The 57671-nt window shown below is 58.6% G+C and carries 52 protein-coding genes (2 of these 52 only partly in view); 31 read left to right on the top strand and 21 right to left on the bottom strand.

Annotated features, from left to right (window positions below):
- Nucleotides 1-1256, bottom strand: partial view of a tetratricopeptide repeat protein gene (locus M017_RS0119155; RefSeq protein ID WP_162179981.1) — the start only. The gene continues 1729 nt to the left of window position 1, outside the view; 1256 of the gene's 2985 nt are visible here — the first part of the coding sequence; the start codon lies at nt 1254-1256; its stop codon lies beyond the left edge, outside the window.
- A gap of 48 nt (nt 1257-1304) precedes the next feature.
- Here M017_RS0119155 and M017_RS0119150 point away from each other — a divergent pair, with 48 nt between their 5' ends.
- Complete coding sequence (locus M017_RS0119150; RefSeq protein WP_031499768.1) at nt 1305-3152, top strand: DUF8034 domain-containing protein; 1848 nt, start codon at nt 1305-1307, stop codon at nt 3150-3152.
- 1 nt (nt 3153) lies between these two features.
- On the opposite strand, the gene M017_RS0119145 is transcribed toward M017_RS0119150, so the two are convergent.
- The 4 genes from M017_RS0119145 to M017_RS0119130 are packed head-to-tail and all read right to left on the bottom strand — an operon-like array spanning nt 3154 to nt 7598.
- Nucleotides 3154-4365 (bottom strand): Gfo/Idh/MocA family protein, encoded by a 1212-nt coding sequence (locus tag M017_RS0119145; RefSeq protein ID WP_035957881.1) that lies wholly within the window; start codon nt 4363-4365, stop codon nt 3154-3156.
- A gap of 6 nt (nt 4366-4371) precedes the next feature.
- Nucleotides 4372-5154 carry a 3-keto-disaccharide hydrolase gene (locus M017_RS0119140; RefSeq protein WP_051670500.1) on the bottom strand — a complete coding sequence of 261 codons (783 nt, stop codon included), beginning with the start codon at nt 5152-5154 and terminating at the stop codon, nt 4372-4374.
- Nucleotides 5155-5186: 32 nt separating this feature from the next.
- A complete protein-coding gene (locus tag M017_RS0119135; RefSeq protein WP_035957880.1) occupies nt 5187-6359 on the bottom strand; it encodes a hypothetical protein in 1173 nt (390 codons plus the stop codon).
- Nucleotides 6360-7598 carry a hypothetical protein gene (locus M017_RS0119130; protein WP_238325948.1) on the bottom strand — a complete coding sequence of 413 codons (1239 nt, stop codon included), beginning with the start codon at nt 7596-7598 and terminating at the stop codon, nt 6360-6362. It lies immediately after the preceding gene.
- Nucleotides 7599-7643: 45 nt separating this feature from the next.
- Between M017_RS0119130 and M017_RS0119125 the strand changes: the two genes are divergently transcribed.
- The 5 genes from M017_RS0119125 (at nt 7644) to M017_RS0119105 (ending at nt 13079) form a co-directional block, all read left to right on the top strand.
- Nucleotides 7644-8822, top strand: coding sequence for a dipeptidase (locus M017_RS0119125; protein WP_051670498.1), 1179 nt, complete (start codon nt 7644-7646; stop codon nt 8820-8822).
- Between the two features lie 416 nt (nt 8823-9238).
- Complete coding sequence (locus M017_RS29970; RefSeq protein WP_202901669.1) at nt 9239-9400, top strand: hypothetical protein; 162 nt, start codon at nt 9239-9241, stop codon at nt 9398-9400.
- Nucleotides 9401-9548: 148 nt separating this feature from the next.
- Nucleotides 9549-11051 (top strand): amino acid permease, encoded by a 1503-nt coding sequence (locus M017_RS0119115; protein ID WP_031499762.1) that lies wholly within the window; start codon nt 9549-9551, stop codon nt 11049-11051.
- Nucleotides 11051-12121, top strand: a complete 1071-nt coding sequence (locus tag M017_RS0119110) for a sugar phosphate isomerase/epimerase family protein (RefSeq protein WP_031499761.1) — start codon at nt 11051-11053, stop codon at nt 12119-12121. Before M017_RS0119115 ends, M017_RS0119110 begins: the two co-directional genes overlap by 1 nt.
- The gene (locus M017_RS0119105; RefSeq protein WP_031499760.1) at nt 12108-13079 is read left to right on the top strand and encodes a RidA family protein; all 972 of its coding nucleotides are present in this window, start codon (nt 12108-12110) and stop codon (nt 13077-13079) included. The genes M017_RS0119110 and M017_RS0119105 overlap by 14 nt, the downstream gene beginning before the upstream one ends.
- Here the strand turns inward: M017_RS0119105 and M017_RS27980 are convergent.
- Nucleotides 13076-13513 (bottom strand): response regulator, encoded by a 438-nt coding sequence (locus M017_RS27980; protein WP_162179980.1) that lies wholly within the window; start codon nt 13511-13513, stop codon nt 13076-13078. The genes M017_RS0119105 and M017_RS27980 overlap by 4 nt on opposite strands.
- 161 nt (nt 13514-13674) lie before the next feature.
- Here M017_RS27980 and M017_RS0119095 point away from each other — a divergent pair, with 161 nt between their 5' ends.
- Nucleotides 13675-16014, top strand: coding sequence for a DUF2339 domain-containing protein (locus tag M017_RS0119095; RefSeq protein WP_031499758.1), 2340 nt, complete (start codon nt 13675-13677; stop codon nt 16012-16014).
- Nucleotides 16015-16280: 266 nt separating this feature from the next.
- On the opposite strand, the gene purB is transcribed toward M017_RS0119095, so the two are convergent.
- The 4 genes from purB to M017_RS0119075 are packed head-to-tail and all read right to left on the bottom strand — an operon-like array spanning nt 16281 to nt 19902.
- Nucleotides 16281-17588, bottom strand: coding sequence for an adenylosuccinate lyase (gene purB / locus M017_RS0119090; protein WP_031499757.1), 1308 nt, complete (start codon nt 17586-17588; stop codon nt 16281-16283).
- Between the two features lie 9 nt (nt 17589-17597).
- A complete protein-coding gene (locus tag M017_RS0119085) occupies nt 17598-18380 on the bottom strand; it encodes an MBL fold metallo-hydrolase (RefSeq protein ID WP_035957877.1) in 783 nt (260 codons plus the stop codon).
- Between the two features lie 25 nt (nt 18381-18405).
- Nucleotides 18406-19206: an SDR family oxidoreductase gene (locus M017_RS0119080; protein WP_031499755.1), complete on the bottom strand. Its 801-nt coding sequence runs from the start codon at nt 19204-19206 to the stop codon at nt 18406-18408.
- A 3-nt stretch (nt 19207-19209) separates the two neighbouring features.
- Nucleotides 19210-19902: a tRNA(His) guanylyltransferase Thg1 family protein gene (locus tag M017_RS0119075; protein ID WP_031499754.1), complete on the bottom strand. Its 693-nt coding sequence runs from the start codon at nt 19900-19902 to the stop codon at nt 19210-19212.
- A gap of 18 nt (nt 19903-19920) precedes the next feature.
- Between M017_RS0119075 and M017_RS26895 the strand changes: the two genes are divergently transcribed.
- Both M017_RS26895 and M017_RS0119065 read left to right on the top strand, forming a co-directional pair.
- A complete protein-coding gene (locus M017_RS26895) occupies nt 19921-20334 on the top strand; it encodes a putative toxin-antitoxin system toxin component, PIN family (RefSeq protein WP_035957876.1) in 414 nt (137 codons plus the stop codon).
- Nucleotides 20335-20369: 35 nt separating this feature from the next.
- Complete coding sequence (locus tag M017_RS0119065; protein WP_031499752.1) at nt 20370-21464, top strand: Gfo/Idh/MocA family protein; 1095 nt, start codon at nt 20370-20372, stop codon at nt 21462-21464.
- A 4-nt stretch (nt 21465-21468) separates the two neighbouring features.
- Here M017_RS0119065 and M017_RS0119060 read toward each other — a convergent pair whose 3' ends face one another.
- Nucleotides 21469-24249 carry a M14 family metallopeptidase gene (locus M017_RS0119060; protein ID WP_031499751.1) on the bottom strand — a complete coding sequence of 927 codons (2781 nt, stop codon included), beginning with the start codon at nt 24247-24249 and terminating at the stop codon, nt 21469-21471.
- An 11-nt stretch (nt 24250-24260) separates the two neighbouring features.
- Between M017_RS0119060 and M017_RS0119055 the strand changes: the two genes are divergently transcribed.
- The 4 genes from M017_RS0119055 to M017_RS27975 all read left to right on the top strand — a co-directional run bounded on the left by M017_RS0119055 (nt 24261) and on the right by M017_RS27975 (nt 29390).
- On the top strand, nt 24261-24884 hold the full coding sequence (locus tag M017_RS0119055; RefSeq protein WP_238325947.1) for a sigma-70 family RNA polymerase sigma factor: 624 nt from the start codon (nt 24261-24263) through the stop codon (nt 24882-24884).
- Between the two features lie 72 nt (nt 24885-24956).
- Nucleotides 24957-25853 (top strand): right-handed parallel beta-helix repeat-containing protein, encoded by an 897-nt coding sequence (locus M017_RS0119050; RefSeq protein WP_031499749.1) that lies wholly within the window; start codon nt 24957-24959, stop codon nt 25851-25853.
- Nucleotides 25854-25863: 10 nt separating this feature from the next.
- A complete protein-coding gene (locus M017_RS0119045; RefSeq protein WP_031499748.1) occupies nt 25864-26493 on the top strand; it encodes a PEP-CTERM sorting domain-containing protein in 630 nt (209 codons plus the stop codon).
- Between the two features lie 11 nt (nt 26494-26504).
- Nucleotides 26505-29390, top strand: coding sequence for a serine/threonine protein kinase (locus tag M017_RS27975; RefSeq protein ID WP_051670495.1), 2886 nt, complete (start codon nt 26505-26507; stop codon nt 29388-29390).
- Here M017_RS27975 and M017_RS0119035 read toward each other — a convergent pair.
- The 6 genes from M017_RS0119035 to M017_RS0119010 form a co-directional block, all read right to left on the bottom strand.
- Entirely contained in the window at nt 29358-30443 is a 1086-nt protein-coding gene (locus M017_RS0119035; RefSeq protein ID WP_031499746.1) for a nucleotidyltransferase family protein, read from the bottom strand. The genes M017_RS27975 and M017_RS0119035 overlap by 33 nt on opposite strands.
- The gene (locus tag M017_RS27970; protein ID WP_051670494.1) at nt 30443-31804 is read right to left on the bottom strand and encodes a glycosyltransferase family 2 protein; all 1362 of its coding nucleotides are present in this window, start codon (nt 31802-31804) and stop codon (nt 30443-30445) included. The genes M017_RS0119035 and M017_RS27970 overlap by 1 nt, the downstream gene beginning before the upstream one ends.
- Entirely contained in the window at nt 31801-32682 is an 882-nt protein-coding gene (locus tag M017_RS0119025) for a phosphoenolpyruvate carboxykinase (ATP) (protein WP_155121496.1), read from the bottom strand. Before M017_RS0119025 ends, M017_RS27970 begins: the two co-directional genes overlap by 4 nt.
- 149 nt (nt 32683-32831) lie before the next feature.
- On the bottom strand, nt 32832-33254 hold the full coding sequence (locus M017_RS0119020; protein WP_031499743.1) for a PqqD family protein: 423 nt from the start codon (nt 33252-33254) through the stop codon (nt 32832-32834).
- A gap of 50 nt (nt 33255-33304) precedes the next feature.
- Complete coding sequence (locus tag M017_RS0119015; RefSeq protein WP_031499742.1) at nt 33305-34111, bottom strand: 3-keto-disaccharide hydrolase; 807 nt, start codon at nt 34109-34111, stop codon at nt 33305-33307.
- A 29-nt stretch (nt 34112-34140) separates the two neighbouring features.
- Nucleotides 34141-35046: a GGDEF domain-containing protein gene (locus M017_RS0119010; RefSeq protein WP_080507948.1), complete on the bottom strand. Its 906-nt coding sequence runs from the start codon at nt 35044-35046 to the stop codon at nt 34141-34143.
- Nucleotides 35047-35171: 125 nt separating this feature from the next.
- Between M017_RS0119010 and M017_RS29750 the strand changes: the two genes are divergently transcribed.
- From M017_RS29750 to M017_RS27965, 5 genes are all read left to right on the top strand, one after another.
- Complete coding sequence (locus M017_RS29750; RefSeq protein WP_031499740.1) at nt 35172-35660, top strand: hypothetical protein; 489 nt, start codon at nt 35172-35174, stop codon at nt 35658-35660.
- A gap of 28 nt (nt 35661-35688) precedes the next feature.
- A complete protein-coding gene (locus M017_RS0119000) occupies nt 35689-36063 on the top strand; it encodes a VOC family protein (protein WP_031499739.1) in 375 nt (124 codons plus the stop codon).
- A gap of 9 nt (nt 36064-36072) precedes the next feature.
- Nucleotides 36073-37278, top strand: a complete 1206-nt coding sequence (locus M017_RS0118995) for an MFS transporter (protein WP_031499738.1) — start codon at nt 36073-36075, stop codon at nt 37276-37278.
- 56 nt (nt 37279-37334) lie between these two features.
- A complete protein-coding gene (locus M017_RS0118990) occupies nt 37335-38459 on the top strand; it encodes a type III secretion system effector protein (protein ID WP_031499737.1) in 1125 nt (374 codons plus the stop codon).
- Between the two features lie 150 nt (nt 38460-38609).
- Complete coding sequence (locus M017_RS27965; RefSeq protein ID WP_051670493.1) at nt 38610-40382, top strand: NHL domain-containing protein; 1773 nt, start codon at nt 38610-38612, stop codon at nt 40380-40382.
- Here the strand turns inward: M017_RS27965 and M017_RS0118980 are convergent.
- Nucleotides 40379-41059: an aminoglycoside 3'-phosphotransferase gene (locus M017_RS0118980; protein ID WP_051670491.1), complete on the bottom strand. Its 681-nt coding sequence runs from the start codon at nt 41057-41059 to the stop codon at nt 40379-40381. The genes M017_RS27965 and M017_RS0118980 overlap by 4 nt on opposite strands.
- Before the next feature lie 209 nt (nt 41060-41268).
- Between M017_RS0118980 and M017_RS0118975 the strand changes: the two genes are divergently transcribed.
- Genes M017_RS0118975 through M017_RS0118955 form a run of 5 tightly spaced genes read left to right on the top strand, consistent with a single transcriptional unit; the run spans nt 41269 to nt 43969 of the window.
- Nucleotides 41269-41844, top strand: a complete 576-nt coding sequence (locus M017_RS0118975) for a hypothetical protein (protein ID WP_031499734.1) — start codon at nt 41269-41271, stop codon at nt 41842-41844.
- 49 nt (nt 41845-41893) lie between these two features.
- Nucleotides 41894-42355, top strand: a complete 462-nt coding sequence (locus tag M017_RS0118970; protein ID WP_031499733.1) for a hypothetical protein — start codon at nt 41894-41896, stop codon at nt 42353-42355.
- A 2-nt stretch (nt 42356-42357) separates the two neighbouring features.
- Nucleotides 42358-42582, top strand: coding sequence for a hypothetical protein (locus tag M017_RS0118965; RefSeq protein WP_031499732.1), 225 nt, complete (start codon nt 42358-42360; stop codon nt 42580-42582).
- The gene (locus M017_RS0118960; RefSeq protein WP_031499731.1) at nt 42582-43343 is read left to right on the top strand and encodes a terminase large subunit domain-containing protein; all 762 of its coding nucleotides are present in this window, start codon (nt 42582-42584) and stop codon (nt 43341-43343) included. The genes M017_RS0118965 and M017_RS0118960 overlap by 1 nt, the downstream gene beginning before the upstream one ends.
- Before the next feature lie 11 nt (nt 43344-43354).
- A complete protein-coding gene (locus M017_RS0118955) occupies nt 43355-43969 on the top strand; it encodes a terminase large subunit domain-containing protein (protein WP_031499730.1) in 615 nt (204 codons plus the stop codon).
- A 122-nt stretch (nt 43970-44091) separates the two neighbouring features.
- Here the strand turns inward: M017_RS0118955 and M017_RS0118950 are convergent, their stop codons facing one another.
- On the bottom strand, nt 44092-45126 hold the full coding sequence (locus M017_RS0118950; RefSeq protein ID WP_031499729.1) for an IS481 family transposase: 1035 nt from the start codon (nt 45124-45126) through the stop codon (nt 44092-44094).
- 277 nt (nt 45127-45403) lie between these two features.
- On the opposite strand from M017_RS0118950, the gene M017_RS29455 reads away from it, so the two are divergent.
- Both M017_RS29455 and M017_RS0118940 read left to right on the top strand, forming a co-directional pair.
- On the top strand, nt 45404-45928 hold the full coding sequence (locus tag M017_RS29455) for a hypothetical protein (RefSeq protein WP_155121495.1): 525 nt from the start codon (nt 45404-45406) through the stop codon (nt 45926-45928).
- 1122 nt (nt 45929-47050) lie between these two features.
- Nucleotides 47051-47977 (top strand): HEAT repeat domain-containing protein, encoded by a 927-nt coding sequence (locus M017_RS0118940; protein WP_155121494.1) that lies wholly within the window; start codon nt 47051-47053, stop codon nt 47975-47977.
- 7 nt (nt 47978-47984) lie between these two features.
- Here M017_RS0118940 and M017_RS0118935 read toward each other — a convergent pair whose 3' ends face one another.
- Nucleotides 47985-49601, bottom strand: coding sequence for an arylsulfatase (locus M017_RS0118935; protein WP_035957875.1), 1617 nt, complete (start codon nt 49599-49601; stop codon nt 47985-47987).
- Between the two features lie 21 nt (nt 49602-49622).
- Here M017_RS0118935 and M017_RS0118930 point away from each other — a divergent pair, with 21 nt between their 5' ends.
- Genes M017_RS0118930 through tpx form a run of 3 tightly spaced genes read left to right on the top strand, consistent with a single transcriptional unit; the run spans nt 49623 to nt 54332 of the window.
- The gene (locus tag M017_RS0118930; protein ID WP_031499725.1) at nt 49623-51881 is read left to right on the top strand and encodes a ribonuclease R family protein; all 2259 of its coding nucleotides are present in this window, start codon (nt 49623-49625) and stop codon (nt 51879-51881) included.
- Nucleotides 51878-53836, top strand: a complete 1959-nt coding sequence (locus M017_RS0118925) for a thioredoxin domain-containing protein (RefSeq protein WP_031499724.1) — start codon at nt 51878-51880, stop codon at nt 53834-53836. Before M017_RS0118930 ends, M017_RS0118925 begins: the two co-directional genes overlap by 4 nt.
- Nucleotides 53829-54332, top strand: a complete 504-nt coding sequence (gene tpx, locus M017_RS0118920; protein ID WP_031499723.1) for a thiol peroxidase — start codon at nt 53829-53831, stop codon at nt 54330-54332. Before M017_RS0118925 ends, tpx begins: the two co-directional genes overlap by 8 nt.
- On the opposite strand, the gene M017_RS0118915 is transcribed toward tpx, so the two are convergent.
- Complete coding sequence (locus M017_RS0118915; protein ID WP_155121493.1) at nt 54293-55324, bottom strand: PEP-CTERM sorting domain-containing protein; 1032 nt, start codon at nt 55322-55324, stop codon at nt 54293-54295. The two genes, tpx and M017_RS0118915, sit on opposite strands and share 40 nt — an antisense overlap.
- A gap of 236 nt (nt 55325-55560) precedes the next feature.
- On the opposite strand from M017_RS0118915, the gene M017_RS0118910 reads away from it, so the two are divergent.
- The 3 genes in view from M017_RS0118910 to accC are tightly spaced (at most 8 nt apart) and all read left to right on the top strand, a layout consistent with a single transcriptional unit that may run on beyond the window.
- Entirely contained in the window at nt 55561-56649 is a 1089-nt protein-coding gene (locus M017_RS0118910) for a M24 family metallopeptidase (RefSeq protein WP_272945396.1), read from the top strand.
- Nucleotides 56650-56657: 8 nt separating this feature from the next.
- Nucleotides 56658-57101 carry an acetyl-CoA carboxylase biotin carboxyl carrier protein gene (gene accB, locus M017_RS0118905; RefSeq protein ID WP_031499720.1) on the top strand — a complete coding sequence of 148 codons (444 nt, stop codon included), beginning with the start codon at nt 56658-56660 and terminating at the stop codon, nt 57099-57101.
- 6 nt (nt 57102-57107) lie between these two features.
- Nucleotides 57108-57671 carry the 5' end (the start) of an acetyl-CoA carboxylase biotin carboxylase subunit gene (gene accC, locus M017_RS0118900; protein ID WP_031499719.1) on the top strand. Its footprint extends 792 nt past the window's final position, so 564 of the gene's 1356 nt are visible here — the first part of the coding sequence; its start codon is at nt 57108-57110; its stop codon lies off the right edge, out of view.

Genomic DNA, 57671 nt, shown 5'->3' with positions numbered 1-57671 from the left:
GGAGCAAGAATCTCGTTCACCTGCCTTCCCATCCCGGAGACCAGGCTCACAAATTCAGGCTCCAGTCCATTCCTCCGCACCGACTGGATCACCCGGCCCGAACCAACATCCTGCACATGAAGGGCAAAGCGAAGCTGGCGCGGCTCCCCGGAAATCTCATACATCCCGCTGAGGACGAAGTCACTCTGGATACTCCCCGCCAGCCGGCGCAAGACCCCGGCGGAGTAGATCTCCTGTTCTTCCAGCCCTAGCTCCGTCTTCGCTCGAGCAACGGTCTCGCTAGGCAACAACCGGAACTGCTCTGCCTGTCTCAGTTCTGCGCCCAATATCTCGACGAAGCCCGTCGAGAGCCACTGATCAGACGCGGCTCCAGACGAGTTCCGCAATCCCAGAATGGCGATGCTCTTGCGCGGCTTCTCCGCGCCCCAGGTCGAATACACAGACCAAGCTCCGGACACGGCAACCGCCAGAAACAAGGCAGCCACCAAACCCGGCCAACCCGCATAACTCGGCGCTTCTTCAGCTTCAAGAACTTCCAGCACCTGTTCCACTTTGCCAAAGCGCTCTGCGGGATTCGGCGCCAAACACCCTAAAATCGCCTTCTTCCACCGGCGCTCCAATCCGGACAACTCCTGCCGCAAACTCGCAACAGACTCTCCCACCAGAGGCCGTCGCCCCCCTAAGATCTCAACCAGCAGGGCGCCAAGTGCCGTCTGATCATCCTCCCCAGGGAACGCCAATCCGAATCCGGTCAGCACAACACGCGGCGTGCTTTCCCCCTTGGTCTCCACAAGAATCACGTCTGCACTCTTCAGATCCCCATGTAGCAACCCGATATGATGCGCGGCAGCCAGGCCTGCAACAATCTGCTTCACCAACGGCAAGGCGGCATCGCTGCCGAGCGGCCCATTCCTCTTGAGAAACGCACTCAGCCGTTCTCCTCCAAGAAACTCCGACGACAAAAAGCTACTCTGTCCCAAACCTGGAATCTCACACAAGCCCAGATCAAACACCCGGCACACATTCGGATGATTCACGCTCCGGATCAGTGGAACGCACTTCTCAAGATGTGCCCGCGCCGGTCCGGAAAGCGCCGAATCAGGGCCAAAAACTCTCAGCGCGACGGTCTCACCAAGCTCCCGGTCTTCCGCCTCATACAGCTCCCCGCCAAGACACCGCACAATGCGAAAACGTCCTCCCACCCAATCATTCGCATTGATAAAACTGCGATGCGAGCTATGTTGCCAGTCATCCATCATGAGGTCTCCACATTCTACTTGTTCATAAGATAAACTCGGCAACCGATGACCCTTCGCTTGTTATCTCTCTTCGCATTCACCACCTTGTCGGTTGCTCAAGGTCCGATCGTCCGCATTGAGAAGCCCATGCCCCCTCCAGACTGGGCTCTGATGGAAAGAGCTTTACTGAAGGCCAACTCCGATGCCGCCCGGGCGTTCTACCGGCGCTATGTCGATGAGCAGGGCATGCTGCTCCATACGCCCCGCTGGGGCACGCTCGACGGCCCGGACGACGCCATCGAAACCTTCTATAACTGGACGCTGCTCCACGCCCTCGGCGGCGATGACGACATCCTCGACATGTACAACAAAGCCCAGGAAGGTCACTGGAAGCAATACAACCAACTCCGGACCAAACTCACAAAGCTAGCAGAGAATGGCGCTTACTACAAAGAGTTCATCACTATGTCCGACTGGTTCCACACCGGCGAAGGCATGCGCTCCTTCCTCCTGGCCGGTCTCTCGAAACCCAACGACGAACTCTACCAACACCGCACCAAACGCTTCGCTGGTATGTATATGAACGAAGATCCGGAAGCTCCGAACTACGACCCGAAGCTCCGCATCATCAAAAGCATCTGGAATGGTTCCAAAGGTCCCATGCTCAGCAAAGCTACGGTCTACGACTGGGTCGGCGATCCAGTCCCTGGCAGCTTCCATCTCCTGCACAACCCGGCCAAGCGCGCGGCCACTCTCGATATGGCAAAGTATTACCCGAAGATGCTCGCTCACTGCGCCGAGTATCTCGACTCGGCCGGGGATATCCATCTGAACCTCGCGGCAACCACTCTCGGGTTGAATGCCTTCATGTTGAGTAGCGACGCAAAGTATAAGAATTGGGCCTTAGACTACGCAAATGCCTGGAAGGAACGCGCGGCCGCAACAGGCGGCATGATTCCCTCCAACATCGGCCTCGACGGCAAACTGGGCGGCGAGCACAACGGCCAATGGTGGAAGGGCACCTACGGCTGGAACTTCACGATCTTCGACGGCGAACTCGAACAGATCGCGCACCGCAACTACTTCATGCATGGCGCCTGGCCCGGCTTCGCCAACGCCCTGCTCCTCAGCGGCGACCAGAGCTACATCGACGTTCTCCGCAAACAGATGCAATTGCTCTACGCCAACAAGAAGACCGAGAACGGGAAAACGCTCTACCCGCAAATGTATGGCGACCCACGCGGCTACAAGTTCGACGGCAAGCCCGAGTGGTATCACTTCACGGAGAACTCCTTCTCCGATCGCATGACCGAGATTTATCTCTGGTCGATGAACCGCGAAGATCTCAACCGCATCCCCACCAAACCCGCCTGGCTCGATTACCTCGAAGGCAAAGACGCCTCCTACCCCACCGCCGCCCTCACTAAGGGCTTCTCCTCAATCCGCAAAAATCTCAAGGAAATGGAGAACGACGCAACCACCGCGGACACCCGCTTGGCCGACTATCTGCTCGAAATGCAACCCGTCACCACAGACGCGCTACTCAACCTCACCACGGGCGGCTATTTCTCGAACGGACGCATCTGGATCCTGCACTCCCGCTTCCGCTACTTCGACCCCGAACGCCGCCGTGCCGGTCTCCCCCAGGACGTCGCGGCGTTGGTCGACAAACTGGAAGCAAGCGCCGCCAGCGTCACGCTGGTCAACACCAATCAACTCGAGCCACGCAGCCTGGTCATCCAGGCCGGTGGCTACGGAGAACACCAGTTTGAAAGCGTCACCATTGACGGAAAGGCAACTCCCATCAACGGCCGCCACATGACCCTGAAGCTCGCGCCCGGTGCCGGCGTCAAGCTGAACTTCGCGATGGCGCGCTACAAGAACGCGCCCACCTTCCACTTCCCCTGGGACTAGGCTATAGCGGTTGAATCTGCTCGCGAACCGTATCGAAGTTCAAGCGTCGCTTCTGCATATAGGCAATATTGCCCAGATGCGACGCTTGGGCAGAGCGGTGCCCGATCAACACATCGCCGTTCGGACGCTTACGGCTGCGCACACACTCAATGAAGTTGTTCACATGGTCGGCATCAAGATCGCTCATCCGCTGGACGGTCACCGGAGTCGCGCCCCGGCCCGCAGGCGTAAACGTATACTGGCGGCGATCGATCAACAGCCGGCCTTCGGTCCCACAGAACTCAATCCCTTCACCGGTCACACCCGGTGCCAGCGTCGCCTCAAAGGTCGCCGTCATCTCGCTCGGATACTCGAGCAATACGCTGATCGTATCGGGCGCCGTGCGGCCATCCTTATAGTGATAGACCCCACCGGCAGCAACCGCCGCACTCGGAATCTCTTGTCCCGTGAACATGTGCACCACGTCGATCCAGTGCGTGAATAAGTCCGTCACCTGCCCGCCACCAAAATCAAGATAAGCGCGCCAATTCCAGAACTGCTGCGGATCCCAATCTCTCCACTTCAGCGGGCCCAGAAAGCGAGCCCAATCGAGATTGCTCGGCTGCTGCTGCAACGAGGCGGGAGCCCGCCGCAAATGATACGTATTCCCATGCCACCAGGTCCGGGCGAGCGTGATCTTGCCCAGCCGCTTGGTGTCCATGTACTCCTGCTTCGCCTGCAAGTAATGCTTGCCCGAGCGCTGCTGCATGCCCACCTGGCAGATGCGATTGTTCACCCGCGCCGCCTTCACCACCAGCGGGCCTTCTTCAATCGTCAAAGTCAGCGGCTTCTCGACGTAGACATCCTTGCCCGCGTTCAACGCATCGATGGCGGTCTGCGCATGCCAGTGATCGGGGGTACCGATCAGCACCATGTCCACATCCTTCATCTCGAGCAGCTTGCGATGGTCGCTGAAGCTCTTCGCATTCGGAGCCTTCTGCTTCGCCTTATCGATCGATTCGGCATAGACATCGCAAACGGCCACCACGTCGACCGTCGGGTCCAATTGGAACTTGCCCATGTCCCCACGGCCACGCTCGCCCGCGCCGATCACACCGAGGCGCAACTTCTCATTAGCGCCGTAAACACGGCTATAGGACAATGCGGTCATCGCTGCAGCGCCGCGCAAAAGATTACGCCGGCTGGTGGGATTCAACAGAGAATTCTCGTTCATATTTACCTACCGTTCAATGATTGGACGAAGCGGGCGCCAATAAATATTCTTGTAAGCGACTGGCCCATGGTCGCCTTGCAGCATCAGCGGATTCTCGGCCGCCTCCGGAAGATTCATCGCCGCACGCGTCGGTCCATCCACCTCGACATCAGTCTGGATCGTGAACCCGTTGTGCACCACACGCAGGAACTTCGCATTCTCCGTCTTCTTCCCGCTCGCATCAAAACGAGGTCCGCGGAAAGCAATGTAGAAGGACTGCCACTGCCCCGGAGGACGCGAAGCATTCAGTCTCGGCGCAGATCCGCCCACGCCCTTCTCGTTGATCCAGCGATGATAGATCCCGCCGCAATCCGACGACGTCACCTTCTCATCGGAAGCCCAGCTATCAAACACCTGCACCTCATACAAGCCATGCAGATACACGCCCGAGTTCGACCCCTTCGCCACCATGAACTCGACATAGAGTTCCAAATCGCCAAACTTCTGATCGGTGACAAAGTTCGCCGTACGGCCCGTGGGGCCATTGATCATCGATCCGCCCGGAACCGCGCCAGGCACCGCACGCAAGCGCGTCGGCCCCAGCAAACGATCCCACAACACGCCGGTTGTCGTGATCCATTCGCTCTTCGCATTCCGGTCGCCATGCCACCCGCTCAGGTCCGTGCCATTCAGCAGCGGCTTCCAGCCGTCCTCTAGCAGATAGGGAGCATCGCCATGCATCTCGCCGTCGTTTAACTCTGGGCGCTTCTGCGCCATCAGGCCCGCGACAAGCAACAGGCCAACAATCATCGTACGCACCCTGCTAGTCTATTCCAAAGCTTCTAGCTGCGTGCATGCTGGCTCAGGTGCGGCGCCTGGTAGCGCACCCCAAGATGAGGGGTCTCGAGAAGCTTGCTTCCCGCCGCTCGCGACTTCAAACAACTCTCGAGCATGCCGCTCACGATCAAAGTCCGCGCTGCCGGATACGGCGCGCGCCCGGTCGCAAACATCTCTTCAATCTTGCTCACCAGGCAAGCCGAATAGGTCACCTGCGGCACCGGGGTCAGCAAAAACTGGCAAGCCTTCACCTCGCCGCCACGCAAACGGGCTGCAAAGTTATAGTCCGTCACCGCGCCATTCAGCATCAGCAAGGTCGTCTTCAATCCATCCCGATGCTCAATAAAATAAGCGGCCGGTTTCGTCACCAGTTTGTACAGCTCTCCATTGCCCACCAGATCCTGCGGCCGGCCATCAAGCACACTCAAACCTTGCGGCGTATCGCTGCGCGACAAGGCAGAGCGCAACAATTCCTTCGAGTAACGCCCCTCTTCTCCAGCCTTCCAAACCGCGTCGCCCTCGATCATCTGCACAGACTTCACACCGCTCTCGCCGCCGCGTCTGCGTTCAATCATGCACTGCATCGCCTCGAGCGCGTGATAATCCATCGGATCCGATCCGCCCACGCCCACCATCAGCGCGCTCTCGATCTCGCAGCCCAGAGGCAATTCGACATCCGGCAAGCGCCAGGTCACCGGCAACGACGACCCAGCCAGCAACGGAAACTTCAGACGCGCCGCCGCATCCACCATCCACTTTGCTTTCTCGAAGTTGTAGGACAGGTGCTTATCGTTATAGACCGGCACGACGCGCCCGTCCTTCTCGAAGACATCCACCACCTGCTTGAAAAACTCATAGCGCGGATACAGCACCTGGCCGAGTTCATTGCGCGGATAGTCACCATGCTCACAGATGATCAACACCGCATCGACAGCCAGCTTGTCCGTCCCGCAACGCAAGGCTTCTGCGATGGTCGGATACACCTGGAAACCAAACTCTTGAGCCCGTGCTCCACTCAAATCCCCTTCGGGCTTCTGGTCCACATACAGCGAGACAATCTTCATGTCCGGCTGATGCCACGCACCGGCAACTGGGTAGCCCACCAGAAAGCGATCCGCCATGTGCTGGACATGCGACAGATAGCGATAAATTGAACCAACGACGCAGATTCTTTTCACTTAAGTTCTCCAGTAGGTCGACTGCTTCGGTGCTTGGTACTTGATGCTCAGATGCGGCGTATCGAATCGAACTTGTTTGCGATACAAACTCTCGACACCCGCCGCCGTCAAGCCCGTCGTCAGCAGTGTGCGCTCCAGCGGATAAGTCGGCTTGCCGGTCAAGAACATCGGCTCCATGTTCGCCACCAGCGGACTAAAGAAACTCGCTGTCGTCGTCCGGCCATCGGGCATCGGCAAATACATCTGCGTCGAAAACAACCCGCTATCGAGGCGCGCTGCAAAGTTGAAGTCCCGCAGCAGGCCGCTCATCAGAATCATCGTGCTCATCAGCCCATCGGCATGTTCATAGCGATAAGCAACCGGATCTTTCACCAGCTTCTTCATCTCATCGAGGGTCGGCAGCACATCATTGAAACCGGGCCGCGGCTGCACCAGCGTATGGCTCCGTGACAACGCCGACTGCATCAGATCACGCGGCCAAACCTTGTCGGCATAAGCCTTCCAGAAGCTCTCGCCGCGATAAGCCTGCACCCACTTCACGCCGCTCTCGCCGCCATTGCGGCGCTCCACCATACACTGCAGCGTCTCGAGGCCATGGAAGTCATAGCTATCCACGCCGCCATAGCAAATACACATCGCCTCTTGGATCTTCGACCCCAGCGGCATCTCCAGCGAAGGCGTGCGATAAGTCACCGGCAAACTGGAGCCTGCCATCATCGCAAAGCCCATCGACTTCGAGGTGTCGTACATCTCCTTCGACCAGTCCCAGTTCCACGACAAATGCTTATCGTTGAAAATCGGCACAGACCGCCCACTGTCACGAAACACCTTCACAATCTCTTGGAAGAACTCATAACGCGGATACTTCGTCTGGCCCTTCTCGTTGCGATCGTACTGGCCATGCTCGCCCACCAGCACCACGCCATCGACAGCCAGCTTCGAGCCGCCAAGCGTCAGCGCCTCGGCAATCGTCGGAAACATCTTCATCGACGGATGTCGCTTGGCACGCTCCGCACTCAGATCCGTATCTCCAATCTGATTCACATACAGCGAAACCAGATCCATCTCCGGCCGATGGTGTGTCCCGTTCCAACCATAGCCATCGAGAAAACGATCCACGATGTGCTGCGTGTGGGAATGCTTAAAAAAGACCGTGGTGATAGCTGCCAGCTTCGGTCTCCGCCCCTGTGCCAACAGAGGAAGACCACCAGCACCCGCCAAAAGGCCGCGACGACTCAACCTGTCAGTGCTCATAAGGAAGCCCCATTATAAACTTCTAGTCAGATGTCAAGTCTGAAACTGCTGCTCATCCCATTCCTGCTTCTGGCAACCGTGAGTGAAAAAGCACAAAAGCTCCACAACGATGCCTTTGTCTTTGATGCCCACGTGCACGTCATCAACCGGCAGTTCTATCACGGCGGCGACATCGGCACCCGTGTCAGCGACGGCCAATTCGATTTGCCACGCGCCAAGCAAGGCGGCGTCGACGCGATGTTCTTCTCCATCTTTGTCACCGAGGATTACTACCCGCAGCGCCTTGAAACCAAGCAAACCTTCCGACTCATCGATCTCGCGCTCACACAGCTCGAACGGAACAAAGCCACCATCGAGTTAGCGCGCAACGCGAACGACATCGACCGCATCCACCGTTCGGGCAAGATCGCTGCCGTCCTCGACCTCGAAGGTGGCTTCGATCTCGATGGCGATCTCGGCATTCTGCGCGACCTCTACCGCCTCGGTCTGCGCTCCGCGCAACTCTCGGCGCACAACTGGGCCAACAACTTCGCCGATTCCTGCTGCTCGAAGCCCAAGTACAACGGCCTCAACGAGCGCGGCCGCGCCGTCATTGCGGAGATGAATCGTCTCGGCATGGTCATCAACGTCTCGCACGCCTCGGACGAAAGCATCTCGCAGGCCATTGACCTGAGCAAAGCTCCGGTCGTCGCCACGCACCACGGTCTGCGGATGATCAACAACATCCCCCGCAACATGCCCGAAGCCCTCATGCGCAAGCTCGCGGCAAAGGGCGGTGTGATCGGCTTCCAGATCGGCAACGAGTTCCACAATCGCAAAGCCTTCGACTGGCGCACTCAGCATGCGGGCAAGCCCTTCTGGGACACCACCGACATTGCCAAGCGGGAGAAGACGATGAGCATTGAGGAGATCGACAAGCACGTTGCACCGCAATTCCCGATGGTCGGTCTCAACATGCCAGACGAGGTGCTCTTTGGCCCTGAAGACTGGATCGCGGTCGTAGAAAAGGCAATCGCAATCATCGGCGAAGACCACGTCGCCTTAGGTTCCGATTTCGACGGAGGCCCCACACTCCCGCGCGGCATGCACGACATCTCCGATCTCCCGATGTTGACCGAAGCGATGCTCAAGCGAGGCTGGAGCGAAAGCCGCATCCGCAAATTCCTCGGAGGCAACATGCTCCGCGTCTTCCGTGAAATCACAAAGTAGCGCGTTTCTAGTCGTTCACCTCAGTACCGTATGGTTTCATGTCAGAGGTCAGAAATGTCTTTGGAAATTCGCCAGACCCGACGAGCGTGAAATCAGGAAATCGTTTATACCAATCACCGTCACGATAGAGATCCAGCCATCTCGAAATCCTTCGATCAGGTGGTTCAGAATTCCCTCAGGAAGCCTTCGTCCACCGGCCAAGAACCGCCTTGCGCGCACTCTCGCTCCGCTGCTCAGGCGTCATTGAGCAGCCCGCGCAGGACCGCCGTGCAATCCGAGCGCCACTGCTGCGGCATCTTTGCTCTTCATGCTTCCATGATGCGGACCAGTCCCGAAGCTTCAACAACCCCTCCCTCCCCGAAACTCGCATTTCCCCCCAAGATGCGCTACCCTACAAGTTTGGATATTTCGACAAGATGAACACGAAGCACGTAAAAGACAGAGACGAACGTAAGAAGCTGAAGCGCGCCGCCCGCAAGGCAGCCCCTGCCATCACCGGACGCGGCCCCGGCGTGGATCGCGGTTCCCAAAAGAAAAAAGTGAAGAAAATCGTGAAGGGCCAGTCGCGCAAGCGCTAAGTTTCCTTCTCCAAAAGACATGCATCCCGACCGGGCCTCCCCTCCGAGCCTGCTAGGGATGCAAAGCGGGCCAGCGGCGCCTCCACGCCACTGGCCCTTTTTGCGTTTCCATTGACCCGCCTCTCGCCCCTTGCATTACACTACAGCGATGAGCCAGTTGCTGCGGTGCAAGTCGATCGACTCACTCATTCGCGAAAGCGAAGAGTCCAACCATAAACTCTCGAAGACTCTGGGCCTTTGGAGCCTGGTCGCGATGGGCATTGGTGCGGTGATCGGCTCCGGCATTTTCACCCTCACCGGCACCGCTGCCGCAGGCGTCACCATGAAGTACCAGAGCGTCCTCCACGCTCCTGTTCTCGATCTCCTCCGCTACGGTCCCGACGCCATTTCCACCATCGGCCGCCCTGGAGCCGGACCCGCCGTCGTCATCAGCTTTCTCCTCGTCGCCTTCGCCTGTGGCTTTGCCGCCCTCTGCTATGCCGAACTCGCCTCGATGATCCCCATCGCTGGCAGCACTTACACCTACGCCTACGCCACACTCGGCGAAGTCTTCGCCTGGATCATCGGCTGGGATCTCATCCTCGAATACGCCGTCTCCAACATGAGCGTCGCCGTCGGCTTCTCCGGTTATTTCAACGACATTCTCGACAATCTCCTCGGCGTCCGCCTCCCTCCCGAGTGGTCCGGCCCCGCCTTCCGCGGTGGGGAAATCACCGGAGCCTACTTCAACCTCCCCGCCCTCCTCATCATGATCCTCCTCACCTGGTTGCTCATCCGCGGCGTGCGCGAAAGCGCGAACGCCACCTCCCTCATGGTCGTCATCAAGGTCCTCGCCATCCTCGCCTTCGTCCTCGGAGCGGCCAATGCCATCGACCCCGCACACTGGGTTCCCTTCTCCCCCAATGGCACCACTGGAATCATCTCAGGCGCGGCCATCGTCTTCTTCGCCTACATCGGTTTCGATAGCGTCTCGACAGCGGCCGAAGAATGCAAGAACCCCAAGCGCGACATGCCCTGGGGCATCATCATCACTCTGCTCGTCTGCGCGCTCCTCTACGGCGCCGTCGCGCTCGTCCTCACCGGCATCGTCCCCTACACCACCCTCGGCACCACCGACGAACCGGTCGCCAAGGCGCTCAAGGACATTGGCTACAACCGGCTGCGCGTCTTCGTCAGCCTCGGCGCTCTCATCGGAATGTGGAGTTCGTTACTGGTCTTCCAGTACGGACAAGCCCGCATCTGGTTTGCGATGTCCCGCGACAAGCTGCTCCCCGGCCTCTTCAGCAAGGTCCACCCGAAGTTCCGCACCCCGCACGTCAGCACCTGGATCGCCGGCTTCGTCGTCGGCATCCCCGCCGGCATCTGGGACATCGCCACCTTCGCCGAACTCGCCAACATCGGCACCCTCGCCGCCTTCGCCAGCGTCTCGGCAGGTGTCATTATCCTGCGCCGCCGCCAGCCCGACCGCGCCCGTGGCTTCCGCGTTCCCCTCGTCCCCTGGGTCCCCGGTTTCTCGATTCTCTTCTGTCTGGTCCTGATGCTCGGTCTGCCGCTCCAGACCTGGATCGCCTTCTTCATCTGGCTCATCATCGGCCTTGCAATCTACTTCGCCTATTCCAAATCCCGCAGTTCGCTCGCCCAGGAGATCTAATGCTACGTCGCAACTTTCTCGCTTCTCTCGCCGCTCCCGCTCTGGCCCAGGCGAGCCTGCCCGATCGCATCCCCATCGGTTACAACACCTACTGTCTGCGCGGTCTGAAGATGACAGACCGCCAGCACTTCGACCAGGCCATTGCCTGGAATCTCGACGCGCTCTTCCTCCAGGATTCCCTCGACCCCGCCACCAACGACCCCGCACACTGGGCCGACATCAAAACCTGGGCGAAGGAAAGCAAGCTCCACATCGAAACCGGCGGCAGCGGCATCCTCCCCAAAACTCCCGATCAGTTCAATGCCGTCGTCGCAACGCTCCGCCGCAACATCGCGCGCGCCAAGGCCTGCGGCTCCCCCATCGTCCGCAGCCTCTTCGCCAGCTTCCGCAATGAGCTGCCCCTCCCCGACATCGAAGCGAATATGGAGCTTGGCATCAAGGTCCTCAGAACCGTCCGCCAGGAAGTCCTCGATGCCAATCTCAAGATCGCCATCGAAGTCCACAAAGACTTCCAGGCATGGGAACACAAGATCATCATCGAGCAGGCAGGCAAGGATTTCGTCGGCACCTATCTCGACACCGGCAACCCCGTCTTCACCCTCGAAGACCCGCTCCTCACGCTCGAAACCCTCGCCCCCTACGTCCTCACCTTCCACCTGCGCGACTCCGTCGTTTACAACCACCCCGACGGCATCGCCGTCCAATGGGTCCCCCTCGGCGAAGGCACCATCGATTTCAAACAGATCATCGCCCGTGCCCGCCAGCTCTTAAATCCTAGCGTCCACATCTTTATCAAACCGATCACAGGCCGCGCCCCCGCCATCCTGCCCGTCTACGACGACGCCTGGTGGGCGCGCTGGTATCCCAAGGCCCGCGCCCAAGAGTACGCCCGCTTCCTCGCTATCGCCAAACGCGGCAGGCCCTACGAAAAGACCGTGGTGCAGGAAGACGCCCCCGGACGCCCCACTCCACCTGTCTATCAGGCTGCGTTAGCCTACCAACAGAAGGAACATATGGAACGCAGCATCCGCTATGCCCGCCAGGAGTTGAACTTAGGTGTCCGCAGTTAAACTCATCTCGCTGTTCCTCCTGCTCGCCACGCTGGCAACCGCGCAGAGCCGCAAGGAGAAGAAGGAAAAGAAAGAGCCGCCCACGCAGGTTCTCGAGTTGCTCCCCGACCCGCCCGCGGCCATCCACGTCGAGAGTTCCCGGCTCGTCTTCTTCACCAGTCCGATGTCGGCAAAAGGCCTCCTCAGCCAGCAGGCCAAAGAAGCGCTCACCGCGCTCCGCAAGCAAACCCGTGGAGCCACCTTCGTCAAGCTGCGTGTCTTCGTGGCCGGACGTGGCGACGCCCGCCGCATCACGACCATCGTCAGTGAACAGTTCAACGATTGGAAACAGCCGCTCCCGGCTCTTTCGATTGTCCAGGTTGGCGCGCTGCCCCTCGACGGCGCGCAAGTCCTGATCGAGGCGATTGCCGAAGACCGCCGTCCGCAGAATTTCCACGGCATCGATTGGATCAGCTCACGCGAAGTCGTCAAAGCACTGGGCAATTCCGGCGATCCCAACGCAGTTCTCCCGCTACTCGAAGAAAGCCTCGCCAGTTTGAAAGGAGAACTGCTTGCCGTCTCCTGCTTCGTCAGCTCGCTCGATACCGCAGCGGCTCTCGATCAGGCGATCGCCACCCGTTTCCCCGCCGCCGCGCGCAGCCTCGTGCAAGTACAACGGGCCACCGGCAGTGGTCTCGCACGCTGCGAGGCGGCCAGCAGGCGCAGCAGTGGCGACGCCTCGCACCTGGTCCTCACAGGAACGCTGATTGGCTTCGGCAGTGGCAAATCGGACGCCGAACAGCTCGAAACCCGGCTCCTCAAACTACTCGAGGCGAACAGCGCCAAGCTGCTCATCAAACGGGTGTACGGCGTCAGCCGCGGTCTCGAAACTCACTTCGGCCCGCTCAGCGTGGTCGAAGGAGTGGGATCGAATGAAGCGACGGTTGCGCTCGAGGCAGTCGGCGTCCTGCAGAACTAACCGGCAACCAGCAATTCGCGGCGCACCTGCCGGCGGGCCCGGCGGCTGATCAAGTCCGCCACCTGTCCGAGCAATTCCGGAAGATCTTCAGGAGAAACCAGCACCGGGCGTTTCCCCGGCTCCTGTGCCACATCGGCATCGCTTTCGGAATCAAACACGGCCGTCGCGGGGCGATAGGTCATCGTATTCGCATGCGCAAGAATGCGGAATCCCGCATCGGGCGCTTCTAAATCCCGGCCACTCAGCACCAGGGAGTACTCTTCCGTATCCAGTTTCTCCATGGCTTCGGCAGCGCTGGCCGCCGCATCCACGTTATATCCACTAGCTTCTAATACGGTCTGCAAGGTCAATCGGGCCGTCGGATTATCATCAGCCAACAGTACGCGGGCCAGGCGCATGGGCTTTTTCGGGGCGAGTTGGAGGGTGAACGACATTTTCGACTTTTTTTTCGTTTGGAGCTCAAAGCTCTGCATACAGTATATGGATTTCGCAATGTTTTTCTAGGGGAAACTTCTGGCCGAAAGACAGTCCTGGCCAGACCATACTACTAGTACTAAGCAAACCATCCCCGTGCGCTGAGATACACTAGCCGCACATGGAATTCGTGGTTGCAGTTCTCGTCATTGCGATGATCGCCTGGGCAATCCGGATCAGCCTCCGTCCAGACGCGCAACTCTCCCCAGACCGCATCGCCCTCCTCGAACAACAAGTGGCCCAACTCACCCAGCGCATCTGGAACCTCGAACGCCACAACGGCATGCAAGCGCCACCCATTCCCCAAGCAGTTCCCCTTCCCATTCCGCCAACCTACGAAGAAGCGCCCCCAACTCCCATCGCCGCAGTAGAATTCACTCCCAACCTCCACTACGAAGAGCCGCCTCCCGACTTCTCCTGGGAATCCCGCCTCGGCGAAAACTGGCTGCTCAAACTCGGCGCACTCATCCTCATCATCGGGCTCGCCCTCTTGCCCACTTACTCCTTCGGTCTGCTCGGCCCGCTCGGCAGACTCCTCCTCGCGGTTTCCATCAGTCTCATCTTCCTCACCGGCGGCATCGTCGTCGAAAAGTGTTGGCAACACTTCAAACATTGGGCGCTCGGGCTCATCGCCATCGGCTGGGCCGGTCTCTATTTCACCGCCTTCGCCAGCCACGGCATCGAAGCCACCCACGTTATTGACAATCCCATCTACGGTCTCGCCGTCCTGCTCGCCGTCGCCACAGCGATGGTCGCCCACTCCCTGGTCTACCGCGACGAACGCGTTACCGGAGCCACCTTCTTCTTGGCCTACATCGCCTTCCTCATCCACCGCGATCTCCCCATCGTCCTGCCCGCAATGACCATCCTCGCCGTCGCTGCCTTGATCGTCAGTTGGCGTTTCGCCTGGCGATGGCTCGTCCTCGGCGACCTGCTCGTCACCTACGCCGCCTACCTCCTCATCCCCGGACACCCCCACCTCATCAACAACTTTGGCGACCCCACGCTCTGGCTCCTCTGGATCGTCTTTGAAGCCTACGACCTCTTCACCCAGGCCCGCGAGCGCGGCATCCCGGTCCTACCCCAACTCAATGCGATTGGCTTCGTCAGCGCCAGTCTGCTCGTGGGCGACCAATCAGAAACCCACTACGGCTACGTCCTCACCTGGGCCACCCTTGCCTTCGCCGCATCAGCCTTCGCACGCTGGCGCATGGGCCTCGGCAGCAAGGCGCAGAACGAGATCGACGAAGTCACCGGCAGCGGCCCCATCGCTTCGCTGTTGATCACCAACCTCACCCTCACTGCGGCGATCTTCTTCCGCTTCAAAGAACTCGGCCAGGCCTTCGGCATCCTGCTCCAGGCCCAATTCCTGTTCTGGTTAGGCACCAGGCAAAGCAAGAAGATCTTCACCTACTACAGCTATCTGCTCGATGCGACCTTCATCCTCGCCCTCCTCGCCCTTTCCTATGAAGGACGCGGCGACAGCGTCCCACACTGGGGCCCCATCAAGTTATGGGTTCTCTTAGGAGTCTTCGCGACGCTCGTCTACACGGCGGGCGGCATCTGGACCCGCCACAAGCTCGATGGCTTCTGCCGCATCGTCGCAGCGCTACTGGTCACGCTAATCTACCTCCACGATCCAGTCCCACAGCTCTGGCACGCCCTCATCTTCGCCCTGCCCTGCGCTCTGATCGCCAGATATTACCCGGCCCACCCGAGCCTTCCCATCGCGCCGCGCCTCACCCTGGCCCTGCCCATCCTCTTATACCTCGCCTTCACATCTGACCACGACACGCCCATTGGCCTCGTGCTCACGCTGCTCTACTTCGGCATGGCCAGGCTCGAAACCGATCTGCCGCTCTTCCGGCAACTCTACCTCACGGTTGCGGCAGCGATCCCCTTTTATCTCCTCTACTATCAAGCACCAGCGCAATGGCTAGCTCTTTCGCTGCTCGCCTACGCCGCCGCGCTACTCGCCATCCAGCCGCTCGGCATGGCGGCGCAAGGACTGGTCGCACTATGGCTCGCATGTGTCGCCTACCTTGCTGGCGATCTCAACAACAGCGCACGCCTCCGCACTGGCATCCCGCTCATCGCGATCCACGCACTACTCGGCGCGCGCAGTCACTTCGCTCCGCGAATGACCAAAGCGAGTCAATTCGCAACACCAATCTTCACCGCGCTCCTCATTGGCAAGCAACTGGAGCGCGAATGGATCTCGATTGGCTGGGGACTCGCCGGAGCGTCGATGCTCGGCATCGGCTTCTCCTTACAGCAGCGCTGGCTCCGCTTCAGCGGACTCGCCCTCTTCGGCCTCGGCATATTGAAGCTCTTCCTCTACGACCTCAGCGGTCTCACCGGCTTAGCCCGCATCCTCAGCTTCCTCATTTTGGGCCTGCTGTTGATCGCCGCCAGTTGGATCTACACCCGGTTCAAGGACCGCCTCGAAAAGCTGATCTAACTCAGGCAGAATGGGCCTGCGATACCAAAGACAAGTTCGAAAAGACTCCGCCAGTAGCCCGCGAGCGCCAAGGCATACACCTCAAGGCAGTACGAAGAGCGATTTTGCTCGACCTCAGTGTCGATCAATTCTTGTGTGGGTGGCCCGGATCAACGGCTCTCGATTGCCGACGCCCATGTGGCGCCAATACCTCATCGCTCCAGCCCCCGTTCCAATCAAAAAGGGGCAGCCGAAGCTGCCCCTCAGGATTCCCCATGAAGCGGATTCTAAACAAACACCCGATCAAAAATCTTCCCGACATTCTGCAACTGCCGCTCTGCCGAAAAGGTATGATCCAGTTGCGCGCTGCTCAGATACTTGGCAACATCCGCATCCGCACGCACCGCATCGCGGAAATCGGTCCCCGTATCCCAGCACTGCATCGCATGGCCCTGTGCCAGCTTATAGGCGGTCTCCCGCAACATCCCGGCCTCAGCCAGGTCCAGCAACAACTGGCCACTGAAAACGATCCCCAGCGTCGCATTGAAGTTCGCGAGCATCCGCTCCTCGTTCACCTTCAACCCATTCACCAGCCAGGCGGTCTTCGACAGCAGATAGTCCGTCAGAATCGTCGAATCCGGCAGAATCACCCGCTCCACCGAGCTATGTGAAATATCGCGTTCATGCCACAGCGCGATGTTCTCAAACGCCGCCTGCACATTGCCACGAACCACCCGAGCCAGCCCCGAAATCTGCTCACACACAATCGGATTCTTCTTATGCGGCATCGCGCTCGAACCCTTCTGTCCCGGCGCAAACGGCTCTTCCGCTTCCCTCACTTCGGTCCGCTGCAGATGCCGCACCTCAATGGCGATCTTATCGAGCGTCGAACAAATCAGCGCCAGCACGCTGATATAGTGCGCATGCAAGTCGCGCGACAACACCTGGCTCGACACCGGCGCAGCCTTCAGGCCCAGCCGCGCGCAAATCCTCTCTTCGCTCTCGGGCGTCAGATGCGCAAACGCGCCGACCGCGCCCGAAGTCTTACCCACCCGAATCTCTTCAGCCGCAGCCGCAAAACGAGCCGCATTACGCCGCAGCTCATCATAGAAATTCGCCAGCTTCAGCCCAAAGGTAATCGGCTCGGCATGCACACCATGAGTCCGGCCAATCTGAATCGTATCCTTATGCTCAAAGGCCCGCTTCTTCAGCGCTTCGAGCACCGTCTCCAGTCCGGCAGCAATGATCTTGCTGGCTTGCGCAATCTGCAAAGCTTGCGCGGTATCCACCACGTCATTGGAAGTGAGGCCATAATGCAGCCAGCGCGACTGCTCCGCCTCGCCCTTCTCCTTCATCCGTTCGGCGACAGCGGTCGTGAATGCGATCACGTCATGCTTCACTTCGCGCTCAATCTCGGCAATGCGAGCGACATCAAAACCCGCATGCGCGCGCAAAGAAGCGGCTGCTTCTTGTGGCACCAGGCCCAGTTCGGCCAGCGCTTCGGACGCCGCCAACTCCACCTCAAGCCACGACTGATACTTATTCTGTTCCGACCAGATGGCGCCCATCTCCGGGCGCGTATAACGTTGGATCATGTTCTCCCGCTAAAGTTCAAAAGTTACCGATTGTTTACGCGGCTCGGCGACCGTCAATTCCAGTTGGCCCAATCCGCGGCGCTCAATGGCCTGCGCCGCCACCATATGGGCCAGCGCCGGCACATTATTCTGCTCACTCAAATGCCCTAAGATCAAATGCCGGGTCCGCAGAGTCAAATCATCGAGGATGAACTGGCTCACCACATCGTTCGACAAATGCCCGCGCCGCGACATCACCCGTTGCTTCAGGCTCCACGGATAAGGCCCCACCTTCAACATCTCAAGATCGTGATTGCTCTCCAGCAGCAGCAGGTCACAATCCTGCAGATGGAAGCGGATCGAATCAGGCATATAACCCAAGTCCGTGCAAACTCCTACCTTGCGGCCCTCGCTCTGGAACACATAGCCCACCGGGTCCACCGCATCATGCGGCAGCGAAAACGACTGCACGGAAAAAGTCCCGATCTGCAGCAGCGAGCCCGCCGCAATCGGCTGAAAATATTGCTGCTCGGCCCCAGGCTCGAGCGAATTCGCGGTCGCCTGCGTCAGATACACCGGCTTCTTCAGCTTCTTCGCGATGGCGCCCAGCCCGGTGACATGGTCGCTATGCTCATGCGAAATCAAAATCGCGTCAATGCAATCGGGATCCACCCCGGCATTCTGCAAACGCAAAAAAGTCTCGCGGCGCGACAAACCGCAGTCCACCAGCAAATGCGTATGGCCGTCGGTAAGATAAGCCGAGTTTCCAGCGCTCGAGCTGGCAAGAATCAGAAATCGGAAGGAAGAAGACACTCAAAAAGCTACTTGAAAAGCCAGTCTAGCAGCTACGCCAATAATCCTTCAGCCTTCGTTGCCCCATCACCGGCGCAATACAATCCTGAGCAGCCGCAAAATGGAAGAATTCCAGCAGATCCGCCACCCGAGGATGGAAGGGACGCAACAGCCCCGCCGGCGTCCGCACCAGCCCGGCCGGAACCCGCGGCATCCAAACCTTCTTCCCATGGCTCTCGGCGATCACGCGATAGATCTCCTCGCGGGTCAGCACTTCAGGCCCCCCGCAATCCACGTCCGCAGGCCCCGCGTGCAGATGCCGCAGCAGCAAATCAGCAACATCTTGCGGATCAATCGGATTCATCCTCGCCTGGCCATCTCCGGACAAGGGCATGACGCCGCACCGGGCCAGCGGCACCAGATCCTGAAAAGAGCTGAACATCCGGGTCGGCCGGATCACCGTCGCGCTCAACGGAGCCGTCCGCAACAGACTCACAAAACGCTCATGCGCTCGCACGAAATGGGTATGCGCAGCGCGGCCTTCCAGGTGCACCCCCAGATAGACAAAACGATACACCCGCGCCCGCACCGCTTCCTCAAGCAGTGCCGCATGGATCACCGGATCGACATCCTCAAAACTCCGCCGCTCCCCCCGCCAAATAGAAACGCTCGCTCCGGCGCAGGACACCAGAATGCCACAACCCTGTGCCAGCCCATACGCCGCTTGCGGCTGCGTCAAATCCACCGCGCGCCCGCTAACTCCCCTCACTTCATGTCCCGCCGCCACCAACAGCCGATGGACGCGACGCCCTACCTGGCCGGCCATCCCGGCCAGCAAAATCTTCATATCCTATAAGCGTAAAAAGCGCCCCAGATATGTCGGATTTCGCTGAAAAATTGGAATTTCCCGATCCACGGCCCACTTTCCGTCCTCGCCCCGCAGCACCGCTCGCCCCCGCTTGAAGTCCGCTGGCTCTTTGGCCCAATTTAGACCCTTCGCATGCAGCAATTCATGCTTCTCCGGCTCACTCTTTCCCAGCAGCTCCGCATGCGAATAGTGAGCCGAAGCCAGCATATTCAAGCTATTGGCCGAGGCATCCAACTGCCGCCACAGAAAATATTTCGCCACCTCGCTCGCCTGCGGAATCACCAGCGCGCGGCAATCAAAACTAGCAATCTCCCGGCTCGCAAAGGCCCGCGCAAAAGCTCCGGTAAACACGCTTGCCGACACCGAAACAATCTTCTGCAGGTTGCCCTCGAACCACATCTTGCTCTTCTCCCGCTCAAAGTCGGTGAGCAGGAACGAATACTCGTCGCTCTGCCCATAGGCAAAGCGGCAACCGGTCATCTCTTCGCAAAGTGCCTGCGCGGCTGCGTCCAGGGCATCGGCCAGCGGCCGGCAATAGGGCCGCTCCAATCCGCGCGTGAACTGATGAAAGCTCCTCCCATCAATACGCAACACGACATGCGTCTGCCGTGGCAACTGGATGCGCAGCGCATCCTCGTAATACTGCTTGATCCGTTTTCCAATCTCGTCTTTCATGCGTTAGGGTAGGTGGGGATGCGCGTGGTTCTCGATACCAACATACTAATTTCCGCCTGCTGGAAGCCCGGTGGCCTCGAAGATCGCGTGCTGGAGCTCGGTTGCACAGGCCACTTCGACATCGCCACCAGTCCCCAGCTTTGGGCCGAATACCGCGAGGTCCTCCATCGCCCAAAGTTCGCCAAGCTCCGCACCCAGATCGACCATCTGCTCGCTCGTCTCGAAACCAAACATCTCCCGTTCCACCCGCAGATCACCCTCGCTGAAGCCCGCGATGAAGATGACAACCGCATCCTCGAATGTGCGCTGGCATCCCAAGCCAGCTACATCGTCACCGGCAACCTCAAGGACTTCCCCGCTCCCTGGGCTCACGCGCAAATCGTCAATTCCCGTCAATTCCTCGCCGCCCACAATTGGCTCGGCGCAGCTTAGAAACGGCAACGGCTCCGCCGAAGTCTCTCCTATCTATGGAGACTCTTCGCTATGCCGTCGTCGGCCTCGGTTGGATCGCGCAGGAATCGATCCTCCCCGCCTTTCAAAATGCCCAGAGCAGTGTCCTGGCCGCACTGGTCAGCAGCGATATCGCAAAGGCAGACGAACTCGGCAAACAGTACAGCGTCAGCCGTACTTGTACCTACGCCCAATATGACGAACTGCTCGCCAGCGGCGCCATCGATGCCGTCTACATCGGTCTTCCCAACAGCATGCACGGCGATTTCGCCGCCCGTGCCGCCCGCGCCGGAATCCACATCCTCTGCGAAAAGCCCATGGCGAGCACAGCCGAAGAGTGCGAAACCATGATCCACATTGCCGCGCGCAATCGCATCCGCCTCATGGTTGCCTACCGCCTTCATTTTGAACCGGCCAACCTCAAAGCAATCGAGATCATCCGCGACGGCATCATCGGCGAACCTCGCTTCTTCAGTTCTGTCTTCTCCCAGCAAGTCGAGCCGGGCAATATCCGTCTGAAGCGAGACTTGGGCGGCGGCCCCTTGATGGATCTGGGTGTCTATCCGGTCAATGCCGCCCGCTACCTCTTTGGCACCGAGCCAATCGAGGTGAGCGCAATCGGCGGGAGTTCTGAGGACTCGCGTTTCGACGAAGTCCACGAGATGGCCTCCGCCATCCTCCGTTTCCCCGGCGACCGCTTAGCCAGCTTCACCAGCAGCATGGGAGCATCGCCGTCAGACCACTATGAAGTCATCGGCACCAAAGGTTCTCTGCGATTGACGCCTGCCTTTTCCTACCACCAGCCGAAAACCCTCAAGGTCACCAGAGACGGGGAAACACGGGCCCAGCACTTCGACCGCATCGATCAGTTTGGCGCCGAACTCGACTACTTCACTCGCTGCGTCCTCAATCACGAGGAACCGGAGCCCTCCGGCCAGGAAGGGTGGGCCGACCTCCGGGTTGTCGATGCGCTCCTCCGGTCCATGCGCAGCCGCAAGACCGTTCGCCTCGAACCCTTCGAACGCGGAACACGGCCCACCCGGCGACAGGAATACGAAATGCCTCCTGTCGAAGCCGAAGAGATCGTCCACGCCCACCCGCCCAGCAAGTAGCGTTTTACTTCTCGAGCCGCCGCTGCTCCGCCGTGCCGTAATACAAGGCATTGAAGAACAGCTTGAAGGTCCCATGCGGTTGCGCCCGGAAGATCACCTCCGGCCCATACAGGAACAACTTCCCTTCTCCCACCTTGGCCTCCGCCACAGCGACGCCGCCCTCGAGATACTGCTGGCCCCAGGCCCAACCGCTGCGCAGCGGCTTACTGTTGTCAAACCAGGCGATTGGTTTCACATTCTGCAGGCCCGCATCCGGCTTCAGCTTGAACACCGGACTATCTTCAAAGAAAATATCCGCCTTCTTCTCCATGCCATAAGCCAGCGGATTCGTATTGTCGATCGCCACCTCCAGCACCGAACCCGGCACATAGAACTTCTCGTTCGGCAAGCGGCGCTCAGCTCCATTCGCCATCCGCTCCACCAACTGATCGCCCACCGGCAAGCCCAGCATCTGCGCCAGTCCGGTCGACGATCCGATCGTCAACACCGTCCCGCCGCTCTCGAGAAACTTCTTCAACTGCGGCACGGTCTTCTCCCGGGTCACACGGCCCTGGCGTTCCCGCCACTCCGCGGTCATCGTGCTCACATCCCCGCCGCCAGCGCCACCAAAACGTCCCCGTTCGCTAATCGCGCCAGTCACAAACACGAGCACATCAAACTTCGAGCGCAAATCCCCCTGATCGAGCGAGGGCGGATACACCAGCTCAAACGGAAACTGGTACTGCTCAAACAACCAGCGGGTCCAACCCGAGGCCATCGAACCACCAACGTTATCCCAAAGTCCGATCTTGATCGGCTTCAGTTTCAGCGCATCTCCCACCGGCTTCTGCGCCGCGGCCACAAAGGTCACATTGGTTTCTTTCGCAACAGCCGCCACCGTCTGCGCGGTCTTCGCCTGCGACGGCACATAAATCGTTCCCGCCTCGAACACCACATCGCCCACCCGCAGCGGATCCTTCAGCCAATACACGGCTTCGCCCGCAGCCAGCAGACGATTGACCGCCTTGAAACTATCGTTCACCTTGTGGCTCAAGAGATACCCTGCCGCGCCCGCGCCACTCACCTTGCCCTCGGGCAATTGGATCAAGCCCTCGATCTTCTCAAAGGGTCCATTGAAGTCATCGAGAATCCGGTCAAACTTCACGCCCATCTGATAAGCCAGCGTCCACCCGGCGCTGTCATAAGGCGCAATCGGCGGCCCGCCCGGATACCGGAAGTCGTTCGGATAATTCTGAGGCTCAAACATATCGATCAAATGCGGCCGGAAGGCCTGCGCCGCCCGGTACACAATCGACCCCTTCTTGTAGGTCTTCCCCGCCACCGTAAAGTCGGCAGTCGCCCGGTGCGCCGTGATCCCCATCCATTGCAAGGTCTGCGTAAACACCACGGCCGTATTGAAATCAGCCTGGTCCGCCGGCAGAATATAGCCGCGCGGATCGCGCAGCTCCGGCTTGATCAGTTCCTGATAATACTTCGCCGGCACCACTCCGCCGCCAACGCCCGTCGCCGGATCAATGCCGCCCCGGTCCGCGCCAATCCGCTCCTTCGCAATCTTCTCGTTCAGCGCATCGATTCTCGCTGGCGTCATCGTCCAGTGATCTTGCTTCCCGCGCTCGATCGAGTTCGTTCCCATCTTCCAGATGTTGTAAAGCAGATTGTCTTTGTGACGGGAAGCGTAATCAAGCACTGCCCGGTTCGCCGTCACCGAGTACTCAATCGACTGCCGGAAATGCCACTTCTCCTGCGGCGCAATCGGGTACGGGGTCGTCTTGCTCTGCAACTGGCGCGACGGCACAAACGGAATGTCAATCGGCGTCGGGTTTCCGGCTGACTCCGTCAACAAGCCAATCATGTTGTGATAGTAAGCCGTCGTCCGCAGCCCGCCGTTGTACCAAACTGAGAAGTTCGATCCCTCGCGTGTCGTAAATCCGGGCTTCCCTTCCACCGTAAAGCGGGCATGCATCGCCGCCCCCACCTGATCCACCCCAATCATCATCAACGGATCGTAAAAATAGCTCGCCGGATCGCGGAACGGCGGACAGAACAACACCGTTCCCGCCGGCCCCTGCTGGTGGTGGTTATACAGAATCTGCGGAATCCACTCAAGATAAAGCTGACGGTTGATATTCTGCGTCTCCTTCTGCGTGCTCATGAAAAAGTCGCGATTGTTGTCATGTCCGACATACTTCTGATACAGCCGTTCGGCCACATAGCGGCGCTTGGCCGGCTCCGGATTGCGCATGTAATTCGTACTCACCAGCTCCATCCCATCGGGATTCGCATGGACAAACAGAATCACCACATCGTTCAGAATCCGCAGCGTTTCCTCATCGCTACGCGAATTCATCTGGTAAATCATCTCGATCAACTGTGCGGCGCCCAACACCTCGGTGGCATGCAGCCCGCCATCGATCCACACCACCGCCTTGCCTTCTTTCGCCATCGCCTGGGCGGCTTCTTCGCTCACACCCTCAGCCGTCGCCATCTTGTGCGAAATCTCTTTCAACCTCGCTAGGTTCTTGATGTTTGCTGGCGACGAGACAATCGCCATGTACTGCTCACGGCCTTCTGCGGTCTTACCAATGCTGACAAGCTTCATGCGGTCAGATTCCTTGGCAAGCTTTTGAACGTACTTCTCAAATTGTGTATAAGTGGCGAGCATGTAGTCGTCGCCAATATGGAAACCGAACTCCTCCTTTGGAGTGGTAATCTTACGCTGAGCTTCTACAGGGAGGCACAGACCCAGGGCAAGCAGGCTCGGAAGGAGCCACTGTCGGAGATGCATATATCTCGCGATTGTCGCAAATTCATTTGCCGCTGCATCCCAAGACGAGGCTCACCCGGACTCGCGCAATGACCAGCCGCCCCATCACCGTACTCCTGCAGGAATTCGCTTCCGGCGACAAAGAAGCACTCGATCGCCTGATGCCGCTGGTCTATACGGAACTGAAGAAGTTGGCGAGCGGAGCCCTCCGCCGGGACCGAACCGGACACACCCTCCAGCCCACCGCTCTGGTCCACGAAGCCTACGCGCGGCTCATCGGACAAAACCAGCCGGACTACCGCAGCCGTGGCCATTTTCTTGGCGTCGCCGCCCGTCTCATGCGGCAAATCCTGACAGACCACGCGCGCGCCCGTCTGGCCGGCAAACGCGGTGCTGGGCAACAGCATCTCTCGCTCAACGAGGCGCTTGACGCCGCCTCCGCCCATCAACCCACGAACATCATCGCCCTCAACGACGCTCTCGATGCCCTCGAACGCCACGATCCGCAAAAGGCCCGCCTCATCGAAATGCGTTTCTTCGGAGGGCTCACCGCAGAAGAGTCCGCTGCAGTACTGGAGCTTTCCGTCGACAAAGTCCGCTCCGAGCTCCGCATTGCCCAAGCCTGGCTCCACCGCGAACTGAATCGCAAAAAATAATTCCCAATTTCCTACCCGTTTTTCCGCACTCCCATTGAAGCGATTTTCATTCGCTGATTTCTGGAGGGAATCATGACCACACGGATTTTGAAATTTCTCGGCCTATGCTGCGGCGCCAGCCTCAGCCTCTTCGCTCAAAACACCACCACCTGGGTATCTGCCACAGGCAACGACTCGAACAATTGCACACAAAGCTCTCCCTGCCTCACCATGCAGGCCGCCTATAACAAGACCAACGAATCGGGCTCCATCCACGCTCTCAGCGCTGGGAATTTCGGCTCCCTCAGCATCGCCAAATCCATCCGGCTCCAAGGCGTTCCCGGAGCCATCCTGCAGCAGCTTACGGTCACGGTCACCAGCGCCACCGTCGCGATTGAGGACATCACCATCGAGACTCCGCCCTCCAATGCGGCAGCCTTCACCGCCACGCTCACCAGTTCCTTGCTCGGCGTTTCTACCATCAGTCTCAGAAATGTCTCCATCAACACCCGGAACTCTGGCGTCACAGCCCGATTCCAGATCGACACCGGATCTAACGTCTATCTGAAGGACATCACCGTCTCTGGCGGCACGGTGGCATTGGCAGTCGAAGGAGTCAGTGGGGGCGGCAATACTTACCTCGATCATGTCTCTGCCTTTGGAGCCACCAAGGGTCTCTATCTCGAAAGCGTCACCGCGATGATCCGCAATTCGAACTTCCATCACAACACCTTGGGGATACAAGTCAGTTCCTTCGCCAGTTCTTCCAGCGTCCTGCTCAAGAACACCGACGTCAGCTCGAACGGCCAAGGCTTGGTCGTCAGCTTCCTGAACGTAAGGCCCACCAACATTCGGCTCGACGGTTCATCCTTCACGGAGAACGGAACCGGCATCTCCCCCGCAGACGCCAGTATCTACACCTTCCGCACCAACATCTTTGCTGGCAATGTCGTCGATGGAGCGCCCGCGCTGGCCGCCTCCCTGCGCTAGGAGAATCCCGATGAAAATCCACCACCTTCTTCTGGCCCTCAGCCTCAGTGCGCCGCTCCAGGCGGCGCTGCTCTACGATCAATCGCCGCCGAATCCGAACGCGATCGACATCACCAACTACCGGGTCGCCGACAACTTCATCCTCACCCAGAACTCCACCCTCAACACGATCGACTTCTGGTACCAGGCGCAGTTCGAGGACGATCTCAACTCCGTCACCTGGGCCCTCTATACCGATGCCTCGCAGTCCGTCGGGAACCTCATCGCCACCGCCACGGCCACCCCGGTCACCAGCGTCGACAGCAACGCTTTCCTCGCCACATTCTCGCTCGGCAGCATCACTCTCGCCGCTGGCAACTACTGGCTGGAACTGCACTCTGGCTCCACCCTCACCGACGGGTCAGGCTTCAGCGTCTATTGGTCCGCCACCAACGAGAACCCCTCGGCCCATGCGCGCTTCCAGCCAAGTGGAGTTCCCAACATCACAAGCGACAGTCCCGGCTTCCAGCAGATGGCCTTCCGGGTCCAGGGGACAACGCGCGGTGTCGAGCTCGATGACGCCGAACTCCCCGAACCGGCCACCTGCCTCAGCCTTGGCATCGGCCTGCTGGCAATCTCGGTATGGCGCCGAATTCGCTAACGTAGATACTCATGAGCGACGCGCGCTGGATCCGGGTGCAAAGTGCCTTTTTAGAAGCGGCGGAGTTGGCTCCTGACGCCCGCTCCGCCTTTCTCGACACCTTTTGCGAAGGCGACACCGAGTTGCGCGCCGACATCGAATCCTTGCTCGCCTCAGACAATTGGAGCACCGACGCCATCGCCGATGCGGTGCATGACGAAGCCGCCCTGCTGCTCGATGATCGCAACCTCACCGGCCAGCGCCTAGGTCCCTATCGCGTCCTCCATGAGATCGGCCGCGGCGGCATGGGTACGGTCTATCTCGCCGTTCGCGACGACGATCAGTTCCAAAAGCAGGTCGCCGTCAAGGTCGTCAAACGCGGCATGGACACCGCTGAAGTCCTCGCCCGCTTCCGTCACGAACGGCAGATTCTCGCCAACCTCGAGCACCCTTACATCGCCCGTCTTCTCGACGCTGGCACCACCCCCGACGCCCGTCCCTTCTTTATCCTCGAATACGTCGATGGCAAAAATATCGACGTCTACTGTCGCGAGCAGAAGCTCTCGCCCGCCGCCTGCTGCCGCCTCTTTCTGCGTGTCTGCGAGGCCGTCTCTTATGCCCATCGCAATCTCGTCGTGCACCGCGACCTCAAGCCTGGCAACATCCTGGTCAATGCCGATCACACCCCCAAGCTCCTCGACTTTGGGGTTGCCAAACTGCTCTCGAATGAAGGCGACGGCAGCACCACCGCACTGCCCCATCGCCCCTTCACCCCGGACTACGCCAGCCCGGAGTTGGTTCGTGGTCTCCCCGTCACCACGGCGGCCGACGTCTATGCGCTCGGGGCCGTTCTCTTTGAAATGCTCACCGGCCGCCGCGCCCAGTCCATTACCTCTTCCACTCCTTCCGAGGTGGAGCGCGCCGTTTGCGAAATCGAAGTCACCCGCCCCAGTTCCATTTCCTCCGGACTCAACGCCGACCTCGACAACATTGTCCTCATGGCGATGCGCAAGAATCCGGCACGCCGCTATTCCTCGGTCGATCTGCTCGCCGAAGACATCCAACGCTATCTCGATGGCAAACCCATCGCCGCCCGGCAGGATTCCTATCTCTACCGCAGTGCAAAGTTCCTGCGCCGCAATTGGCTTGAGGTCGGAGCGGCCACAGCTGTCATCCTCAGTCTGGTGGTCGGTCTCGCAATCTCCGTCGACCAATCCCGTCGAGCGAATGCCGCCACCCAGGCCGCTCTTGCCGAACGCCAGATCGCGCTCCAGGAGCGCAGCCGTGCCGAGCACCAATCAAAAGAAGCGATGGCCGCTCGCGAAGCCGAGGCCACTCAGCGCGGCATTGCAGACCAGCAACGCCTCCGTGCCGAACTCCGCGCCACAGACCTGTTACAACTCTCCAACCATTCTCTCTTTGAGATCCACGATTCCATCAAGGTTCTCCCCGGCGCCATCGCCGCCCGGCGCGCCATCGTCAAGAGTACCCTCGACTATCTCGCCCGTCTCGAAAAGGAAAGTACCGCCGATCCCCGCCTCCGCCTCACCCTCAGCGCCGCCTATTACCGCCTCGCCAACATCCAGGGCGATATCTTTGGCCCCAGCATCAACGATTTCGCCGGTGCCCGGGAAAGCCTTCTCCACGCAGAATCCCTCCTCCGCCCTCTCTATGAGAAAGCGCCGTCGGATCCACAACTCCTCCAGCGCTGGATTGAGATCGAATCCGCACTCGCGGAAAACACCAACCATATCGGCAACCGGGGAGTCGCCGAAGCATCCTACCTGAAGCTCCTCCCCCTCACCCATCGCCTCGCACAAATCTCTCCCGACGATCGCATCGCCAAAACGCACGAAGCCCACATCGAAAGCCGTCTCGTCTACGTCGTCAATCCAGACCAGTTCGCAGCCGCCCAACACCACGCCACCCGCATGGTGCAGCTCTACAGTGAACTCGTCCGTCGTTTCCCCAATCAGCTCGAACTGAAACAACACTACGGCGGCGGCCTTGCCACCTTCGGCAACCACGCCATGCGCACTGGCAATCTCGAAGTCGCGGCAGACGCCTACCGTCAGGCCATTGAAATCCGCGAAACCCTGCTCGCCGCAGACCCCAACAATGCCGTCTCCAAGCGCAGCCTACTCGTGAACTACGGCAACTACGCCACCGTCCTCGGCCTCGCCTGGATGCCGAACCTCGGGCGTTACGCCGATTCCCGCGCCTACAGTCAGAAAGCCGTCACCCTCGCGCGCGAACTCGTTCAATCCGACGCCCAGGACACCAATGCCCGCTACGATCTCGCCATGTGCCTCTCGCGTCTCGGCATGGTCCAGCCCGACCCGGGAGGCGAAAGCTCTTCTCTGGCCAGCCTCAGCGAAGCCATTGCGCTCATCGAACCGATCTACGCCGCAAACCCCAAATCCACTCCCGTCGCAGCCCAGCTCTCCATGGCCCGCGAATACGCTGGACATCGCCTCCGTGCTCTTGGCCGCATCGACGAAGCGATCCGCCAATACCAGCAGGCCATCGCCGATGCCGAAGGAGCGATGAGCGGCGGCAGTGGTAGTCTCACCGTCCAGGCCTTCGTCACCGAAGAAGCGCTCGCCGATCTTTACGCCACCCGTAAGGACAGCACCACCGCACTCGATTTCTCCCGCCGCGCCATCGCCCGCGCAGAAGCCTTCTTCCGTTCCGACCCGAATTCCGAACCCCGCGCCGCACACCTCGCCCGTGCCTACGCCGAACTCTCGGCCATTCACCGCAGCTTCGGGCAACACGGCGAAGCGCGCGAGGCGGCCCAACATGCCCTCACCCTCTGGGCTCCCGTACGCAATGCTGCCGCTATGTTCTCCCACCGGAAAATCGCGCAGGAGACTCGCGATTACCTAAACACCACCACCGCGCAGTCGCCTCGTTAAACGCCGCCCCCGCTCCCGCACCGCTTCCATCGTCGTCAAATCCATCTGGTATTGGCAAAATCGCATGAGGCGCGGCAGATTCCAATACGACGCACCTGTTCGCCCATAGCGGTAAAGCGTACTCGCCACAAAGACATGCGGTCCACTCTCATACCAGTCCGTCGTCTCACGCCGAAACTCGATCTGCTTCCAGAACGAGGTCTGACCAAACTCCAGCACCGGCACATCCAAGCCAAACTGCTCCCGCAGACAAGCCAGCGCCGCGCTTACATACGGTTCCACACCGTAATGAACACTCAGTTCCGAAATCCGTCCAAAGTCAACGGGACACCCCGACTGCAAGATCCACACCGCATCGGCCACCCACCGCGATGCCGGCGATGGGTTGTACAAGATCCCATGGATCAAAGTATGAAAGAAGTGATCCGTGGTGCAGAGCGTCCAGAACTCGCCCCCCTTCAACGGAAACGCTTCCACCTTCTCCCGCACCGGGCCATCGATCCCCGGTCTGGACCCCAGATAGGACATCCGCCAATGGATGTCGAACTCCACCCCGCCCGGATGCCGAAAGCCTGCCCCATGCCGGAAGGTCGTAAACTCCGCATCCAGCCGCAACGGCGTCGGATGTAGATCAATCTCACAGCCCTGCTGCATCAGAAAATCGATCACATCGATCGCCCGCTCTTCCTCCACCAGAACATCCAGGTCATGCATCGCCCGCAACCCAAAATCCCGATAATAAAGCGAGGCGAGCGGCGCACCCTTCAACAACACCACACGCCCAAATCGTTCCTGCAACTCCCGCAATACCGGAACACCGCGATACACCCGCTGCTCCCCTTCGAGCCAAAGCTTCTTCCGAATCCCCTTGATCCGGCTGAGTTCGCTGCCCGCATACCCCACTTCCACCAGATGCGCATGCACCAAGGGCAACAAACGGTAAGAAGCCCCTGGCACATGCTCCAGTTGCGTTGCGGCATACCACTCCTGCCAAGCCTTGATCGCCCGGACCTTCGGTGCAAGTGCGGCTTCGAGCAGGAGAACGTCCAGCATTAAACTTTACGCCTCCGATCGAGCGAATCCTTCAACACGCGCAAGTACTCTCGTGCCAGTGCGGGCTTCGCTCCCATCATGCTGTCCGAACGCTGCCGGCGCTCCGCCAACACATCGGGTAGAATCACCGATTTCAGCCCCGCCTCCACCGCTCGCGCATACCAATCCACAAACTCGCCAGCCTTCAGTTCCGGCCGGTACAACCCGGCACGCTCATACACACTGCGCCGCGCCAGCAACCCCGTCGCATTGACGCCCGGCTGCTGCCCCAAAACCACTCCCGTCGCATCCACCACCTGCTCCACCTGTCCAAAAACCAGTTCCGGATAAGGCGCTTTCGTCAGCGCCGCCCACTGCTTCTCGAGCTTGTCTGGACGCCACACATCGTCGCTATCGAGCAGCCCGATCTGGTTTCCCACAGAGGCCAGAATGCCGGTATTCCGGGCTGCCCCAACTCCTCCATTCGGCTGCACCAACAACCGCACCCGCTCGCCAAAACTGCGCGCAACCGCTGCCGTTCCATCGCTCGATCCATCATCGACAACAATCACCTCGAGCGGCGCCAGCGTCTGCCCCAGCGCGCTCTCAATCGCACGCCCCAGCGTCTTCTCTGCGTTGTAAGCCGGAATCACCACCGAGATCATCGCGGTCGCAAACTCATCAAGGCTTTTCCAGGTTCGTAAGGCCCCTATACCAGCCGCCTTCCGGCGCGCTAGACTTTTCCGCAGAACCGCAACAAGATTCATCGATTGCTGCGTCATCCCGGTCGTCATATTCTGGCCATGGATCCGGTATTCCATCACCTGATCGCGCAGGGTCAGAATCGGCTCGCCAGATTCAAGCACCCGCATGAAGAAGTCCTGATCCTCGCCGTAGATCAAGCCCTCATCGATCGGCCCCAACTGCTCCAGATAGGATTTACGAAAGAGTCCCGCGCCAAACAGATACATCGGAACCAAATCCTCGTCGGTTTCATAGCGCAGTCTGGGCAACACCCCTTCGCCCATCGCCACCCACCGCGCCCGCCCCAACACCCCCTGGAGATGTGGCTGTGCCAACAAGCGCGCGGTCTGCACCCGCGTCTTGTAGGGAGTCCAAACGTCATCGGCATCGAGAAACGCAACAAACTCCCCTTGCGCCCGCTCAATCCCCAAATTGCGTGCCGCTCCCGGTCCGGTCTTTCCCTCCAGCGTGAGGAGTTTCGTTCGCGGATGCCGTCTGGCGATCTCCGCCGTGCCATCCGTCGAGTGATCGTCGATGACGAGAATCTCAAAATCTTCATGACCCTGCTCATCGACACTCGCCAAGGCCACCGGAAGAAATCGCTCCGCATTCTTGGCCGGAATCACAACCGAAATCATGCGCGCCTCCCCAGTAACCCACAAATAGCGTCCGGAATCTGTTCGAGTTCAGTCCCCGCTTCCAGCCAATACGCTGGAACCGCTCGCACCACCCGCGACACCTTCCGCATGATTCCCATCGAATCACCATTGAGATGAAACACGGAGGTCGGCGCCAATGCCTGCATCGCTTCCCCCGCCGTTGCTGGAACAATCCGCGTCCGCTTCTCCCCCGTCACCCGCGGTAACAGAATCGCCCGAATCGGAAACCCTCGTGACACCCGCTCGGCCGCCTGCTCGTTCACATAGACAACGGCCTTCTGTTCGCCCAACTCCTCCGGATTCACCACCCAATCCCGCAACCACGGCAAGCGATGCAAATTGTCCGGCACCACCTTCGCCGTCGCATACAAGCTATGCACCCAAGGCTCTTCGCCTTCATGATCGAGCAAAACGTAATCATCCCCCGCATAGAGCAAAGGCGAATGCAAACAGCTCAAGGTCGACGTCGATTTCCCAGACCCGCTCTTTCCCGCCAACAACACCCCGCCATCGGCAAAGCCCACCGCGCCCGCATGCACCGGCTGCAACGCTCGCTTCTCCATGCCCCAATGAATCAATTGCCGGAAAGGAAAGGTCTGCTCCCACCAAGGCACAAACTTGCGATTCTGCGTCCAATACAGCGCACAGCCGCTCTCCAGATCCATCAAATGCAACAGATGCTGACTCTGGATATAGTGCGCCCGGTAACGGCCCTGGCCCCAGCCCCGAATCGCCCCATTCGCCAGATAGGAATCCTGGTCCCAAGGAGGCGGATGCATCGCAACCCCGGTCGAAGCCGAATCGAAACAAGTAACGCTTACCGTCGCGGTGGAATCAGGCACCGTCAGATGGGCCATTGCCCGTGTCAGATGCGAAACTAAGGCCTCGCCCGCAAACCGCGCACGAAGTCGTTGTTTTCCCAGAGCAAATACCTGCTCTAGCTTCCCCGTATTTTCGGTTGCCGAATCTGCGAGTGCGATACAGGATGAAAAGTATCGCTCCTGGCTCATTGGGGTCGCGGAGCCGGCCACCCCGTCTCGTCCACATCGTGCACAGGATCAAGCAACAGAAGATCCTGCATGTCGGTGTACTTTTCCAACGCCGGAGCCTGATAAGTAGAGAACGGAATCGACTTCACGGTCTCCGCCGCACTGCGCGGTTCCACCCGAATCAAACCCTCGGCCAGCAACTCGGCAAAGAACTTCTCCAGATCTTCTTGCAACGACACAACTTCAGGAAACTGAACGGTCCAGGCCGCACAGATCGCTTCCGCGCTCTGGCCCTCCGTTATGCGAATCCAGGCATCGGCAGCACTGTCTCGCAAAGAAAAGTAAGTCCCAATTTCGAGGTTGACAACGATGACCTCAGTCTCAAAACTCTCCTCGATCGCCTGGGGAGCATTGACCGCATACGTGTCACTGTACTTCATGGTGGATGGTTACCGATAGATTACAGCATCCACCCGCAGAAAACACTCCGTTAAAGCACTAGACGTCGTGCCCAGATATTGCGATATCGTACTGGTACATCGTGGTCCTGCAACGACAGCGGCAACTCCGGCGCATGCGCCTGGTAGGTCCCCACCACCCGGTGCGCCACACGGCCAATCACCTCTTTGCGATGCTGGACCAGAATCCCGTTTAACATCACCGTCACATAAGCGGGCTTCGCCAGATCCGGCCCCACAAATTTCGGCGCTTCCCAGATGATGTCATAGGAATTCCACTCCCCCGGCTTCCGGACTGCGTTCACCAACGGCGGATACTGTCCATACACCGCGCCAGCCTGCCCATCGGCATAGGTCGGGTTGTTGTAGCTATCCAGTACCTGGATCTCGTAATTCCCCATGATCAGAATTCCCGAATTCGCACGCCACTGCGAGTCTCCCGAGATCTCCGTTGGCGGCGACCACTCGACGTGCAACTGCACATCGCCAAAACTCTCCTTCGTCTGGGCATCGCCCGCCCCCGGCACCACTTCCATCGTTCCGTTCTCGAGCTTCCAGGACTGGCGCGGTCTGCCCGTCTTCCCCCGGAAAGTCCACTGCGAAAGATCGCTCCCATCAAACAGAACGATCGCATCCGACGGCGCTCCACCCACCACATTCGCAGGCGTCACCACAGGCGGCTTCGGACGATCGATATCGTGAACCTTCCAACGCTGAAATGGAATAATGGGCGTATCGCTATACCCGGTCGCCTGGTTGAAACGTTTAGGGTCTTTCGCTTGTTGTGCAAACGCAGCCGTACTGGCAAAAATCGTGCTGAAAAGGGAACGTCGATTCATCGGCTCAAGCGTATCAAACCACCGTCTGCTCAGGCGAACGTGACCTCACCCCAGAACTGAATTTGATCTCGTCCCAGGCGCTTGGCGCAGTACAACGCCTCATCCGCTTGGTGGAAGATTTTTTGCGAATCAAGCGGATCGTGCCACTCACTCACCCCGCAAGAAAAAGTAACCCGCTGAAGACTCCCATCGGGCGCCAGAAAACTCTTCTTCCGCGCCGCCTCACAAATCCGGCTCAGCATCGCGGCCGCCTCTGTTTCCCCGCCCTGGATCGTAATCACAAACTCGTCGCCGCCCCAGCGCCCCACCCAGTCCACCCGCCGTACATTGTGCCGCAGCAGATCCCCAATCTGCCGCAAAACCGAGTCGCCAAACTCATGCCCAAACGTATCATTCAGCTTCTTGAAATTATCGAGATCCAGAATCGCAAAACTCAACGCACCCTGCCGGATGCGGGTCAGCTCGATTGAATCCCGCAGCCGGTCCTCCGCGCTCCGCCGGTTAAAGACACCCGTCAAATGATCGATCGTCCCGTTCTCATTGGCACTCCGCACCAGATCATGCAGCGAACGCGTCAAATAGTTCACGTTCGACATCAGAATGCCCACCTCATCCTTGTAGTGCCCCGGCAACTCTGGCAGCACCCGATGATTCAGATAACGATCCAGTTGCCGCGAGGTATAGAGAATCGGGCGAAGAATCGTCGAGAGCACCCAATAGGCAAACACCGCAGCCGCAGCCGCTGACAGGCAACTGATCAGAATCGCCTGTTCCAGCGCTTCCCCACGAAGCGGCGAGAACCCGATAAAGTACACCTCCATCGCCGCGACCGGCAACAGAACACTGACGACAACCCCCAACACCACCTTGCTGCGAAAGGTATTCGCAAGCGGCAAGCGGTCCAGCAAGGCATAAAATCGCATCGATCTCGACATAAATCGGATTTCTGGGGAGTCCTGTTGAATCCATCGGCGGTTCTCAGACCGTCTTTATACTGTGGCGTCGTTTCAAGACGCATCTACGAATCCCGGCCGAATTCAGATTTTCATTTGGAGATAAAATGTTCACCGTGACCCCTCGCTGGACCCTGCTCTTGACCCTCGCCGCAGCCGCCCTCTTCGCCGACGAGCCCTACAAAGGTCCAGTTCCCGAGAAAACAGATCTCCCCTACCTCCGGCACGCCAACAAACTCATCCCCACCGATGTGGGCGCCGCCAGCCAGCAGGACGCAAAAAACGACACCGTCTACACCGTCTCCGGCCTGAACTCCACCGCCAAAACTCCCCTCACCGAGCCCTCGTTTATAGTCAAAGTCAAAAGTCTCAACATCCAGCAGATGCAGCTCTACAAGATGGAGACCAAAGGCGGCCAGCGTGTCCTGTCTATTCCCAAAAACACGCGCAAGAATGGCCCTCGCGCCATCCGCCTTTCCCTCGACCCTCTCTCCGCCGGTCTCTATAAGCTCGAAGTCCAGGAAGCCCTCGAAGTCGGCGAATATTGTCTCTCGCCCTCTGGCGACAATAGCGTCTACTGTTTCTCTGTTTATTGAGGCCGCAATTGCTAAACTCAGAACTTCTATGTTCCAAGGTCTAGAACACACCGCAATCGCTTCCCCGAACCCCAAGCGCCTCGCTGACTGGTACGTCGAGCACCTCGAGTTCCGTATTAACTTCGAGTACGCCGGCAATTACTTCGTCAAGGCGAGCAACGGCTCTATGCTGGAAATCATCCCCAGCGAAGGGGAAGCTGGCCCCAACGAGATGAAGACGCCCGGCATCCGTCACTTCGCCATTGCTAGCGACGATTTCGACGCCGCCTACGCCTTCCTCCAGAGCAAGAACGTCACCTTCACCGGTGAACCCTTCACCAATCAGGGAAACAAGCTGGTCTTCTTCAAGGATGCCGACGGCAACCTCTGCCACCTCATCCAGCGTGAAACGCCTCTTCCCTAAGCGCAACACTTGAAACGTCAGATCTTCAAGGCCTTCGAGTATCCGGAATTCCGGATCATGTGGCTTGGCGCCTGCACCTCTTCCATCGGAACCTGGATGCAGAACCTGGCCCAGAGTTGGCTTGTCTACGAACTGACGAAATCCGCTTGGTATCTCGGCCTCGACGCCTTCCTCGGACAGATTCCAATCTTTCTGTTCTCCATCCTGGGAGGCGTCGTCGCCGATCGGAAAGACCGCCGCAAAGTCCTTGTCGTCTCGCAAATCATCCAGATGAGTTGCGCCTTTCTGCTGGCGACCCTGGCTTATCTCCACATCGTCCAGGTCTGGCACATCCTGGCGCTCTCCTTCACGGTCGGAACCGCCCAGGCCTTTGGCGGCCCTGCGTACCAGGCTCTCGTTCCCTCCCTCGTCAAGAAGGAAGACCTCCAAAACGCGATCGCGATGAACTCCATCCAGTTCAACGTCGCCCGCGTCATCGGTCCCACCATCGGCGGCGTCACCCTCGCCAAATTCGGAGCCGTCTGGTGCTTCGGCATCAATGCCCTAAGCTTCCTCGCCGTCATCTTCACCCTCACCAAGGTCGCCCCCAGACCTCCGGCAATGACTCACAAGGAACCCATCCTCGAAAGCATGAAGGTTGGCCTTCGTTTCATCCGCGACAACAGCGCCATGCGCAGCCTCGTCGCGCTCGCCTTCCTCATGACTCTGCTCGGCGTCCCGCTGCTCACCTTCCTCCCGGTGGTCGCCGAACGCGTCTACCATCTCGGCGAAGACGCTTATTCGTCAATGCTCGTCATCTCTGGAATCGGTAGCGTCGTGGGAGGCATCTTTGTGGCCGCCACCAGCAACTACCAGAAGAAAGGCCTGCTCTCGCTGGTCGCTCTCGGCACCCTCGGCGCACTGATTTTCGGCTTCGGCATCGCCCCCAACTTCTACGTCAGCCTTGTCATGCTTTTCTGCGCCGGAGCCGCGCTCATCGCCTGCTTCGGCCTCGTTTCCTCACTCGTGCAGGCCATCGTACAGGATTCCATGCGCGGCCGCGTGATGAGTGTCTACAACGTCGCCTTCCGCGGCGGCATGCCCTTCGGCGCTTTCGCTGCGGGCAAAGCCATCGAAAGCTTCGGCGTCCAGCAAGTCCTCGCCGCCAACGGCCTGCTGCTCATGCTCATCACCGGCATCTTCTTCTTCACCCAACGCCGCCTCGCCCGCCTCTAGCCCGAAACAATGGACCGTCTCCTTTGGAACTGACGCTTCCAGATTAGGATATTGAATTGGCAGGCTATACCAACACTGCATTCGTAAGCTCAAAATTTGACATCATCGGGGACGATGACTTTCAGAAGAAAGTGAAGATCCTGTTTGACGAATTGTGGGCTCTGAAAGATGATCTCGGAAAAGACTTCATCCGCGAGCTGGATAGCACCCCGCATACGATCGGCATCAAGAAGGGGAACAACACAACCTCTGTCTCTGGCGAGAATCAATATTACAAACTGATCGCCGCGTTCCGCACGAACAACTGGGTGGAGGCGCGGAAACAACTCCAAGCCTCGCTCTCCAAGAGCTTTTTCTCGACGGCAGACAAACTGGCCAAGCAACTCGTCGCGCCCACCCCAGGTCTGACGAACTATGCGTTCACACCCGCGCAAGTGAAAGCGCTCGATGCCGCCGACGTCAAGTTTGGCGCACCGAAGACAGCACCGATGTTCTCGCCCAAAGGTCTGTTTTCGTCAAATTCCGTCAAGGAAAGTACGATCTCTTCTCTCGAAAAGCAGTGGGAAAAAGCGCTCACGAAATTTCTTGCCGGCGGGGACTGTCTCTTTACAGCCGCCGAGCAGTACACGATGATCGCGCGCAAGCTGGAGCCATGGCTCGAGAGAGGCACAGGTGTCCCGGCCGTGATTGGCGTTGATCTGACAAAGGACGAAGTGACTTGCGCCTTCGACGGTACGAAGGGAAAGCGTCCGGTGGCGATTGGTTTTGCGCATGAGTTGATTCATGTTTACTACTCAGTGACCGGCCAGCGCCTTTATGAATTTGAGAAGATTCATGACGAATCGCTAACAACCGGTTTGCCACCAGATCACTTCCGAAAGTACACCGAGAATCACTTCCGGACAGCATGGCCGGAAGGCAAATTGGACTTGCGCCTCTTCTATTTCAATCAGGAGCGGCATCGCATCTGCGCGTATTGCGGGCATGCGAATATTGTCGATCTGAATGTCGCCAAGGTACTTTCCGGTGAGACCAAGGTACATCCGGATGTGAAGGCATACTTTAAGGCCTTACCGCAGGGAAGTCCGAAGTATCAGGATCTGAACTTATGCCAGAAATGCGGAAAGTCGCTGCCGGCGCAGGCGCAGTCGGTAGGGCATTTACCGGCATCTACGCTTTAGGAGTTTCAGCTCACAGCGATAGCCGAACCTCTCTCCATATCACCCACGTTAGCCGCTGGCCGCGGAGTGGGGTTTCGAACGGCTCAAGTGGATTCCAGTCTCTAACGATTTTCTTTGTAACGGCACTTCCTACCCAAAAATCCAATCGCAATGAAGCCGCTCGCCTCGCTCTTCGTTCTTTCAATCTCACTCTCCGCACAAACCATCACGACCCTCGCCGGCACAGGCACGGCGGGATACTCGGGCGACAATGGCCCCGCCACCCAAGCCCAGATCAATCGCGCCGTCGGCCTCGCCGGTGACGCCTCCGGCAACCTGATTCTCGCCGACCAGAACAACCACCGCATCCGTAAAGTCGACCGCAACGGCATCATCACCACCATCGCCGGAACAGGCGCCGCAGGCTTCAGCGGAGACAACGGCCCCGCTCTCCAGGCCCAGTTCGACAGCCCCACCGGCGTCTGCATCGACCCCACCGGAAACATCTACGTCAACGACCTCAACAACCACCGGGTCCGCCGCATCGCCACCAACGGAACCATCACCACCATCGCAGGTAACGGCATCGCCGCCGATTCCAGCGACGGCGGACCCGCCAGCGCCGCCAGTCTCGTCCTCCCCATCCGCTGCGCAGTCGATCCCGCGGGCAACCTCTACATTGCCGACCAAGGCACCCACAAAGTCCGCAAAGTCTCGCTCAGCGGCACCATCAGCACCGTCGCCGGAACCGGCGCCGCCGGTTTCTCGGGCGACGGAGGCCAAGCGAATCAAGCCGCGCTGAACAATCCCATCGCGCTCGCCACCGACGGTAGCGGTACGCTCTACATCACAGACCAGTCCAACCAACGCATCCGCCGCGTCGGCACCAACGGCATCATCACCACCTACGCTGGCAACGGCAACATCGGCTTCTCCGGCGACGCCACAGCAGCCACCTCCGCCAGCCTCCGTTACCCGGGCGGCATCGTTACAGACTCTGTGGGTGCTCTCTACATCGCCGATACCGAAAACCAACGCATCCGCAAGGTCTATGCCGGCATCATCACCACCATCGCCGGAACCGGTGTCGCAGGCTTCTCGGGTGATCGCGGCGCCGCCGCTGCCGCCCAACTCAATTCCAGCCTCGCGCTCGCCATCTCTCCGTCCGACAACCTCTTCATTGGCGACACCGGCAACGACCGCATCCGTTCGCTCTCCGCTCCTGCCGTCGCCAATCCCCTCATCAGCAGCGCCAGCATCACCAACGCCGCCAGCTTCCAAACCGGAATCGTCCCCGGCGGCATGATCACCATCTTCGGAACCAATCTCGGAGCGCGCCTCGGGCAGATCATCACACCATCCACCAATACCTGGCCCACGCTTCTCAATGGCATCCAGGTCTCGCTCGACAACGCGCCCGCCCCCGTCTACCGCGTCTTGAATCTCGAGGGCCAAGAGCAGATCACCATCCAAGCCCCCCTGTCACTGTCGGGCCGAAACCGCGTGCAAGTGATCGTCACTACGTCGGCTGGCTCTAGCGCTGGCATCTCCGTCCCCATTCTCAACGCACAACCCGGCCTCTTCTTGCTCGATGGAGCCGCCAATGTTGCCACCCACGCCGACGGCAGCGTCGTAACAACCAGCAACCCCGCCACCCGAGGTGAAACCGTCGTGTTGTACCTCACCGGTCTCGGCCAAGTGGAACACGCGCCCACCACAGGACAACCCACCCCCTTCTCCCCGCTCAGTCCCAGCATCCTCACCCCCACGGTGAACATCGGCGGCAACCAGGCAACGGTCTCCTTCTCGGGACTCACCCCCGGCTTCATCAGCCTCTACCAGATCAACGTCCTCGTTCCAAACGCGGCGCCCAGTGGCTCGGTCGACCTCGCCGTCCAGGTCTCGGGCGTCACCAGCAACATCGGAAAAATTCCGATTCGCTAAAACAACTCATCCAACATCCGGAAGCGATAGAGCAACTGCTCGTCCCTGCAATGCGCAGGCACATGGGCAAGCAGCATCTCTTCGGCCTCCAAGCCAAAATCAGAGCGAACGCTACGCAGAGCAAGCGCCCAATCCTGAGCCGGATGCGTCAGCCCCGCGCGTCCAAGATCAACCATCCCCGACAGTCTGCCCTCCGCGGCGAGAAAGTTCGGCAAACACGCATCGCCATGCGTGAAACAGACAACGTCCGGCAACGGCGGCAACGCATGCAGTTCCTTCAGAATCGCAGCAGCAACCTCCGGACTACAGTCATCCACCAACCCTGCGGCCAAGCGCTCTTCGGCCTCACGCAATCGCAATTCCCAACTTGCTGAAAACGGACACCCGGCAACAGGCAGGGCGTGAATCTGTTCCAAAGCCTCCACCAGCACCGCCACACTCGTCTGCCAAGGCAGTTCGGTCAGATCGACGCCAGGCACCACCGACATCCGTAGCAACCCAGGCTCGCACGATAGAATCTGCGGCACTGGCAAGCGCCCCTGGCACCAGGCGAGCACAGCGCCTTCTTGTTCCACCTCTCCTGATTTCTCAATCCAAACCCGCCCCTCCGCATCTTCCAGACGAACCACAGCCGCACCAGAGCACCCAATCAAAATTGGCGTCTTTTGTATCTCCATAAGGTCATTCTCCAACAGCCTAAAAAATCAATCACAAAAAATGTGATTTTATTTCTCCTTTGCTTTCAACATAATGCAAATCCACCCTCCAGTTCTCTCGCCCCCCGCCAGGACAATAGCAGCAGTTCTGGTGCTGTGTGCCGTTCACTCTTTTCCGCAGTCACCAGCAAACATCTTTTTGTGAAAAGAGAAGAAGGAGCGAGATAAAAATGAAACAACAGATCGCAGAAAACAAATTCCAAGAGGATCCACCCTACCAGGACTACAAGTCCAAGCTCCGTCAGGACTGCCAACCTGATTCTGAACTCGAAGAACTCGCCTTCGAGCGCTTCGCCTGGGCAAGCTACCAGGTGACCAAAGCCAGATCCTACGAACGCATCGCCGAACAAAAATGGCTCGAATCCCCCAGCGATCCCGGTCTAACCCTCACACTCGAACGCATCGTCAAACTGGCCATCCTGCAGGAGCGCCGTGCCAACAGTGCCCTCCACGAACTGCGGCAACTCCAGAAAGACCGCTTCGCCGCCTACGAAGTCCACGCCGAACTCTGCGCGATGGGGCGCGAGGTCAGCATCCCCAAGAGTCTGCCCACCACAGAGCTCCGCAAATCCAATCTGCAAAGAACGAACCCAAACTACCTCGCCCAGTTCCTCCTCTACCAGACGCAAGAGGTCAAAGATGCGGCGCAAGCCATGCAGCAGGCATCCCCAACCAAGCCGGATGATCTCAAACTCAGCATCGAGCAACTCATCCAAATGGCAAAAGACGCCGGCATCACCCACTAAGAAACGCGAGCCTGTCTCGCTGCCAATCTCCGCCCCGCAAGGAGCAACCGTGAATCAAGACGACAAATTAGAAGTCCGTATCGAGGAAGCCAACAACACCAACGGACCCAATAAGCCCCGGCGGCGCATCCGCATCGTCCCTCCTGTCCAGGTCAACGATGTCGAAGATCTGGGAAGCTTCAACCGGCTCCTCGATCGCCTCTTCTCAGAGCTCCCGCCCCAAAACATCCAGCAGGAAGGCGACCTCATTGCCCTCGCCCAGCTCCGCTGGATCACCGAGCGCCTCAACAGCCTCATTGAACGGGAAATCAACCACCGCGTCCGCCTCCCGCACCTCCAAACCACGGCCGACGCCGGCAATCGTCTCATGCTCGCCTACCGGCTCTGCCTCGCAGACCGTTCCTTCGTTTTGCTCACCAAGCAGCACCTCGACACCGTCAAAACGCTCAACCCGCTATCGGCCCGCATCGAAAAGTGGGCCGCCCCCAAAGCGCCACGAAAGGAGAAATAGCCATGCCCAAGAAAAAAACGGCCTACCGAGGCTGCTACCACAGCCTCGACGGCGTCAACCTCAACGCCACTCCCTCTCAGATTGAAGAGTCAGGCACCGTCCGGCTGGGACAAATCCTGAACGTCGTCTACCAGGCCCTCGAACCCTACCCCGAGATCCGCATCGAGGTCGCCAAGGCGCTCACTGCCGGTCTCGGAGAACAAGCATCCACTCGAGTCGTCAGCTAATGGAACTCGGATTTGCCAGATGCACTCTCGCTGCGCGGCTCGACCCGGCCACCTTCGCCAGCAAATTCCTGGGCATCGAGCCAGACGGCAAGCAGGCGATCGTCCTCCGCACCCCAGCGCGGCAGCTCATCCTGAACTGCTCGCGCCAATGGGGCAAGTCCACCGTCTCGAGCATCCTCGCGCTGCACCAGGCCTACTTCACGCCCAAGAGCCTCGTCCTCGTCGTCAGCCCCACGCTGCGCCAATCAGGCGAGCTCATCCGCAAGATCATCGGCTATCTCCCCGCGCTGGGCATCCGAAAGAAGTCCGACGGCGTCAACACCCTTTCGGTAGAACTCCCCAATGCCTCGCGCATCGTGGGTCTGCCCGGCAAAGACGGCACCATCCGTGGCTTCTCCGGCACCAGTCTCCTCCTCATCGACGAGGCCGCGCAGGTCGGCGACAGCCTCTACCGCAGCGTCCGCCCCTTCCTCGCCGCCTCCGACAAAGGCCGCCTCATCCTCATGTCCACACCCTACGGAACCCGCGGCTTCTTCTGGGAAGAATGGGAGCGCGGCGAAGGCTGGCAGCGCCTCAGAACCGCAGCAGACGAATGCCCCCGCATCGACCCCGAATTCCTCGATCGCGAACGCAAATCGATGGGCGAAAGCTGGTTCAAACAGGAATACCTCTGCCACTTCCTCGAGAACGAGAACACCTATCTATCCCGCGCCTGGGTCGAAGCCGCCTTCACGCGCGAGGTCCGCGCCCTCTCTCTTTAGGAGCCACTGACATGAGCAACCAACTCGTCCGCAACGAATACTTCCTCGGTCTCGATCTCGGCCGCAAGCGCGACCACTCCGCGCTCATTGTCCTCGAACGAAGCCAAAGAGCGATCAACACCCGCTACATCGACGCCACTACCCAATGGGAGGAGCGCCTCAACGTCCGTTATGCAAAGCAATGGCGGCTCGGCACCCCCTACGGCGATCTCGCCAAAGAAGTCGGCACGCTGTACCGCAAGGTCGAAACCCTCGGCCGCACGGTCCTGGTCGTCGACCAGACCGGTGTCGGCGACGCCGTCTATGAAATGATCCGCGACCAACTCCGTGGGGCCAATCTCGAAGGCATCGTCATCAGTCAGGAACTCAAGCGCGACATGTACGCCGCGATCGAAACGAGTCTCGAGCAAGGCAAACTCCGCATCGCCGCGGACTGCCTGGCGGCCAAAGAGTTACAGCAGGAGTTACTTACGGTAGAAATCCGCCGCGTCGGGCAAGGCTACAAATATGGAGCCTTCGACAAAGACGCGCACGACGACTTAGTCATGGCGCTGGCCCTCGCCTGCTGGCGAGAACGCATCGGCCAAACCAACCTACGTCCCCAAACCCGCCTCCCCGGCTTCTAGCAAAGCAGTGAATCGTTGAAACAGAGATAAGAATCATCTCAGAACGGCGAGACACTCAGTTGTATTTAGCTGAAGATCTCCGGACACGAGGGCTTGCGGGCCTCGGGTGAGATTCGGTTACTTCATGCTGCCATAGGTTGCGCCTGGGCGATTTTCCCATCGAGGAAAGCCTGGTATGGCGTTCGGCCTTGAGTCCGATATCCATGATGGGGGCGCTGGCGATTGTAGAAGCTCAGATAGGCGTCCAGATCATCCTGTAGCTCAGCCACAGACTGATAGAGTTTCTGCCGGAACTTGATGCTGTAAAACTCTTCCTTGATGGTCCGATGGAAGCGCTCACAGAAGCCGTTGGATTGAGGGGAGGCGATTTGTGTTCTCTTGTGGCGGATCTGGTTGATGGCCAGATAGATCTCGAAGGGATGACGGGCTTCGAGCCCACAGTACTCACGGCCATTGTCGGTGAGCAGCCTCTCGATCCCCACCTTCTCATCGTCATAGAAGGGGATGACTCGATCATTCAGTGTGTCTGCCGCAGTGATCGGCATCTTGCTGAGATAGACCTTGGCGAAGGCTTGCGAGCAGTGTGCGTCAATGACCGTCTGCATGTAGACCTTGCCGACGCCTTTGATCGTGCCTACAAAGTAGGTGTCCTGGCAAAGCAGATAGCCAGAATGCGGTGCAGCGATATGTTGCTCCGGATCCACGTTTCGGCCCTGATGCTTCTGCAGGAGCCGCTTGGCTTGCTCCGTCAGCACGCCGCCTTCGGTGGCGGTCTTCTTGTCGAGCCAGAGCAAACGCTGCAGTCGGAGAGTGATGCCGTGCCGCACCCAGACCCCTCGGACGGCGGGGGCAGAGACACCGATGCCGACCAAACGAAGCTGGTCGGCAATGCGGATGTAACTGTAGGTCGGATACTGCGCCGTCATCTCGAGGATCTGCTTTTCAAGCTCGGGCGGAGTCTGATTCGGCATCCGGGGAGCTCGGCGTTGCTTGAGCTCTAGACCCTCGGCGCCGTGCTTCTCGTAGGCTTCCTTGATCTCGTAGAAGTGGCTCCGACTGATGCCGGCTCGCTGGCAAGCGGCCTTGATGTTGCCCAGTTCCTGGGCGAGTTGGAGCAGTCCAATGCGGGCTTTGATAAGCTTCTGGTTGTCGCTCATGAGTGTGTCCTTTCGGGGTGATTTTGGTGTTTTGGAAGATTCCAAATCTATCACCGTAAGGACCCGCTCGGGGCGCTTAGGGGCTTCGGCTCCAGTCGGGCTACGCCCTCCCTTCGCCTCTTCCCCTAAGCGCCGTTTTCCATCATTGTGTCCGCTGATCTCCCGCTAATTTCAACTCAGTCTTTAAACTTGCTTCACAAATTGCTTGCTTTTAATGCTCAATGAGCCTACTGTAGAACCAACTCACTCAGAGAACTCCAAGGAAGTTGGAAATCCAATGGTTCGTTACATCGCTACCGTGGCGACGATTTTGTTTTCGCTCAGCAGCCATTTTTCTTTTGCTGAGATAAAGCCAGCATCACAGATACCGTCGATCACCCCAGATTACACACGATATCACCTGTTCCTTAGAAATCTGGCTAGCTTATCTCGCAGAGTCCAAGCTACAGCATCGTCTGCAAAATCTGCAGAATTGGTTTCAGCTATGGTCACTGACAAGCTTGCACTCAATCCAAGCGACACCCAGTCGCTCCTCATTATCGCTAAAGACCTTGACTCTCAGTTGCAAATCCTTGACGGAAGAGCTACGGCTATCATCGCGAAAATTCGCACAGAACACAAAAAAGGGGATTTATATCCGCCGCCTCCAAAAGAATTGACAGAACTGCAAATGACGCATATTTCATTAGTCAACGAATCCATTAACAAAATCAAAAACACACTATCAGCTACCAGCTCAACCGCTATTGATTCCTACCTGCGCAAAAACTCCTCATCACCAGATAACAAAACAGGCAACTAACAACACCGCACGCCCGCAATGAGAGAATATTTTCGTGAAACTTTACCATTTAATGCTAATTATTTGCACTATATTTATTGCGTCATCGACTAGCGCACAAACACTGACTGAAAGCCGCACTGACCTTTACTACAACTCCGCCACTAATCAATTATACGGAGTCACCAGTGCAAGTATAGACTACAACACACAGTATTATTACAAACTCGAAATACGTTCGACTCTCAGAAGAGACCAGAGCACTGCATCTTTTGATGGTTGGTCAAACACTGGATCCTATGCAGAGACACATACCGGAACCACAGTTATAAGTGGATCATCTTATGAGCAGTACAATTCTTTCTACCTAAACATTGAATATCAAACATATGAGATCCTAGCTGGTTGCTCAGTCTGTTATGACTGGTACGATCCTTTTGACTATTCATATATTTCCCAGAAAGGAGATCTTGATTCGTGGGGGCCCACATTTAGCGTCTGGCTATGGTCTCCTCCTGTGATCGCCGTAAGGGCCTTTGCTCAACTTATCGAGCTGGGAGACAGTGGTGCAGCGGCACAACTTCCAGCACCGAAGCGAGTTTTCAGTGTAAAAGTCAGATCATTTATCCCCCCCAAAATGGGCTTGGGGACCTGACACATGCATAGATAGTAGCTTTAATATTAAATCAACCATCTACGGAGGAGACGGGCGCTCCTTTTTTCCATATACTTCAGCAGTTCGAACACATTCAGAGATTAAGGTCGATACTACTGCAGGACAGGCGATCGCGAACTCTATCCATAATTATACCGGCCGCAGTGATCGCTATGCATCCGATGCGCTTCAACCAAACCAGACATTACTGAGTGATCATATATTCAATGACTGTCATTACTTAGACAAAAGAGGATACTCTCCGACCAACAACATGTACATCGGACTAAGCGGAACGGCACCGACTCTCTACATTCATCAGTACGGTAGTGCCGGAAACCCCGTCTCAACATTATCGACTCCAGAGATAGACTGGGATGTAACAACAATTATTTCATCAGCCATCCCACTGATTCCAACTTATAGTGTTAGCTACTCACACGATTGTTATCCAGCATTTGAAGTTTACATCGGAGCGCAACTCATTCATGCCTTTACGCCTGCCGGGAACCACCCTATCCTCGACATTGCGCCATGCTTGGCCGGGATTGGAACGCGTAGTGGATCAACAAGCGGAACCATTTATTAGACTCGAGGTATCTTTAATGAACATAATTCGAATCAATGTTGCTTTTCTGGCACTTTCACTTAACTCGTTACTCGGGCAACAGCTAAACTGGGAAAAACTATTCGACGGACTGACAAATGACAATCTGACCATAAGCGACGCGGCTAGAGCCGAGACATTTGGGACAGTAATTCCTCGATTGGTAACAGAGGACGTTGGAAGCTTGAAGTTAGAGCTCAAGGATCTTCTTCCTCAGTTCAACCGAAATGAGAAAATCCGACTCCAAGCTTCTGGATTTCTCTACACCGTATCTTTCGGTAGGAAAGATAGCGCGCTGGCATTGGAGGAGTGGTTTCCTATTTTGATGAAGCAATTGAACGACCCGCATCTCCGGGTCCGCTACAACGCTGCACTCACCATTTCGGCACTTCAACCCAGCATTCCTGTCATTTTTATGGAGCCACTTAGAAACGCTACGGAGAACGAGGACGCCCGCACAGCGGTCGCCGCTGTCTCCGGATTGGGGCGACTCGCGGCAACCAATGAACAAGCGGCGACACTCTTGGACAGCATGGTGACTACTGCCCCTCGACCTGAACTTAAGCTTGCTGCGCTCAACACAATCTACCGGCAACAATTGCGGCAACCTCGCTACGCAACGGCCGCCATAGCTGCATTAGACGACAGCGATTCAAATGTGGTTAAAGAAGCAGTGCGAACACTGGAACTATTCGCACCATCAATAACCAAACGAGTCACGCCCAAGATTCGAGAACTGCAGCTTCGGACCAAAGATACCGAACTACGGGATCTAGCACAACGCCTGCTCCAGCACATGGAACGGTAAGTACCGCCTAGCTCCCCGCCCGCCGGAACCACGCATAATCCAGCCCCGGATGGCACTCAAAGCGCGCCTCTCCGAGCGGCAGCGAAACCCCCTTCAAATCAAGGCGTTTCTGACCCGGCTTCAGCGTATGTTTGCCCAACCAAGACGCCTCTAACTCCCGAGATTGAGCCGAAGGAGCAAACAACAGCGACACGTCATAAGGCCCGGCAGACTCCACCTTCACTTCCCAATGCCCCAGTCCCTCTGGCGTCCAGGTCGCCTTCGGTCCGCGCCAATCCTGACGCGTCAGCAACACGGTCGACTGGCCATCAAACACAATCCGTGGCGGCGCATACCCGCGCGTCCCAGAAACATCGCGGAACCAGACTTCATAAGCGGCACGTAACTTCGTCACACGCTCCGGCTGCTCCCGGGCGAGGTCTTTCGATTCCCCCGGATCGGTCTCAAGGTCATACAACTCAGAACCGTTCACCAACTTATAGCGCTGTGTCACAACCGCCGAATTCTCAAAGGCCCGTGGCTCATCCCCGCGATGCCACTGCAAGAAGATCTCGCGATCCTTCCACTCCGTCTTCTTGGCACTAAGCAGCGGCAACAAACTCCGCCCATCCATCTTCGACTTCGTCTTCACACCCGTCATCTCAAGAAAGGTCGGAGCAACGTCAATGTGCGCGGCCAGCCGATCCACCACGGTCCCCGGAGCAATCTTCCCCGGCCACCGCATCAGAAAAGGAACCCTCACCCCACCCTCATAGGGCGTCGTCTTCAAGCCCCGCAGACCCGCATTAAAACGCTTCTGCTGCGGCCCGTTATCGGTCATAAAAACCACGATGGTGTCGCGCTCCAGTTGCCGCTTCTTCAGATGCGCCAGCAACAGCCCGACATTGTCATCAATGTTCTTGACCATGCCATAGATCTTGGCGGTCACATCATCCAGCGCCATCTTCAAGAACGGAGCCACCAGTTCCGGAGCCACCTCAAGCGGCGTATGGGGCGCATTGGTCGGGATGTAGCAGAAGAACGGCTTCGCCTGATTCTCATCGATAAAGCGCATCGCCTCGCGAAAGTAGATATCGGTGCAATAGCCCTTCTGCGGCTCCCACTTCCCATTGCGGCTCAGCACCGGATCAAAGTAGGAAGGCCTCACGCCGCTGAATGCTTCCGGCACATCTCCCGGCTGCACCAGCCCGCCGCCGTTCAGCACCAGGCTGTCCTCAAAGCCCTGATCGATCGAGCGAAGCGGATAGTTATCCCCCAGATGCCACTTGCCAAAGATGCCGGTCTTATAACCCGCGGGCTTCAGCATCTCAGCCAGCGTCACTTCGTCCCCATGCATCATGCTCCGGCCGAGATAGGTATCCACCACCCCGGTCCGATAGTTGTAACGTCCCGTCAGCAGGCAGGACCGCGTCGGACTGCAAACCGGCGCCGAATGAAAGTGAGTAAACCGAACTCCATCTTTGGCCAAAGAATCAATATGTGGAGTCTGCAGATGCTGATTCCCGTTCAGCGAAAGATCCCCATAGCCCTGGTCATCGGTCAGGATAAAAATCACATTCGGCTTGCGCGTTGCAGCCAGTACTGGTGCGGCCAACAACGGCAGCACACCTCTTCTCGTCATCATGGGCTGATTGTAGCCGACAATATGGTTGTGAAGGACGAAGCGCTCTTAGCGCACATCAATCGATTGCCGAACGGCCGCACGACGCTCCGCAACCTGACCCGCGAGCTCGGCTCCAAAGGCATGCGCCGGGAAGAAGTGGAACGCTCCGTCCAGCGCCTGGCCCGCAAGGGTCTGCTGGTCGAGCTCCGGAACAACACCTTCCAGCTCGCCTCAAAGGCCCGCGAGTTCTCTGCCGGCACTCTCCGCATGCACCGCGATGGCTTCGGCTTTGTCATCCTCGACCAGAAGCCCGAAGGCCTCGAGGGCGATATCTTTATCAATCAGGACGACGCTCACAAGGCAATGCACGGTGACCGTGTCCTCGTCCGCATTGGACGCATCGGCCGCGACGGCAAAGCCAATGGCGACATCGTCCGTGTCCTCCATCGGGCCAACCAGCAGATGGTTGGCGAATTCCGCATCACCCGCCGCGGCAACTTCGTCGTCCCCTATGACCAGAAGATCAAGCAGTGGATTGAAATTCCCGAAGGCATGGAGCTCCCACCGCCCCACGTCAATCCCGATCGCGTCGGCCAAACCGAGATCAAGGCGGACAAGGTCGAAGACATCAACGGCATGATGGTCACCGTCGAGGTCCTCGACTTCCCAGACGAAGACGCCAATGGCGTCGGCCGCGTCATCGAACTGCTCGGCTTCGAAGACGACTTCGGCGTCGATGTCGAGATCATGATCCGCAAGCACCACCTGCCGCATCATTTCCCGCAAGCCGTGCTCGAAGAAGCCCACAGCATGAAGCGCGACTTCGGCCCTGCCGAATGGGAAGGCCGTACCGACTTCCGCGACTACGATATCGTCACCATCGACGGTGAATCCGCTCGCGACTTCGACGATGCCGTCTGGGTCGAGAAGCTCCCCGATCAAAGCTACAAGCTGCAGGTCCACATCGCCGACGTCTCCTGGTACATCCGCCCCGGCTCGGCCATCGACGAGGAAGCCATGCTGCGCGGCACCAGCGTCTACTTCCCGGACCGCGCCGTCCCCATGCTGCCCATCGAGCTTTCCACCGATCTCTGCAGTCTCCGCCCCAATGAAGAGCGTCTCGTGCTCAGCGCCTTACTCCACATCGATCATAAAGGGCAAGTCCTCGCGCAGGACTTCACCCGTGGCGTCATCCGCAGCCGGGAGCGCATGACCTACACCAACGTCTACAAGCTGCTCGAAGGCACGCCCGAAGAGCAAGCCGACCTGCGGGACCGCTACGCTCCGCTCGTCGAACGCTTCGAACTCATGAAGGAGTTGGCTCTGGTGTTGAACCGCATGCGCAGCCGTCGCGGTTCCATCGACTTCGATCTCCCCGAACCGATCATCGAATTCGACACCTTCGGCGAGATGGTCGGCGTCTCCCGCGGCCCGCGCAACATCGCCCACCGCCTCATTGAGGAACTGATGCTCGCCGCCAACGAAGCCGTTGCCACGCACCTCCAGGCCAAAGGCATCCCCAGCCTCTACCGCATCCACGAGCAACCCGACGCCAAGCGCGTGGCCGAATTCGAAGAGGCTGCCTCAAAATTCGGCGTCTCGCTCGGCATGGGAGCCGTCCCGGTCAAGAAGTACCGCAACACTCAAAGCACGCGGGACGGCCGCAAGATCCGCCGTGACATCGTCATCAACAACCCCACTCACACCGTCACTTCGAAGAATTACCAGAAGCTTGTCGCCAAAATCGAAGGCAAGCCCGAGGAGCGCATCGTCAGCTACCTCATGCTCCGCTCGCTGAAACAGGCTCGCTACTCGAACGACAACGTCGGCCACTTCGCCCTCGCCGCGCCGGCCTACACACACTTCACCTCGCCCATTCGCCGTTACCCCGATCTCATCGTCCATCGCATCCTCACGGGCATGCGGTTCGAGGAAGAGTATCTGAAGCAACTCGGCGAAGACACCAGCTTCAGCGAACGCCGCGCCGCCGAGGCCGAACGCGAACTCGTCGAATGGAAGAAGATGCGCTTTATGAGCGACCGTGTTGGAGACCACTTCCACGCGATGATCATCTCCACCACCAAGTTCGGCTTCTTCATCGAATTAGAAGAGCTGTTCATCGAAGGTCTCGTACCCATCGACAGCCTCCCCAAGGACCGCTATATGTACAACGAATTCTCCCGCAAGATCGTCGGCGAACGATCGAAACGCGCCTTCTCCGTCGGCGACAAAGTCCAGGTCGCACTCGTCAAAGTAGATCTCTACGAGAAGCGACTCAGCTTCATGCTGGTGACGCAATGAACCGCCTCGCGGGCGAGAAGAGCCCCTACCTCCTCCAGCACGCCAACAACCCGGTCGACTGGCGTCCCTGGGGCGAAGAGGCCTTTGCCGCCGCGCGTGCCGAGGACAAGCCGATCTTCCTGAGCATCGGCTACTCCACCTGCCACTGGTGCCATGTTATGGAGCGCGAAAGCTTCGAGAACGAGTCGATCGCCGAAGTCCTCAACGGCGACTTCATCTCGATCAAGCTCGACCGCGAAGAGCGTCCCGACATCGACCGCATCTATATGATGTTCGTCCAGGCCACCACTGGCTCTGGCGGTTGGCCGATGAGCGTCTGGCTCACTCCAGACTTGAAGCCCTTCTACGGCGGCACTTACTTCCCGCCGGAGAACCGCTACGGCCGTCCCGGCTTCCGCACCGTGCTGCAACAGCTCGCCAACGCCTGGAAGACCGATCGCCCGCGCATCCTGGACTCCACGGACTCCATGCTTGAGAGCCTGCGCCACAACAACTACAGCTCACCCGGCGAAGGTGTCATCGATACGCGAAAGGTCGCCGAGACCATCTACCACGGCATGAGCCGTTCCTTTGACAAGAACCTCGGCGGCTTCGGAGCCGCGCCGAAGTTCCCTCGCCCCGTAACGCTGAACTTCCTCCTCCGCCATTACCTCGTCACCAAAACAGAGGACTCGCTTGAGATGGCCGTCAAGACCCTCCAGGAGATGGCGCTCGGTGGAATGAACGATCAACTCGGCGGCGGCTTCCACCGCTACTCGGTTGACGCGCAGTGGTTCGTCCCGCACTTCGAGAAGATGCTCTATGACCAGGCCCAACTCGTCAACGCCTACATCGAGGCCTACCAGCTCACCGGCAACAAAGCGCTCGCACAGACCGCCCGCGAAACCCTCGACTACGTCCTGCGCGACCTCCGCCACCCCGAAGGAGCTTTCTACTCTGCCGAAGATGCGGACAGCGTCATCGACCCGGCGCACCCGCATGAGAAGGGCGAAGGCGCCTTCTACATCTGGTCCTGGGAAGAGCTCGAATCGATCGTTGGCGCAGACCGCATGCCCTGGTTTGCCAAGCGCTTCGGCATCGAGCGCAACGGCAACGTCCACGAAGACCCGCACGCGGAATTCACCGGCAAGAACATCCTCTACCTGTCCAACCCCGACACCGATCCCCTACCTGAGGAACTCCGCGCCAAACTGCTCGCCGCCCGCAACCAGCGCGTCCGCCCGCATCTCGACGACAAGGTGCTCACCTCCTGGAACGCGCTCATGATCTCGGCCTTCGTCACCGCAGGCCGCGCCCTCAACGAGCCCCGCTACCTGGACGCAGCGATTGCAGCAACAAAGTTTATCGAAGACAAGCTACTGACAGCAAACGGAATCCTGCTCCGCCGCTACCGCGATGGCGAGGCTGCGATCCCCGGCTTCCTCGACGACTATGCGAGCTTCGCCTATGCGCTGATCGACCTCTACGAGGCCACTGCAAACGAGCACTACATCGACCTCGCCCGCAAGCTCGCCGGCGATATGACCGACCTCTTTGAAGACCACGAAGCCGGTGGCTTCTACTCGACCACCGAAGCCGATGCAAACGTCCTGTTGCGCATCAAGGACGATTACGACGGCGCAGAACCGAGCGGCAATTCCATCGCTGCCCAAGTGCTGCTCCGTTTGGGGGAAGATCCGGAGAAGACCTTCCGCGCCTTTGCCAAGCGCATGGGCACCATGCCCCGTATGGTTGGCGCTCTGCTCGCGCTGCCGCCGCGGCAGATCATTCTCGAAGGCGAGGATGTCTCCGAATACCGCAAAGTGCTCGACAAACGCTTCCTGCCCTTCCACCGGATCCTTTACCGGCCAGAGGGCCAGAAGCCGGGCGCTTATGTCTGCGAGAACTTCGTTTGCCAGTTGCCCGTTCACAACGGGAGCGATTTGGAGGCGCTGCTAAACTCTACTCATGTCTGATCGTGTTACGACTCTGCACGGCAACCCGCTGAAGCTGGTTGGCCCTGAATTGAAAGTGGGCGACAAAGCCCCGAATTTTGAACTCACCGGCTCCGATATGAAATCGGTGACTCTCGGCGATGGTGGCACGGTGCGCATCATCAGCGTCGTGCCGAGCCTCGACACCCCGGTCTGCGATGCGCAGACCAAACGCTTCAATGATGAGATCGCCAAGATGGAAGGCGTCGAAGTCTACACGGTCTCGATGGATCTGCCCTTCGCGCAGAGCCGCTGGTGCAGCAACTTCGGCATCGACAAGGTCAAGATGCTCAGCGACCACAAGAATGCCAGCTTTGGCACCAACTACGGCACGCTCATCGAGCCGCTCCGCTTTGAAAGCCGCGCGATCTTTGTCATCGATAAGAACAACGTCATCCAGCACGTCGAGTACGTCAGCGAGATGTCCGAGCATCCGGCTTACGAGCCGGCTTTGGCCGCCGCAGACCGCCTCAAGTAGAACAACCACGCCGCCGCAGCGGGTACCAACAACAGAGTCCCTGGCTCTGGGACAGGTGCCACCTGCGGCGGTGGTGCGTCTGGAATCGGATTTTCACCAGGCGGAACCACAATCGGCGGGTCAACTTCCGGCACGATTGGCGTCCCAGGAGGCTCGTAAATCGGAGGAAACGGCGCTCCCGGCGGAAAAACCGGCCAGTCTGGGGGTTGCACGGTGGGAGGAAGCACACCAGGATTCGGCCCGGGCATGAAGAGCACTGAAGTGCTGGTTGAGGGCACAGGAACGTAGAAGATGGGCTCCGGGCCAGTAGGAAATTCCAAGGGCGGCTGCGGATTGATAATGATGCCGGGAACCGGCGGAAACACGGGATTCGTCGCGATATAGACAAAGGGAGGATGCGACTCAAGCACCGGAGATTCATTCTGACCACCACTGCTGAGGCCGCCAGGCAACCCACCGCCGATCATACCGGGTCCGCTATTAAGAACGCTGGGAGCAATGGGAAAGAGACCATCCGGCAAGTCATGCTGCATCGTAGCAATGGCATTCGGCATTTGGTTCGGCAGCACGAAAGGCAAACCGGAATCCTGGCCATTCGCCTCGCGAACCATGGCTTGAAAAACAGGACCATCCCAGCTCGGGGCATCGAGAACAGCTTCTGAAGGCTCCGCATTTTTTTGAACCGGCCCCTTCGCCTGGAGCGAAACCCGGTTGCCACAGCGCCCGCGGAGCACGTTCACACCGTCACTCAGCAAAATCTCGCCGGGTTTGAAAGCAAGACGTTTCGCCGTCCAGAAGATACGGTCCCCGATGCGGTAGGAAACATAGCCGGTTGCAGGCCGCGTCAGCCGGAAAGCCTTGAGCTTGTCAAAATCGATTCCTTTGTAATGCTCCCGGACCACCGGGTCGATCGCAACCTTCGCTTTGACTTCCTTCTGGTCGAGTGTGCCCCCAGGCACAACAGAGAAAGGAAATACCTGCCGTTTTGACAAGTCAACTTGATGATTGGGCTCAACCTCTACGGCATGAAAACGAGCGGCGACTTCGTTCTCTTTTCTCGATTCACGGGAGCAAGCGAACTGAAGTCCCGCGACAAGCAGTACCAGCATTCCTTCTTGGATTCGACGATTCATATACTTCTACACTCAAAATGGTAGCGTCGGATATCTTAGTTTTGAGGCCATGTTTTCTAAACTCTGAATGTAGTCGGTAATGGTACCATTTCAGCTTGCAGAACTCCTCTCCAAACCCGTCTCAGCTGTCCCTGCGAACGAGAGTACTACGCGGATTGCTCGCCGAGAAAAAGGTGGATGCAATTGTCCTCAGTAGCCTCGTAAACATCAGATACTACACCGCTTTCACCGGATCGAACGCGCTGCTCCTGGTCGACGGCAAAGGACTCAGGTTGTTCACCGACCCCCGGTATACAACCCAGGCGAAGGAACAAGTCTCCTGCCCGGTTACGGTCGCCAAAGGGCCTCTTTTAAAGGCACTAGAGACTAAGGCGAAAGCCCTAAAATATAAGAAAATTGGCTTCGAGGATGCCCGGGCTTCCTATGGATTTTCTAAGGCCCTGTCGGCCATGGGGAAACTCGTGCCGCTCGGAACGTCTGCCGAAAGGCCCAGGTGGGTAAAGTCCGAGGAAGAAATCGCGGCAATTCGCGCGAGCGTCCTACTGAATTCCAAGGCATTCGCAAATGCGATGAAGCGCTTCAAGCCCGGCATTCGCGAAAAAGACCTGGCCACCGAGATCGATTACCAACAACGCAAGCTGGGTGCGGAAGGCCCAGCCTTTGACACGATCGTGGCCAGTGGTGCGCACTCTGCCTTACCTCATGCGAGCCCGCGGGATGCCAAGATCGAGCCGGGTGGCTTTCTGTTGATCGATATGGGTGCGTGTCTCCATGGCTATATGAGCGACATGACACGTACGCTGGGCGTCGGCACAATGCCGGAGCAGGCGATCCGGATGTATGAGGCGGTCCTCGAATCGCAATTGGATGCGCTGGCTGCCATTCGGCCGGGACGCACTGCGGCGGACATCCATGCGGCAGCGGTCAAAGCGCTAAAGAGGCACAAGCTCGACAAACTTTTTGTCCATTCCACCGGCCATGGACTGGGACTGGAGATCCACGAAGCTCCGCGGCTAGGCAAAGCAGACCAGACGGTGTTGGAAGCGGGAATGGCGATTACCGTCGAACCAGGCGTTTATCAGCCCGGATTTGGGGGCGTTCGGATCGAAGATACGGTGATCGTGACGGAAAGCGGAGTAGAGATTCTCACACCGACCCCAAAAGGTTGGACAATAGTAGGTTAGACCCTGCGATGAATATTGAAGAGATCAAAGAACTGATCCGGCTCGCCGATGAAACCGGCGTAGCGGAACTGGAAGTACAGCGTGGCGAGAACCGAGTCCGGATCCAGCGCGCGGCCGTCCGGCAGGAAGTGATTCTGGCGCCTAGCGCCGCTCCTGTGGCGCCGCCACCCGCAACTGCGGCAAACGCTGCGCCCATTGCGCCCAAGGACAACCTCTACACGATCAAGTCCCCGATCGTTGGGACCTTCTATGAGTCCCCGTCCCCCGAGGCCGGGCCCTTTGTGAAGGTGGGCGATCCGGTTACGGCGAAGACGACCGTTTGCATTATCGAATCGATGAAGCTGATGAATGAGATTGAAGCGGAAGTCTCTGGCGTTGTGGTCGCCAAGCTGGTAGAGAACGGTAAGCCTGTTGAATATGGCGAAGCACTGTTCACGATCCGGCCAAACTAAGGCGCCATGTTCCAGAAAATTCTGATTGCCAATCGTGGCGAAATCGCCCTGCGCGTCATCTGCGCAGCCAAGGACCTTGGGATTAAGACCGTTGCGGTTTACTCCGAAGCGGACCGGCATAGCTTGCATGTCCGCTTCGCGGACGAAGCGGTTTGCATCGGTCCCGCCAAGAGCGCCCGCAGCTATCTCGACATCCCGAGCGTGATCAGCGCGGCTGAGATCACCAATGCCGAAGCGATCCATCCCGGCTATGGCTTCCTCAGCGAGAATGATCGCTTTGCCGAAGTCTGCGGCATGAGCGGGATCAAGTTCATTGGTCCGACGCCCGAAGTGACGCGGATGATGGGCCTGAAGCAGAAGGCGCGCCAAGTGATGAAGGAAGCCGGGGTGCCCGTGCTGCCCGGTTCGCCGGAAGCGCTGACCAGTGCCGAAGAAGCACTGGACTATGCCGCCAAAATCGGCTACCCGGTGATTCTGAAGGCGGCAGCCGGCGGCGGCGGACGCGGCATGCGTGTGGTCCATTCCGCCGAAGAACTGCCGAACCTATTGGCGCAGGCGCAGAACGAAGCT

This window comes from Bryobacter aggregatus MPL3 (assembly GCF_000702445.1).
Classification (GTDB): domain Bacteria; phylum Acidobacteriota; class Terriglobia; order Bryobacterales; family Bryobacteraceae; genus Bryobacter; species Bryobacter aggregatus.
Note: the sequence above shows the minus strand (reverse complement) of the source record. Positions and strands in the feature narration are given on the sequence as shown.

Bases quoted from the DNA above. Each gene is read 5' to 3' on its own strand.
- M017_RS0119065 (WP_031499752.1), top strand. From the start codon at position 20,370: ATGGAGACTCTTCGCTATGCCGTCGTCGGCCTCGGTTGGATCGCGCAG.
- purB (WP_031499757.1), bottom strand. From the start codon at position 17,588: ATGATCCAACGTTATACGCGCCCGGAGATGGGCGCCATCTGGTCGGAA.
- M017_RS26895 (WP_035957876.1), top strand. From the start codon at position 19,921: ATGCGCGTGGTTCTCGATACCAACATACTAATTTCCGCCTGCTGGAAG.
- M017_RS0119035 (WP_031499746.1), bottom strand. From the start codon at position 30,443: ATGCTGGACGTTCTCCTGCTCGAAGCCGCACTTGCACCGAAGGTCCGG.
- M017_RS0119000 (WP_031499739.1), top strand. From the start codon at position 35,689: ATGTTCCAAGGTCTAGAACACACCGCAATCGCTTCCCCGAACCCCAAG.
- tpx (WP_031499723.1), top strand. From the start codon at position 53,829: ATGTCTGATCGTGTTACGACTCTGCACGGCAACCCGCTGAAGCTGGTT.
- M017_RS0118935 (WP_035957875.1), bottom strand. From the start codon at position 49,601: ATGATGACGAGAAGAGGTGTGCTGCCGTTGTTGGCCGCACCAGTACTG.
- M017_RS29455 (WP_155121495.1), top strand. From the start codon at position 45,404: ATGGTTCGTTACATCGCTACCGTGGCGACGATTTTGTTTTCGCTCAGC.
- M017_RS0119145 (WP_035957881.1), bottom strand. From the start codon at position 4,365: ATGAACGAGAATTCTCTGTTGAATCCCACCAGCCGGCGTAATCTTTTG.
- M017_RS0119115 (WP_031499762.1), top strand. From the start codon at position 9,549: ATGAGCCAGTTGCTGCGGTGCAAGTCGATCGACTCACTCATTCGCGAA.
- M017_RS0119060 (WP_031499751.1), bottom strand. From the start codon at position 24,249: ATGCATCTCCGACAGTGGCTCCTTCCGAGCCTGCTTGCCCTGGGTCTG.
- M017_RS0119020 (WP_031499743.1), bottom strand. From the start codon at position 33,254: ATGAAGTACAGTGACACGTATGCGGTCAATGCTCCCCAGGCGATCGAG.
- M017_RS0118965 (WP_031499732.1), top strand. From the start codon at position 42,358: ATGCCCAAGAAAAAAACGGCCTACCGAGGCTGCTACCACAGCCTCGAC.
- M017_RS27965 (WP_051670493.1), top strand. From the start codon at position 38,610: ATGAAGCCGCTCGCCTCGCTCTTCGTTCTTTCAATCTCACTCTCCGCA.
- M017_RS0118980 (WP_051670491.1), bottom strand. From the start codon at position 41,059: ATGGAGATACAAAAGACGCCAATTTTGATTGGGTGCTCTGGTGCGGCT.
- M017_RS0119015 (WP_031499742.1), bottom strand. From the start codon at position 34,111: ATGAATCGACGTTCCCTTTTCAGCACGATTTTTGCCAGTACGGCTGCG.
- M017_RS29750 (WP_031499740.1), top strand. From the start codon at position 35,172: ATGTTCACCGTGACCCCTCGCTGGACCCTGCTCTTGACCCTCGCCGCA.
- M017_RS0118950 (WP_031499729.1), bottom strand. From the start codon at position 45,126: ATGAGCGACAACCAGAAGCTTATCAAAGCCCGCATTGGACTGCTCCAA.
- M017_RS0118930 (WP_031499725.1), top strand. From the start codon at position 49,623: ATGGTTGTGAAGGACGAAGCGCTCTTAGCGCACATCAATCGATTGCCG.
- M017_RS27970 (WP_051670494.1), bottom strand. From the start codon at position 31,804: ATGATTTCGGTTGTGATTCCGGCCAAGAATGCGGAGCGATTTCTTCCG.
- accB (WP_031499720.1), top strand. From the start codon at position 56,658: ATGAATATTGAAGAGATCAAAGAACTGATCCGGCTCGCCGATGAAACC.
- M017_RS0119010 (WP_080507948.1), bottom strand. From the start codon at position 35,046: ATGTCGAGATCGATGCGATTTTATGCCTTGCTGGACCGCTTGCCGCTT.
- M017_RS0118960 (WP_031499731.1), top strand. From the start codon at position 42,582: ATGGAACTCGGATTTGCCAGATGCACTCTCGCTGCGCGGCTCGACCCG.
- M017_RS0119110 (WP_031499761.1), top strand. From the start codon at position 11,051: ATGCTACGTCGCAACTTTCTCGCTTCTCTCGCCGCTCCCGCTCTGGCC.
- M017_RS29970 (WP_202901669.1), top strand. From the start codon at position 9,239: ATGAACACGAAGCACGTAAAAGACAGAGACGAACGTAAGAAGCTGAAG.
- M017_RS0118955 (WP_031499730.1), top strand. From the start codon at position 43,355: ATGAGCAACCAACTCGTCCGCAACGAATACTTCCTCGGTCTCGATCTC.
- M017_RS0119045 (WP_031499748.1), top strand. From the start codon at position 25,864: ATGAAAATCCACCACCTTCTTCTGGCCCTCAGCCTCAGTGCGCCGCTC.
- M017_RS0119025 (WP_155121496.1), bottom strand. From the start codon at position 32,682: ATGGCCCATCTGACGGTGCCTGATTCCACCGCGACGGTAAGCGTTACT.
- M017_RS27980 (WP_162179980.1), bottom strand. From the start codon at position 13,513: ATGTCGTTCACCCTCCAACTCGCCCCGAAAAAGCCCATGCGCCTGGCC.
- M017_RS0118925 (WP_031499724.1), top strand. From the start codon at position 51,878: ATGAACCGCCTCGCGGGCGAGAAGAGCCCCTACCTCCTCCAGCACGCC.
- M017_RS0119075 (WP_031499754.1), bottom strand. From the start codon at position 19,902: ATGAAAGACGAGATTGGAAAACGGATCAAGCAGTATTACGAGGATGCG.
- M017_RS0119125 (WP_051670498.1), top strand. From the start codon at position 7,644: ATGTCAAGTCTGAAACTGCTGCTCATCCCATTCCTGCTTCTGGCAACC.
- M017_RS27975 (WP_051670495.1), top strand. From the start codon at position 26,505: ATGAGCGACGCGCGCTGGATCCGGGTGCAAAGTGCCTTTTTAGAAGCG.
- M017_RS0119140 (WP_051670500.1), bottom strand. From the start codon at position 5,154: ATGATTGTTGGCCTGTTGCTTGTCGCGGGCCTGATGGCGCAGAAGCGC.
- M017_RS0118940 (WP_155121494.1), top strand. From the start codon at position 47,051: ATGCCTTTACGCCTGCCGGGAACCACCCTATCCTCGACATTGCGCCAT.
- M017_RS0118975 (WP_031499734.1), top strand. From the start codon at position 41,269: ATGAAACAACAGATCGCAGAAAACAAATTCCAAGAGGATCCACCCTAC.
- M017_RS0119150 (WP_031499768.1), top strand. From the start codon at position 1,305: ATGACCCTTCGCTTGTTATCTCTCTTCGCATTCACCACCTTGTCGGTT.
- M017_RS0119050 (WP_031499749.1), top strand. From the start codon at position 24,957: ATGACCACACGGATTTTGAAATTTCTCGGCCTATGCTGCGGCGCCAGC.
- M017_RS0119095 (WP_031499758.1), top strand. From the start codon at position 13,675: ATGGAATTCGTGGTTGCAGTTCTCGTCATTGCGATGATCGCCTGGGCA.
- M017_RS0119080 (WP_031499755.1), bottom strand. From the start codon at position 19,206: ATGAAGATTTTGCTGGCCGGGATGGCCGGCCAGGTAGGGCGTCGCGTC.